Below are 57,386 nucleotides of genomic sequence, written 5' to 3' on the forward strand. Positions count from 1 at the left end.
GCCATCCCGACCAACCGGAAGGACGCCAGTGGTATGGCCTGTTCCCAGCCCAGTGGGATGCCGTGCCCGCGGCCATTGAGCGCCTCAAGGCCCAACTTCAGAGCCTGAGCAGCTCAGACCTTGGACTCGAACGAACGGTGGTGTTCGGCTTTTCCCAGGGAGGTGCCATGGCTCTGGAGGGGGGCTGCGCCCTGCCCATCGCCGGAGTGATCAGTTGCAGCGGCTACCCGCACCCCAACTGGGCTCGTCCCCAGCAACATCCGGCAGTGTTGTTGATGCATGGGTCTGACGACCCCGTGGTTCCGTTCCAGGCCATGCAAGCGATCGCATCACAGCTGCAGGCCGAGAGATGCCAGACGATCCCATTCAAAAACGGCCACACCATCCCCGACGAGATGGTGCAGCCGATCCTGCTGTTTATCGAGCGTGTTCTGGAGAACGTCTGATCAAACGAAGGCGTATTCGTATTCCTCCATTTCCTCCCAATCATCAGCGCCAAGCTCAAGGCCCTCAAAGAGCTTGTCTTCACCGATGGAATCAACAATCGTGCGCAGTGACGGGAAGAGGAAATGGTTCTCCTCGGCGTATTGAGCACTAAATAGACCCTTCTCACCCCAGAAGAAGCGGTCGGTGGTGTGCTCATTGCGACGCACATGCAACAGAGCCGGAGGCACCAGTCCGCCCTCGGCGATGTAGCGCCGCGCGGCCGTCACAGGCTTGTACTCGCCGGTTTCCAGGTGATGGGTTGGCACATGCGCCAAAACCCGCTGACCTGCCAGACGACGACGGCTGATGCGCTTGCGCTTCTTGGACATGGAAGGGCTCCAAATAGAGAAGAGGAAAGAGGTGATTCGTCAGACCAGACAGACTCCGCATCGGCGAAAAACCATCACCACGGAATCGTCAAAAAACGTCTGAGTGGTAATTCCAGACGTGAGAGACCGCGTCAAAGCGATTGAGGACTCCCCACAATCACTGGCAGAACACCAACACCCAAGCGGGAACCAGCGGAGGACACTGCAGCCTCTGCTGTAGCTTTGGTCGCAAAGCAAATGCAACCGTTGTGAGAGCTGGCGGACGTCTGTTCACAACGAACAGCGCCTCGGTCGATATCAGGATCTTAAGACTTTTCCCAGATTTTTCAAGTCCCCCGGGCGCAGGCTTGCGTCATCGCCTGAATTGATCGGCCGTCTGATGCAGCTCACCGATCGATTCCTCGACTTCAGTGATCAACAGCTGGCTGATCTGACCGCCCAGGAAGGCATTCAGCACTTGGGGCTGTACGTCAGTTCACCACCCAATCAGCCAGGCCCGCCCTTGCTGCTCCTCCGGCAGTGGTCTGCCAATGAACGCTCTCTTCCCCCTGCCGACGCCGACCCGAACCTGCGCCTGCCGCACCAGAATCGGCGCTGGTATCCCCTGCAGGATGCAGGACTGATCCTGGGGGCCCTGCGCGCCGACCTGGATCCGCAACGAAGCTGGACGCTGGCCCTGGACCAACGGATGCGGCGCAGCGCCGCCGCGATCAGCCACGCCCTCGGGCGAGATCTGGAATGCCTGCAACTCCGCCAGGAACTCAACCAAAACAACGATCAACTGCGCACCCTCGTTCACCAGTTGCGCAATCCACTGGCGGCCCTGCGCACCTACGCCCAGCTGCTGCTGCGGCGCCTCGAAGCCGACAGCTCCCACCGTTCTCTCGTGGAGGGGATGCTCTCGGAGCAACGCCAACTCGGCCAGTACATCGATGTGCTCGATGGGCTCGGGCAGCACCGTCTCCCCCAGCAGGAACCCCTTGGTCCCACCCTTCTGCCCCCCGGGCCAGCCAACGGCACGGCGACCATGCAAACCCTGCTGCTGCCCCTGCTGGAGCGGGCAGAAGCGACGGCAAGCCTGCAGGGCCGCCCCTGGCAGGGGCCGCAGCAATGGCCCCAGTGGATTGATCAGCCGGCCCAGGACGGAACGATCGCAGAAATCGTCGCCAACCTTCTTGAAAATGCATTTCGCTACAGCCCAGCGGGTTGCACCGTGGGCCTTTGCCTGTTGCCTGATGGGCTCTGCGTCTGGGACAACGGGCCGCCGATCCCCCTGGAGGAGCGCGATCTGATTTTCGAACGGGGAGCGCGAGGGTCCACCGGACAAGAGCGGGCGGGCACCGGCCTTGGTCTCGCCCTTGCACGCTCCCTGGCGGAGCAGCAGGGCCGCAAGCTCAAGCTCTGCGTGGAGCCTTCCACGATCGCTCCGGATCTGCCCGCTCTGGGCAATGCGTTCGTGCTCAGCTGGCTGGCAGGAGCAAGGCCAAACCCAGCAACGTGATCATCTCGGTGAGCACAAGAACCGCTCCATAGCTGTCGCCGGTGTGCCCCCCCAGGCGTCGCCCGAGGCTCTGGGCCACCAGGATCGCCACCACGCCCCCCAGGAGAAGGGGCAGGAGTGCCACCCAACCTGCCAACAGAACCACCACCAGCGAGGCGGGCAAGGCATCCCAGAACGGCCTGGCATGGTCGCGATGAAAGGCGGCGGTTCCATCGGCCCGGAGGTAGTCGAAACGCGCCATGGCCCAGAGCGGCCCCACCCGGGCCCAGAAGGCCGCCAGACAGAGCCCCAGAGGGGCCTGCCCCCCCAGCTGGATCAAGGCCGCAACCTGCACGAGCAGCACCATCACAAGAGCCAGCACGCCACTGGCGCCCACCCGACTGTCCTTCATCGCCTCCAGCCGCCGCTCCGCTGGCGCCCCGAGGCCATCCGCCGTGTCGATCAAGCCGTCGTGGTGCAACCCGCCACTGAGTTGGATGCCAAGGGCCACCACGCAGGGAGCACAGGCAGCCGGAGGCCAACCGAGCCTGGAGAGACCGATCCAGAGCAGCCCCTGTAACGCACCGATCAGCAGTCCCATCCAGGGAGCGAAACGGGCAATGCGCTGAAACGAGGGCTGCGGCCAGGGCCATGCCGGCAGCACTGTGTAAAAGATCCAGGCTCCCGCCAGATCAGACAGCCAGGGCGGAACGATCCGGGGAATGGCGAGATGGATGCAATCGGCCCTCACCGTAGGGTCATTGCAGGGGCGGATCAGTCGTGTTCGGCTTCGAGATCAACGCGCATTGCGCCAACACATCAGCACGCTGCGGCACCTTTGAGACTCCGCACGGGCCGGTGCACACACCCCGCTTCATGCCGGTGGGAACCCTGGCCACCGTCAAGGGCGTCAGCACGGAGCAACTGGGGCGCACGGGAGCCCAGATGGTGCTTTCGAACACGTACCACCTGCATCTGCAACCGGGGGAGGAGATCGTGGCGGCGGCCGGTGGGCTGCACCGGTTCATGGGCTGGAACGGCCCGATACTCACCGACTCCGGCGGCTTTCAAGTGTTCAGCCTGGGGGACCTGAACAAGATCGATGACCGTGGCGTGGTGTTCCGGAACCCCCGCGATGGACGCACCATCGACATGACCCCGGAACATGCCACCCAAATCCAGATGGCCCTCGGGGCGGATGTGGCTATGGCCTTCGACCAATGCCCGCCCTATCCGGCGACTGAGAACGACGTGATCGATGCCTGTCGCCGTACCCATAGCTGGCTCGAGCGCTGCGTCACGGCCCACACCCGCGAAGATCAGGCGTTGTTCGGCATCGTTCAGGGCGGTTGTTTCCCGCATCTGCGGCGGGAGAGTGCCATGGCCGTCGCCTCCTTTGATCTGCCGGGCATCGCCGTGGGTGGCGTCAGCGTCGGCGAGCCCGCCGAGGAGATGCATCGCATCGTGCGGGATGTCACGCCGCTGCTTCCCACGCAGAAACCGCGCTACCTGATGGGCATCGGCACCCTGCGCGAGATGGCGATTGCCGTGGCCAACGGCATTGACCTGTTCGACTGCGTCTTGCCCACGCGACTCGGCCGTCATGGCACCGCCCTCGTGGGCGGCGAACGCTGGAATCTGCGCAATGCCCGCTTTCGCCACGACCACACCCCCCTGGATCCGAGCTGTTCCTGTGTGGCCTGCACCGGTCACACCCGGGCCTACCTGCATCACCTGATTCGCAGCGAGGAGCTGCTGGGCCTCACCTTGCTGAGCATTCACAACATCACCCAGCTCGTGCGTTTCACCTCGGCCATGGCACAGGCCATTCGCGACGGCTGTTTTTCAGAGGATTTCGCTCCCTGGGAGCCAGACTCACCAGCCCATCACACGTGGTAGCGTCCAGCCCAACGCCTTTTTGATACAAGGGATGGCCGCCTTCACCCTCGACCTGCTGGCACAGCTGCCCGAGGCCTATCAGGCCTTCTCTCCGCTGATCGACATTCTTCCGTTGATCCCCGTCTTCTTCCTGCTGCTGGCCTTTGTCTGGCAGGCCTCTGTGGGCTTCCGCTGAAGCCTCAGCCATACCGAAGAACCTTCACAGCAAACGCTGGCAGCGACAGCATGCGACGCCAGCGTGATGGTTCCTGAATGAGCCGATACAACCACTCAAGCTGCATCCGGCACATCCAGCCGGGGGCACGTTTTGTGGTGCCGGCCCAGACGTCAAAACTGCCGCCGACACCCATCCACAGTCCTGGCTGACCGAACGCCACGCGTTCCGACCAGGTTTCCTGGCGCGGCACCCCCAGGGCCACGAGAACGAGATCCGGCTTCAAGGTCTTGAGCTGAGCCTCAACGCCCGGCCAAGCTTCGGGCGCTTGATAACCATCCACAGCGAGCGCCAGGTTGAGCCCGGCGATCCGTTGGGGTAACTCCGCACGCAGCGTTGCCATTACCTCAGGTGATGCGCCCACCAGCGCCACACGCCAACGGTGGACCGCGGCATATTCCAGCAGCGTCCAGGCCAGTTCAATCCCGGCCGTTTTGACAACCCGGATGTTCTGACGTCCGAGAGCCCAGACCACACCAGCTCCATCGGGGATCACCAGATCAGCCGTTGCGATCGCCTGGCCCAGGGAAGCATCCGCCCGGGCGGACATGGTCATCTCAGCGTTGAGGGTGACGATGCGTCCGCCGCCTTGGGCATGCAGACCGAGGGCTGCAGCACAGACATCACGACAGGCATCCACCGGAACGCCGAGCACCTGGCAGCGGTGATGGTCATCGGGGGCGGTGCTGACAGAGTCCATGGCCGTGGGGCTGCGTTGGAGAATTTAGGAGTGGTGATGCATGAGGGCATGGTTGTGACGACGACGGAACCCCTTCCGCAGAACCACGCCACAAGCCTTCAGCGCCTGGATCAATCCATCCAACGGGTGGTTATCGATCGGCAGGACCCGATCAGCGGCCTGCTCCCCGCCAGCACCGCCCACACCATCCATGGCGACTACGGGGATGCCTGGGTGCGGGACTGCGTCTATTCGGTGCAGTGCGTTTGGGGGCTGGCCCTGGCCCACCGCCGCCAGCAGGGGCAGAACAGCCGGCGCTCCTGGGAGCTGGAGCAGCGGGTGGTGGCCCTCATGCGGGGCCTGATGCGCTCGATGATGCGGCAAGCCGGGAAGGTGGAGCGCTTCAAGCAGAGCCTCAATCCCCTCGACGCACTCCACGCCAAGTACGACAGCTGCACCGGCGAACCGGTGGTGGCAGATGACGCCTGGGGCCATCTCCAACTGGATGCCACCTCGTTGTTCCTGCTGCAGCTGGCGCAGTTGACCAAGGGCGGTTGCGCCGTGGTGCAAAGCCGTGACGAAGTGGATTTCCTTCAGAACCTGGTGCACTACATCGCCCGGGCCTACCGCACCCCCGACTACGGAATCTGGGAACGGGGAGACAAAGGCAACCATGGCCTGCCGGAGCGCAATGCGAGCTCGATCGGCATGGCCAAAGCCGCCCTGGAAGCACTCGATGGGCTTGACCTCTACGGCCCCCATGGCGATGGCGGCTCCATCCTGCTGATTCCCCAGGGGGCCATCGTGCGCCTCCGTCGCGCTCTGGAAGGGCTTCTGCCACGGGAATCCGCCAGCAAGGAAGCCGACAGCGCCTGCCTGTCGGTGATTGGTTATCCGGCCTGGGCCGTGGAAGATGCCGCCCTGGTGGAGCGCACCGGCCGCCGGATTCGACGGGAACTCGCTGGGGCCTACGGCTACAAACGCTTCCTGCGGGATGGTCACCAGACGGCGGTGGAAGACGTCAACCGCCTGCACTACGAACCGGAGGAGCTCGCCGCCTTTGAAGGGATCGAGTCGGAGTGGCCGTTGTTTCTGGCCTTCGAACTGGTCACCGCATGCTGCGAAGGACGCTGGGATGATGCCCGGCGCCTGCACAGCCAGCTCAAGACGCTGGCTGTTGAAGAAGACGGCGAACGTCTCTACCCCGAGCTGTATCAGGTCCCGGCCAGCTCGGTCCAGCAGGAACGGCTTCATCCAGGCAGCCAGGAGCGGGTGGCCAACACCAACCTGCCGCTGATCTGGACCCAGAGCCTGGTGTGGCTCGGAGAAATGCTGCTCGACGATCTGATCCGTCCCGAGGACATCGACCCCTGTGGCCGCAGGGAGCCGCAGCCGCTCGGCGCCGACACCGTTCTTGTGGCGATGGCTGCGGAGACGGATGCCGTGCGCCAGGCGCTGCTGGCTGCAGAGGTGCCGATCGATCCAACCGCGGTGATTGCCGTGCAGTCGTCCGACGAGCTGAAGCAACGGCTGAAAGCCGCCGGCACCAATCCGCGGCTTGAGCTCACTGGGCGCCCCGGCCACCGGGTGGAAACCGAGGACACGGCTCGGGTCTACCGCCAGGACGGCGCCATCAGTGTGTTCACCCCATCCGTGCTGGAAGACCGCAGCAGCTATCTGGCCGATGACCCGGAGGAGCTGCTGGAGACCGTTGTGGACGAGCTGCATCTGCTGCAACGGCACTGGCGTGGCGTCGGACGTCCCCTTCTGGTCATCCCCATTCGCGACGCGGCCCTCCAGCAGCATCGCGACGTCATACTCAAACTGGCCCGACAACTCGGCAGCGGCGTCATTGAACGCATCCCCGTCCGCTTGGGCTGCCTCAGTGAACTGGTGGATCAGGCGCAGAAAGTGCAGCTGCCGCCGCTCCAGCAAAAGCCGGTGCCACGATCGGAGCCACCCCAGCACCTTCTGCGCGACGCCACCGATCTACGGGATCTGACCGCCGCAGAGGAGCAGGAGCTGGATGACACCCCGATCGAACAGTTGAGCCAGCGCCTCTGGAACAGTGCACTCCTGCATGAACAGGCCGAAGTGCTCGAGTTGCTGCAACGGCGTCTCGGCCCCCAGGGGATTCAACGCAGCCCCGAGGGCCATCCAGTGGCCCTGCGCACCCTGCTTGAGGAGGTGTATCAACGGGGCTTGCGTTGTGAAGACTGGAATGTGGTGCGGCGTTGTGCCGGCGCCATGGGGATGGTGCATCCCCAGCTGGAGGATGCCCTGACCGACCTTCTCGTCCGCCAGAAACAGGTGGTGGTGGGGCGCAATTACACCGGCGACTCCCGGCTCCGCCAACCGATGGACAGTGCCGCCATCGCCGAACGGATTGAAACCACCAGCGGGATCGACGGCCGTGAGCGCATGCTCGAGCAGGAGCTCCTGCTCGCCCTCGACAGCGTGGCGCGGCGGGAGCCAGCCCTGCTCAAGGGCAGCCTGACCCTGCAGCTGGGGCAGCTGATGCTGCTGCTGACATCGGAGCTGGCCGTGGAGAAGATGCTCAGTCAGGACGAAGCCTTTGAAGCCCTCTGCGGCGAAGCACCCCACGCCATCCGCAAGCGGTTGCGCGCCGTTCTTGGGGATGTGGAGCATGCCAGGGCCGCCCTACAACGCGGCGAACAGCTGCATGTCAGCGGCCGGGTGAAGTGGTCAGTACCCGACCCATTGGAGGAGACCCCGGGGGGTGGGGACTGGCTTCAACACCGCATCCGCCTGGGCTCCTTCCAAAAAGTTCCCCGCGATTTCTATGCAGGAATCTGGTCGTTGCTGCAGCACTGCCGCGGCCTGGTGATCGGCGACAAGCTGGAACGGCGCAATCGCCTCAACAGCCGCCTCATTCTCGAGAAAACAGCGGGGGAGCGCAATTTCGCGGCCCAGGTCGACCATCTGCTCAGTCGGATCAAGGCACCGGAATACCGCCAACTCTGCAGCGAATGTCTGCTCTCGTTGATGGCCTTCGTCGAAGCCAATCCGGAGGTGCGTTTCGAGGATGACCTGGCCCTGGATGTGGTGATCGGCCATGCCGTGCGGGTGGGCTGGCAACAGAGCCATCCCTCGCTTCGACCGGAGAGCTACCCCCATCACAAAGCCCAGGCCTGGGGGCAGTTCTATCAATCCTCACCTGGTGATTGCCGTCGCTGGCAGGTCACGGCCTTAAGGGAGCTGGCCGAACAGCAAGGGCTGTTCTGATCCCAGCAACCGCTTGTCTGATCCCAACCAAGCCCGTCAGATGGGTGCCAGCAAGGGTGCGCCGCTATCCGGATGCTCGACCGCCTGCTCGATCAGATCCGCCAGCTTGAGGGCACGCGAGGCCTGAAGACCATCCACAGCGGGGGTTTCCCGGCCGCGCACACACTGAAGGAAGTGCTCAAGCTCGGCATAGAGCGGCTCAATCGAGGTGGTGCTCACCTCCTCGATGAAGCCGTCATTGCGATACAGCAGCTCACCGTGATCAGCGGAGTACCACTCGTGGGCGCGGCGGTGGATGTGCAGGGTGTGGTTAAGGAAGTCTGTCTCCACCAGACTCGATCGGCAGTGGGCGCTGAGACTGCGGATCTTGCGGTGGCTCATCTTGCTGGCGGTGAGGCTGGCCACAACACCGTTCTCGAAACCCAGCGTGGCATTGACGTAATCGATCGGCCCCTCGGCACTGCGACCGCCGGCAGCTGCAAGCCGCACCACCGGTGCCTTGGCCAGCTCCAGAACAAGGTCGATGTCGTGGATCATCAGATCCAGCACCACAGAAACGTCATTGGCCCGATCGGAATGGGGGCTGTGGCGACGCCCCTCGAGGACCACCACCTCCTCATTGGCCACCACCTTGATGAGCTCACGGAAGGCGGGGTTGAACCGCTCAATGTGACCCACCTGCAGGAGTCGACCCGCTGCTGTCGCGGCCTCGATCAGTGCGGTGGCCTCGTCCTGATTCGCCGCAATCGGCTTCTCAATCAGAACATGCACACCCGCACGGAGGCAGGCCAGACCGACGGGGTGGTGCAGCAGGGTGGGAACCGCGATGCAGACGGCCTCCACCTCAGAGAGCATGGCGTTGTAGTCGGCAAAGCAGCGGCAGCCGAATTGTTCGGTGGCGAGCTGTCCGCGATCGGCATCGGGGTCCGCAACGCCCACCAGATCGGCATCTCGAAGCAGGCTGAGCACCCTGGCGTGATGCCATCCCATGTTGCCGATGCCGATCACCCCGACCTTCACTGGGACCATGGGGTCGGGAGACATCAGCACGGGCGGTTGGTTGGGGGAAGACTATCGGCCTTCATTCGGATTGATCCTCTGAACTGGGGAGAACGAGCCGGACCCGCTCAATCCGCGGCCCCGCCATGGCCTTGATTTCGAACTGCAGGCCGTTGAAATGCAGAGCCTCTCCTGCGGATGGAATGTGCTGAAGCCGCTCCAGCAGGAAACCGGCCAGGGTGTGATGGTCATCGGCTTCCGGCAGGTTGAGGTCAAGTTGCCGGTTCAGCTCGAAGATCTCCAGATCGCCCGCCATCAACCAGGCACCTGGGGTGTCCTTCTCCTCGAGCAGATCCGGTTCATCGGACTCCGTGGGGTCCTCATCGCCAACGATTTCTCCGGTGAGATCCGCTGCGGTCACCAGCCCCTCCGTACCGCCGTGCTCATCCACCACCAGCAGCAGGGGCTGTCCGCTGCGGATCATTGGCAGCAGCTCCGCCAGGGTGCAGGTCTCCAGCACGGGCACCGCAGGCTGGAGGTAGGGCTCAAGCAACGAATCAGCCTGGAGCTCCCCCCTGGCGATCGGTTCGGCCATGTGGCGGAGATCCAGCACGCCGCGCACGTCATCCAGCGACTGGCCGATCACCGGGAAGCGGGCGTGACGGGTGTGATGCACGGCTTCCATCATTTCGGCGAAACGAACCGTGGCCGGCAGCGTGACCATCCCGGAGCGCGGCACCATCACCTCCCTCACCTGGGTGTCCCTCAAAGCGAACACACCTTCAAGGATGTTTTTCTCATCGGGGAACAACCCCGTGACCCGACCGGATTCCACCAGGGTTTCCAGCTCCCCGGCTGAAAGGGCTGGCACCAACACATCCCACTGGGGAGCCAGGCCAAGCAGACGCATCAGCAGACCCGCCAGCGCCTCGAGCAGGTTGAGCAGTGGAGCCAGACAACGCATCACCACCTCGAGCAGCGGCACCAGCCGGAGCGCCGACGATTCAGGACGGTTCAGCACCCAGGCCTTGGGCAGCAGACCCGCCAACAACGTGGCCATCAGCACGATGCTGAGGAACAGCGCCGTGTCGCGCCAAGCCACACCCACAGACCCATCCACCCAGAGCCGCTCTCCCAGGCCACGGCCAGCCCAGCCCAAAGCCACCAAGGCGAGGGTGGCACCCAGCTGGCTGACCAGGAGCGCTCGCCGCAAACGCCGCTGCAGCCGCTGAATGGAACGGGCTCCAGCTTGCTGTTCCTCCACCAACACTTCGACGCGGCTGGGACGAAGCCGCAACAGCGCCACCTCTGCAGCCGCGAAGAAGGCCGGCAGAGCCAGCAGAACAGCGAGCAGAAGGAGCCGCATCAACAGAGGAACATGGGGGTCGCGAGGATCGAACTCGCCTTAGGCGAATTATGAGTTCGCTGCATTCACCAGATTGCTAGACCCCCTTGAGGAGAGTGTTACCACAAGGGAGTCACGTCGGGGAAGTCATTCGACACGGGTGGATCCAGCATGGGCTCGTAGGCATCGATGGCGACCACACTTCCATCGAATCCGCTGGGGATATCCATGGTGCGCAACGGCATCGGCGGGCTCTGTGCCTCAAGCAGCGCTCCCGCCGTGTTCTGGAGTGCGGAGCCATCCCAGACCAGGGTCTGGTCCGGAAAGCCCAGCCCCATCAACCGATTCCCCTCGATGCCTCCAACGGCAATCCCCAGAAGATCGGTGAGTTGATGCAGGGGGTCGACGCCCCGGGCCATGGGTGAGGTCCAGGTGAACAAGCGACGGTTGATCAGCTCACTGGTGGTCTCCGTGGGCTGGCACACCGTCACTTCAACGGAGGCTGAACCCGAGCCCGGCGGAGGTGCTTCAACGCTGGTCGTGCAGACCAGCGGGCCCGCCAGCACCGATGGGCCGGCGAACAGGAACAAGCCCGAGCGAAAGAACGACCGCAGCAGCACTGGATGAAACAGCTCTAAGCGCAAACTAAGGACATCTGCTAAGTGCGGCCAGTCCCATGTCTGAATCGTCGATTGTCCCGACTGAGCGGCAGAACCTGCTGAACCGCCTTGCCACCCTGGCCTACAAACGCGGGGACTTCACCCTTGCCTCCGGCCGCAAAAGCGAGCACTACGTGAACTGCAAACCCGTGAGCCTGAGCGGTTCCGGCCTGGCGCTGATCAGCCGGGCGATGCTCACCCACGTGGAGGCCAATGCAGTGGCCGTGGCTGGCCTCACCCTCGGCGCCGACCCCCTGGTGAGCGGTGTGGCCATGGCCGCGGCCGATCAGGGCCGGGATCTCGATGCGCTGATCGTGCGCAAGGAGGCCAAAGGCCACGGCACCGGAGCGTGGCTGGAAGGACCGCTGCCAGTCCCCGGGGCCCTGATCACCGTGCTGGAGGACGTGGTGACCACGGGGGGCTCCTCGCTCAAGGCGGTCCGGCAGCTGCGCGACGCCGGATACACCGTCCATCGAGTCGTCACCATCGTCGACCGGGAAGAAGGGGGTGAGGCCGCCATGGCGGCTGACGATCTCGAGCTGATCAGCCTCTACAAACTGTCTGAAATCGCCGCCATCACGCAGGCATGAGCAAGCTGTTTTGGGATGCCCAGGTTGCCCGGCTGCGCTTGAACGGCAGTGGAGCCCGTCAGTTTCTCCAGGGGCAGACCAGTGCTGACCTCAACGCCCTCGCATCCGGGGATCTGCTTCAGACCTGCTGGCTGACCGCAACGGGCCGCTTGCGGGCCGTGCTGGAACTGCGTCTGGACGCGGAGGGAGCCGATGTGATCGTTCTGGCGGGAGAGGCCTCTGCGGTTCGCGCCGGCTTCGATCAAGTGATCTTTCCAGCCGATCGGGTTCGCCTCCAACCTCTGGCGCCGTTGCGCCGACTGCAGTGGCTGGAGCCCCATGCTGCAGCCCTGTGGTGCGATCCAGACGCAGCATTGCCCGAGCCTTGGGCCTCAGGACAGCCCGCCAGTGCAGCAGCTTTTGAGCAGTGGCGGCTCCAAAGCGGATTTCCACCGGGGCCGGGTGAACTCAATGGCGAGACCAACCCCCTGGAACTTGGACTCGTCGCTCAGATCAGCACGGAGAAAGGCTGCTACCTGGGCCAGGAAACCATGGCCAAACTCACCGGCCAAGCAGGGGTGAAACAACAGCTGCGCTGTTGGAGCTGCCCCAATCCGCTGGCTCCGGCGGCAAAGCTCACGCTGAATGGAGAGCGGGCCGGGGTGATCACCAGTGCCCTGGATCACGACGGAACCTGGATGGGTCTGGCCCTGGTGCGCCGCCAGTGCCTGGCCAGTTCAACGCTGGAGGGACCCAACGGAGAACAGCTCCGCATCAGCCGACCCGAAGCGTTTCAGGATCCTGAGGCCTGATCCTGGTGAAGCAACCAGGCGGCAACGGCCCACGTGGCCAGGCAGTCGTCACGGTTGTAATCAAAGATCCAGCGCAACCCATGCCTGTTGCCGCGTCGCTCGGGGCCATCGCCCTGCCACTGCCGCCACCACAGCAGGGCCCGGGCCCCGTCCACACCGGGCTGACTCCAGTGGAAACCCTGCCAACCAGCCACGGCCTTGAGGCCATAGCTGGCCAGGGGCAGGCGCCAATGACGCCGCAGCCGGGCATGCACATCCACCAGACGCTGACGTAGCTGCAGCAGATCAGCTTCAGCGGCACCCTGCCGCTCAGCCAGACGTCGCAAGGCCAGGCTTTCTGTTTCGCCGTAATGAAGAATCGGCCAGCTTTGATAGCAGCTCAGCAGCCGTTGCAGCCGGAACCAGCAACGGGATTCGCCGTGCTCCGCCAGAGCCAGGATCGGGTGATAGGCCACGGAAGCCAGGTCCCAGTCGCCGGTTTCGGTCCTGGGCAAAACCACAAAGCCGTGAAGAAAGTCGTGGCGGGCATCGGGATCGGATTCGATGTCGTACAGCAGCACACCAGGGCAGTTCTGTAATTCCGGAAGAGCCGGTGCGGCGTGCAAACGATCCACTCGACCGTCCCGCTGCGCCCTGGCCTGAGCCACCAGGGAGGCCGCCACCTCACCATGCTGCTCACCGAAGCGTTGCAGACGCACAGCAAGCTGCTTCGGATCCGCAGCGGCCAGATCAGACAAGCCGCGAATCCCAAGCTCCAGCAACATCTCGCGCCGCTTGGCCCCGATGCCGCTGACCTCACTGAGATGGCCTTCCGCCGCCGCCACGGCGTTGCAGGCCACCCGCCACGAGCACAGTGAGCACTTGCGTCGGTCTGCGGCCAGAGGCGGGGGGACCGGGCGGTCCAGATCGTCACGCAGTTTGCGCAACCCTTCCGACAGCTGTCGGCGCAACCCTTTGGACCAGGGCACCCGCTCCTGTTCCAACCGCCGGCCACCGCCGCCGAGAACCAACATGGAGGGAACATCCCCCTGCTGCTCCTGCTCGAGCAGCAGAGCCATCAACGCCAGGGGCAACTGATGCTCCCGGGTGGTGCGACGGCCCTGACGGGCCAGTACCGGTTGATAGGCGAACTCACCCCAGCGGCTCTGACCTCTGACCCGTCGAAGCAGGGGAGGATGCGCCTCCAACGGCTCACTGGACGGACCGAGCCCCTTCAGACGCAGACCCACTACAGCCTCGGCACCGGCAGCACAGGCCGCCAGACCATGGCCCGGCTTGCGGGGCAGCAAGGCCACAAAGCAGCGCTGCTGATCGTCCAGCAGCAGATTGCGATGGGCCGTCCAGCGCCGCTCCGCCGGAGTCCCGTGGCGATCGAGCCAGGCCTTGCGACGGCAACGCAGCCAACTGCGCAGCAACCGGTCGGTGAGGGCGTTGTCGGCAGGCGGGGTGTCACCCATCCGCCGACCTTACGGCTGCCGGCTGCTAGATCCACTGAAGTGCAGGCTGTGCCATGGCATCGGCTCCCCTCCCCCTCAGCCCAGCTCCGATCAAGTTCGGCACCGATGGCTGGCGCGGGATCATCGGCGTTGACATCACGGTGGAGCGGCTCCTGCCCGTTGCCGCAGCCGCGGCCCAGGAGCTCGCCCATCGCGCCCCCGAAGGTCTCAGCAGCCGAACGGTGGTGATCGGTTACGACCGGCGCTTCCTGGCCCCCGAACTGGCGGAAGCGATCGCCGCCGCGGTGCGGGGTTGTGAACTCGAGCCGCTGCTAACCGACACGGCTGTGCCCACGCCGGCCTGCAGCTGGGCCGTGGTGGAGCGCCAAGCCCTGGGAGCACTGGTGATCACCGCCAGTCACAACCCGCCGGAATGGCTGGGGCTGAAGATCAAAGGTCCCTTCGGTGGATCGGTCGAGGGAGACTTCACCGCCGCGGTCGAACGACGCCTGGCCGCCGGCGGGATCACGGCACCGATCCGGGCAGAGGTCCCTCGGTTTGATGGACGCCGTGACCATCTCGAGGGGCTGCGTCGCAAGCTGGACCTCACCGCCCTCGTGCGTGGCCTCAAGGCCATCAACCTGAAGGTGATCGTCGATCCGATGCACGGATCAGCAGCCGGATGTGTCACGGAGCTGCTCGGCCCTGATGCCGATGGCGTTGTGGAGGAAATCCGCAGCGATCGAAATCCCTTGTTCGGTGGTCATCCGCCGGAACCCCTGGCTCCCTACCTCGGGGAGCTGATCACGGCGGTGAAAACCTCAACCGCCGCCGGAACCCCTGCCGTGGGACTGGTGTTCGACGGCGATGGTGACCGCATCGCCGCCGTGGATGAAACCGGTCGGTTCTGCAGCACCCAGCTGCTGATGCCCCTGTTGATCGATCACCTGGCCCGGTCCCGCCAGCTGCCGGGCGCCGTGGTCAAGACCGTGAGCGGCTCGGATCTGATGCGGCTGGTGGCGGAAGCACAGGGGCGCAAGGTTCTTGAGCTTGCGGTGGGTTTCAAGTACATCGCCGCGGAGATGCTGGCGGGGGACGTGCTGATCGGCGGCGAGGAATCCGGTGGTGTCGGCTTCGGCATGCATCTGCCCGAGCGGGATGCCCTGTTCGCGGCGATGCTGGTGCTGGAAGCCCTTGTGGAAGGCAAGCAACCCCTGGGAGCACGGCTGGATGCACTTCAGCACCAGCACGGTGGCAGCAGTCACTACGACAGGCTCGACCTGCGCCTGGCCGACATGGAGGCACGCCGGCGGCTCGAGACGCTGCTGAGCCAGAACACGCCTTCGACCGTCGCCGGTGCAGAGGTGCTGGAGGTGATCACCACCGACGGGATCAAGCTGAGGATGGGGCCCAGCCACTGGTTGATGCTGCGCTTTTCCGGCACGGAACCGCTGCTGCGGCTCTACTGCGAAGGGCCTGATGCCGATCGGGTGAACAGCGTGCTCGCCTGGGCCAGAGAGTTCGCGGAGGCCGCATGAAGACACTGGTGATCGCCAGCGGCAACGCCGGAAAGATTCGTGAATTCCAGGGTCTGCTGCAGACCCTGCCCGTCAGCGTGCAGCCTCAGCCTGAAGGTTTGGAGGTTGAGGAGACGGGCAGCACCTTTGCCGCCAACGCCCGGCTCAAGGCCCAGGCGGTTGCCGCCGCAACAGGGGAATGGGCCCTGGCCGACGATTCAGGCCTGAGCGTGGATGCCCTCGATGGTGCTCCGGGTGTTCACTCCGCCCGCTACGCCCCGACAGATCCGGAACGGATTGCCCGGCTGCTGAAGGCCCTGAACGGCTCAGACCAACGCCAGGCCCATTTCTGTGCGGCGCTCTGTGTTGCCGCTCCGAGCGGAACCGTCCTGCTGGAGGTGGAGGGCCGTTGCGACGGCTGGATCACATCCGCACCGCGAGGGGATCAAGGCTTCGGCTACGACCCGATTTTTGAAGTCGTCGGAACGGGCCGCACCTTCGCCGAGATGCCCTTGGCCGAGAAGAAACAGCATGGCCACCGCGGCAAAGCCTTCACCCTCCTGGAACCCAAGCTGCGGCAGTTGCTCCTGGCCAGCTGAAACAGCTCCTTGACGTCCCGGGATCAGGAGCATGGTTGTCAGCAGGAGCCATCCACTCGGAATGGCCCGGAGATCCATCAACGCAGGCAGTAATCCAGTTTGAGGGTGAGGCTCTGACTGGGCTTGGGCGCCTCCCCAGGCCTGAAGTTGGCAGGCCCCATTCGGGCAGCCATCCTCACGGGTTGAAACGCCGAACCCCGCTGATCAATCAGCAACAAGTCCACCTTGCGCAGCCCCAGAGCCCTTGCCGTGGCCTGGGCCCGTCGTTGGCCGGTCTCGAGAGCTTGTTTCAGCAACTGATCCACCAATGAGGCACTGCCATCGATGGACGCCAAGGACGTCATCCCCTGCAGTCGGACGCCCGGCAAGCGAGCGGCGGCCTGCATGAGCGCGTCGTACTGGTCACGGCTCACCTCGCCGGTGATGGTGGTGCTCACCCGCTCCCGTCGCGGCCCCAATGTGCCTCCGCCAACGGAAGAGCTGCGGGGTGCAGGGATGGTGAGCCGACCCATCGCCAAAGGCTGAATGGCCTGACGGGCCTGGGCCAACCGAGCGTTCAGTTCTCTCGTCGCAACCTCCTTGCTGGCCTCCTCAGCATCGAGTCCAAGCGAAAAGCGAAACCGATCGCTGCGGGTGGTTCCCCGTTCATTCACCTGGATCTGCAGCAGGGTGCCCTTGCAATCACGCTCCGCAGCCTTCATCGGGGGCGGCGCCATCGCGGTGAGCCCGAGCAGGACAGGCGCGGCGATCCCGACACCGGCCCTGAGTCGAGCGAAACACGGCTCAGGCGAACGCGGCACAGATTTGGTCATGGAGACAGCTCATGTCTGGCCTCCATGCTGACGAGGCTGGTGCCACAAAAGCTGCTGAATCGTGTCCGGCGTGTCTCAAGCCGTGACCGCTCCAGCCTCAAACGGCAGCGTCGTACAAGGAAAAGAAACGACGCCGCAACCGCCAGGGGAAACGCAGCTCCCGCAGCACGCGAACCATCAGACCGCGCATCTGCTTCTGCTCTGCCTCGGTCTGAGGCCCCCTGTACACCCGTTGCGAAGCAGGCCGCACCGGGAAAAGACTCTCCCAGCTGACGCCCCAGTGTTGCTGTGCAAAAGCTTCATTGGAACGGGCGTAGAAGGCCGACACGCGGTCCTGAAGTGGTTGATCGAAGCCGTCGAACTTCTCCCGATCCCAACCGCGCTCGATGGCAAGTTCACGGATGACCTTGCCCTTCCGCTTGAGCACTTCCGGATCGAAACCCGTCTCCACCATCAGGCGACGGCAAAGGGCCGACATCCAGATGCCTCGTGCTCCCGGCTGGATGTTCTGCTTGGAGGAGCGGCCTTGAAACCAGCCCTGCTCACCCGAAGGGGCGTCCAGATCAAGGGCATCGACAAGGGCCAGGAAGGGATCTGTGATGGCCACCTGCCTGGAGAGAGGAAGAAACAATGTCGCAATCGCGGGAAAGCGACTGAGCACACGAAATTTAGACGGGTAAGCAATATCCCAAGAATCAGGATCGCTCATGATGTAATCACAATATTGCTCAAAATCAGGCGTTTCACGGAATCTCCGAACCCGGTGCGCATAGACCGAATTCAACCAGGACTGTTGATCTCGAACGAAATAACTAACGCCTAACTTGAACCCTTGACGTTCAACCAGATCCTGCAGGTTGGCCAACACAGTTCGACTGAGGATCCGATCATCCAACGAAGAACTGCTGAGCAAAACCCGGTGTAGCGAGGGCGGCAGCGTGGCCAGCGCCTCTTCGAGAGGCGCATAGTTCTTCTCTGCAATGGAATTAGCGAGACGGTTATCATCACCATCCATCAACACGCCCTGAGCGGCGAGATGGTCGCGGTTTTGGCGGAGCCGCTCCGTGACGTAACTGCTCGCTGCCTTATGGGGACCGGCATGGATCCACAGCATCCGCTCATCACGATTGATCTGCGGACGCGTGAATGACGTTGGCAACCGTGAGGCCTGCGGAGGCCCTCAACGTATCAGCGTTGGGGCGCCCAACTCCCATGCAAGCCATGGGGAATCGCCAGAGGCAGCTCCAACACAGCCTGCTCAGACAGATCACAGGCATCAAGAATCACCAGATCCGAGGCAGATCGGGCACCGTTCCAGACCAGATCAAGCACCCAACCGGCATCTTCTTGGTCCGTCGAAGGATCCGGCACCATCAACGGTTCACTCACAAAGCCACGGGGACCGGCGTCCCAAATCACACGCTCGCCGGTCTGCAAGTCCAGTTTCTTGACAACCTGCAGCGGATCATTGCCCTGCTCACGGGCCGCCGCGGCCATCCAGGCGTAACGACAATCGAGGCCTTCACGATCCGGATTCACCATCGCGAACTCACAACAGCGCTCACTCAATCGTGTTGTTTCGACCTCGCCTGAATCCAGACGAATCCTGCACTGCTCCAGCAATCCCTCAGGAATGAGATCGAAATCCACATCCATAAAATCCTCATCAGGACCAATGCCAGGGAAGTCGCTGTAATAAATACTCTCGACAACAACATCGCCACAGTCTTCCCAAGCATTGAGGTGATGGAAGACAAAACCCTCTGGGGCATCGATGATCCGTGGAGGCTGCCCAGCGAAGCTGCCGCTGTCCCTCGGAACCAGCCAGAATTTGGCTTGTCCGTCGGGTTTCGAGCGCAGGCATTGAGCAGCACCTTTCTCGCCCAGGACGAAAGGCAACGGATTGAAAGCGATGGCGTTCTGAAGAAAAATGGCCCAGTTGGGCGTGATCGCAAAATCATGCAAAAACGCGAAACCAGAGAACGTGTCTGAACGTTCATGGAGCAGTTGCCCCGCTTCTGGCCCCTCCGTCGCGAATTCCATCAGGCGGATCGTGCTGCGAGGCCCTGTGTTCACCCCAAAGGTGACCATGCAGGGACTGCCGTTATGGCCGGGGTCGAAGCGGGGGTGGGCACTGAAGGCTTCACCCTTGTTGAGCACGCCATCGAGTCGGGAGAGACCGCGGGTCTCGAGGGTGCGGGGATCGAGCGCGTAAGGCTCAGCGGCCTCCCAGAGGGCAAGCAGTTGATCGCCCAGACGCACCACGTTGGTGTTGGCGATGTTCTTCAGGCGCAGATCAAAGGCATTAGCCAAGCGCCCCCCGGGCTTCTGGCTACCGAACACCCCGCGGTAAAGCACCCTGCCGGCCTTCTCCTCGGCCAGCCAGCCCTCCGTGCGCACGTAACGGTTGCTGAGCTGAACGCGGCCGTTCTCAAACCGCATGGCCGCGATCATGCCATCACCATCAAAGGGGTGATGGACGCGATGCCCATCCCGCTCCAGACGACCGGGTCCATTGCGATAGAAGGTGCCCTGGAGCTCAGCCGGCACCGTTCCACGCACCGGTGTCAGCGCCACATCGGTGAGTTCCTCGTCCACGTTGACAAAGGCACTGGCCCAGTCGCTGCGGTCGTAGCTGCGGGCAGGGGCGACGGTCACGGGCGAACGATCAACGTGTACCCATCTTCTCGTAACGGACTGTGAAGCGCGGTGCCGGCCTCAGTTGGCGCCGGCCTGCTCCAGCACCCCTTTGCTGCTGGGAATGGCACCGGCTCGGCGAGGATCCACCTCGGTGGCCATGCGCAGGGCCCGGGCGAAGGCCTTGAAGCAGGCCTCGACGATGTGGTGCGAGTTGGCGCCATCCAGCTGACGGATGTGCAGGGTGAGGCCGCTGTTGTTCACCACCGCCACAAAAAACTCCTTCACCAGCTCGGTGTCGTACGTGCCGATCTTCTGGCTGGGGATCACCAGGCTGTAGCTGAGGTGAGGGCGACCGGAACAATCAAGGGCCACCTGCACCAGCGCCTCGTCCAGTGGCGCCACGAAATGCCCGAAGCGATGGATGCCGCGGCGATCGCCGAGGGCCTGGGCGAGGGCCTGACCCACGGCAATGCCCACATCCTCATTGGTGTGGTGATCGTCGATGTGGGTGTCGCCCACCGCCTTGATCTCCAGATCGATCAGGCCATGGCTGCTGATCTGGTGAAGCATGTGATCGAGGAAGGGCACACCGGTGCTGGCCTGACACTGGCCTGAGCCATCCAGGCCCAGACGCACCTGCACGTCGGTTTCACCGGTGACCCGATGAATGACTCCCTGGCGTGCCATCACCTCACCTCCTCTGTCCACATCGTGCCTCACATTCCCGTGACGCAGTAGCCCGCGTCCACATAGATGGTCTGGCCGGAGATGCCGCTGGCCAGATCGCTGAGCAGGAAGGCGGCGGTCCCGCCCACCTCCATCTGGGTGACGGTGCGGCGCAGGGGAGCCTTCTCCTCCACGTTGTGGATCATGTCGAGAATGCCGCCAATCGCCGAGCTGGCCAGGGTGCGGATCGGGCCCGCACTGATGGCGTTGACGCGCACCTGCTTCTCCGGACCCAGCTCTGCGGCCAGATAGCGCACGGACGCCTCCAGAGCGGCCTTGGCGACACCCATCACGTTGTAATTGGGAATCGCCCGCTCAGCACCGAGGTACGAGAGCGTGATCACACCGGCCTTCTCGCTGAACAGCGGCTTGGCATGGGCACAGAGGGGAGCCAGGGAATAGGCGCTGATGTCGAGGGAACGGGCGAAGCCTTCAGCGGTGGTGGCGCTGTAATCGCCGATCAGCTCGTCCTTGCCGGCAAAGGCCAGGCAGTGCACCAGCCCATCGAGAACGCCCCACTTCTCCTTGATCTCCCCGAACACCTCAGCCATCTGATCGGCGTCCTGCACATTCAGGGGCAGGAACAGGCTGGGCTCCAGGGGAGCGGTGAGTTCGCGCACCTTGGCTTCGAAGCGGCCCTTCTCATCCGGCAGGTAGGTGATGCCGAGTTCGGCACCGGCCGCCTTCAGCTGCTGAGCGATGCCCCAGGCGATCGACCGGTTGTTGGCGATGCCGGTGACGAGAATCTTCTTGCCGGTGAGATCAAGCAGCATCGGGACAGACCGGAACGGGTTGAATTCGCGCGATTCTCCCCCATCCCCCGCCAGGATCACCGCTCATTTGCTCTCCAAGGCCGGTGCCAAGCGCTGCGTCACCCCCGATCAACGGCGACCTGCCGCGGCAATTCGCGTCCCGCGATGCGCTGAATGCTCTCTTGGAGCAGGAGTTCCCGGAGGCTGAAGGGGAGCTCAGCCCCGTACAAGGAGGCCGGGAAGCCGCCGAGGCCCAGCTGTTGAAGATCAAACCGGCCCGTTACGCCAAGAGCCGAAACCATCTGAAGGGCGCGGTCACTGGTCTGTCGCCCTACATCCGCCACGGCGTGCTGAGCCTCGCTGAGGTGCGCGAGGCCGTGTTTGCGCGGATCCGCAACCGCAATGAAGGCGAAAAGTTGATCAACGAGCTGGGCTGGCGCGACTTCTGGCAACGGATGTGGCTCCACCTGGGCGACGGCATCAACGACGATCAGGAACCGTTCAAGACGGGGCATCACAGCAGCGCCTATACCCGGGAGCTACCGGCCGATGTGCACAGTGGGACCACGGGGCTGGCCTGCATGGATGGCTTCCGCGATCAGCTGGTGAGCACCGGCTGGCTGCACAACCACGCCCGCATGTGGATGGCGGCTTGGCTTGTGCATTGGCGACGGGTGCACTGGACAGCCGGAGCCGACTGGTTCCTTGAGCACCTGCTGGATGGGGATCCGGCCAGCAACCATCTGAGCTGGCAGTGGGTGGCCAGCACCTTCAGCCACAAGCCCTATTTCTTCAACCGCGGCAACCTCGAGCGCTACAGCGACGGCCAGTACTGCGATGGCTGCCCCAGTGCCGATTCCTGCCCCTTCGAGGGCAGCTACGACCAACTGGAGAACCAGCTGTTCGCGCCGATGCCAACGATCCGGGACACCGGCAACAACCGCAACCAGCAACGCAACCGCCAACGCCGGAACAGCGGGGGTGCCAGTGCCGCCCTGGCCCGTCCCAAGCGATAAGACGCCAGTCCCCCATGACCTTTCAACGCCCCATCCTCTGGATTCACGAGGAAGCCCTCGGCACCCACAACCCGGCCCTGCAGGCCTGGCCCGAGGCGCCAGCACTGTTCGTGTTCGACAGCCAGTGGGTCCGCGACGCACGAATCAGCCGCAAACGGCTCGGCTTTCTCTACGAAAACGCGCTCGATCTTCCCCTCACCCTGCGCAAAGGGGATGTGGCCGCTGAGGTGCTGGCCTTTGCCCGTCGCCACCAAGCCGATGGCGTGGTGAGCAGCAGCGCAGTGGACCCCCGCCTGGAGCGCATCGGCACGACCATCGCTGCGGAACTGCCGCTGGAGCTTCTGGATCCCGCTCCCTTCGTGGACCTGCCCCGGCCACCCCGGCTGGGACGGTTCAGCCGCTACTGGCGTGACGCCGAAGCGGTGGTGTGGGAGGGCTACTCACCAGCCCGCTGATCCTTCAGCAGCTGCCGGGCTCGCTTCAGTTCCTCCACAGGATTGGTGAGCAGGTCTTCCTCCTCGAGGGATGGCAGCTGAACGGGAACCACCTGATCTTCCCGGAGAGGCGGCTCAGTCCATTGCCAACGATCCTCAGGGGCACGGGCCTGGCATAGAGCCTTCAGTTCCTTCTCGAGAAGATCTCGCACATCGCTCCGGGCTACGGCATCGAAAAACTCCTGACGGGTGGCCAGCCCGGAACTGAACGGGGTTGTTCCGTTGCCGTTGAACAAGCGGGCTGGATCCGGCAGCCAACGGGGACGACACACCCCCGAAAAGCTGGTGTCCGTCTCCAGATAGATATGGATCCCGTAGCCATCGGGTTGGTTCACCACAGCCACGCCGTCATGGGGGGAGTAGCGCTGCAGGGGGAACACGCGCCAGCTGGGCGGCTTCTTCGGGGCACCGCAAGCCGCCAGCAGCAGGGCGATCCCCCAAATCAGACGCAGGCGCGGCATCCATCACCACCGGAGGTGGCCATCCTGAAGCAGATTCTTCCGATCTGCCTGCGCGTCATGGCTCTGACACCATCCACGATGCTGGCGCTCAACACGCCGCTGCCCGGCTTTGATCTGCCCCTGGTCACGGGCAGCCGGCTGAACAGCACGTCGTTGGACCAGCGTCCCGTGCTGCTGATGGTGCTCTGCGCCCATTGTCCCTTCGTGAAGCATGTGGAGCCGGAACTCACCCGGCTGGCACAGGAGTTCAGCGATGCGGTGCAGCTGATCGGTGTGAGCAGCAACAGCCTGATCACCCACCCCCAGGACGGGCCCGAGCATCTGGCCGATCAGGCCCGGCGCCACGGCTGGAGCTTTCCCTACCTACTGGATGAGCAGCAGAGCCTCGCCACAGCGCTACGGGCGGCATGCACGCCGGAGTTCTACCTGTTTTCACCCGATGGCAAAGGCCTGCACACCCTCCGCTACCGCGGCCAGCTGGACGGCAGCCGACCCGGCAATGACCAGCCCCTCGATGGCCGGGACCTGCGGGCCGCCCTCCAGGCGGTGCTGTCTGGATCCCCGGTGAACGCCCACCAGACCGCCTCTGTGGGCTGCAATGTGAAGTGGAACCCCGGACACGAGCCGGACTGGTTCAGCTGAGCCACTTAAGCTTTCCTTTATGCAGGTTCCTCCCTTCAGCCTCAGCCAGCAGATCGATGATCTCGGTGTGGACCTCGAAGAGGCGGTGCTCGAAGTGTTGCGTAGCGGCCAGTACATCGGCGGAGCACAGATCAAACGCTTCGAAGAAGCCTTCGCCGCCAGCGTGGGCTGCACCCATGCCGTGGGCTGCAACAGCGGAACCGATGCACTGATCCTCGCCCTGCGCGGCCTTGGCGTTGGTGCCGGCGATGAGGTGGTCACCTGCTCGTTCAGTTTTTTCGCCACCGCTGAGGCCATCAGCGCCGTCGGTGCCACTCCGGTGTTCGTGGATGTTGACCCCAGCACCTACCTGATCGACATCGATCAGATCGAAACGGCGATCACCGCTGCCACCAAGGTGCTGATGCCAGTGCACCTGTTCGGGCGTGCTGTGAACATGACGCGGCTGATGGAGATTGCCGAGCGGCATCAGCTGAAGGTGATCGAAGACTGCGCCCAGGCCACGGGAGCCCGTTGGAATGGTCAGGCCGTCGGCAGCTTCGGTGATGTGGGCTGCTTCAGCTTCTTCCCCACCAAAAACCTCGGCGCGGCAGGAGATGCTGGGGCGGTGACAACCAGCGATGCCGATCTGGCTCGGGCCATGGGCGAGCTGGCGGTTCATGGCATGCCCGAGCGCTACCTGCACACCAACCTGGGATACAACAGCCGGCTTGATGCGATCCAGGCCGCAGTGCTGAACGTGAAGCTGCCGAAACTGGAGACCTGGATCCGCAAGCGAACCGCCATTGCTGAGCGGTACCGCGATGCCCTTGGCCATCTGAACGGCCTCACCCTGCCGACCAACGAGAACGGACACAGCTGGAACCAGTTCGTGGTGCGCATCGACAGTTGCCCCACCAACCAGCCGCTCTGCAAGGCCAGCTGCAATCCATCCACCACCAGTTCACGCCACGGGATTCCGGAAAGCTGCTGCCGCGACTGGGTCAAGCAGACCCTGCAGGAGCGTGGGGTGAACACGATCATCTACTACCCGATTCCGATCCACCGGCAGCCCGCCTACGGCCATCTGGGATTAAGACAGGGATCCCTGCCGGCAACCGAACAGCTCTGCAGCCAGGTACTGAGTCTGCCGATCTTCCCTGAACTACGGGATGAGCAGCAGCAGGAGGTGATCGACACTGTGAGCCAGCTGCTGGGGTCCAGCGTTCCTGCCCAGTTCGGCCGAAACGACGAACGCGGCCAAGACCGAATGGCGGCTTAAGGCAGCAATCAAAGCAACGAACATTTCAACGACTTCGTGACTCAAAAACTGTCCATTTATTTCAATTGCATATCCAGATAGGCCAGCTCCCAACTGAGGCTTACACCGCTTGAGTGGACGTTGACGCCAATGCAATCACGCAAGGCAACCTCCAGCTCAGCCTTGGAACAAGTCTGCAAACCGAAAAGGCCAGCACAGAAGCTGAGCATTTGATCAACACTCTCAAAGGTCCAGGGGCAGGCACGACGCGAGACGTCGATGAGATCAAACCTCGGTGGAACCACCTGGGCAAAGAAATCACGGTAAAAGCCTCGGTGCCCACCGGGCGTATGACGGTCAACGAAGGTTTCCAGGAAGGCCTGCACTCCACTGCCAGGAGCCACATCAGCCAAGTGGAAGACTCCGCCAGATTTCAATGCACTCTCAACATTGGAATACAGCGGAGATAAGTCTTGAATGTGATGAACAGCAGCCAAACAGACCACCCGATCAGCAGATTTCGCTGCGATAGGCCAGGGCGAATTCAAGCTGACAACAGTGGACTTGGCCCCGAAGCCGGACGTGAGCTCAAAGTTGTGAACGGAAGGCGTCGTACCGGGCATCTTGCGTTTCAAGAACGCCTCCAAGTAGCCCCCACCAGATGGCACATCTACCAGGCACTCGCCAACCTTCAAGGGCGCCTTGGCAAAGAGAGAAGAAAACTCTGCATCACGGGCCGTTGGACAGGACAGCATCGCATCGTGATAGAGCGATCCTCGCTGATCAAAAATCTCACCATACTCGTGCACAACCAGTGGAGCTGTAATATTCAACGGTCAAGGACCAAAACTAAATTGACGCCAAAACTATTCAGACGAATCCAGAGCATCAAGATATTGAAACAAGGCTTTAGACGCCGGATTTGATGATGGTGGAATCATATTGAGAATCTTGATGCGAGAACGCGGCAAGATCCAGCCCCTTTTCAGCAACAATTCTGGAGTCATGAGACAAATCAATTCAGCAACGGATTTGTTCAGAAGCAACTCATTGGGATGGCAAAAAAAATGAACGCTGTTCTGCACGTCCCCAACCAAACAGGAGGCGAGATCAGCACGCAGAAGCAGCGGGCAGGCGAGAGTCGCGCCGGGGTGTTGATCCATCAACAGCTTCAGCTGGTCTGCAGCCTTTTGGCCTGATTCCCCACTCCAATGGGCAAGAAGCAACGTACAAGGAATCGTAGATTGTGCATGGTCTGCAAACAGATTCTGCATCAAATCCCTGGCGCGATGTGGCTGCTGCTGAGGCATAAAATTGACCTCAATAAAAGCCCCTGGGTGGAATAAAGGATCCAGACTGATGTCTGTTGTGATGTAATCGACGCCACAACAATCAAGGCGCATTGTCTTGGCGATAGACAAGCATTGACTCACAATCCTCGGATGCACGGCTGCAGGGCTCATTTCTTCCCGCAAGCCACCAGTGCTCACATTCGAGTTTCGACGCAGTGGAACGGTTCGACCCGACTCGATGACGCTGTCCAGCTCAAAACCAGCCGACGCAATACAACTCAAAACCTCAACGTCCTGAACATCAATCTCCGCCGACAAACCATCCTGCATGTGTTTCAATCGTCTGGACGCATTGAGCTTCTCGATACAGGCCTTGACCGTATCGGTTCCATTGCCGGTGATCACAGGAGCGCTTCGCTTCACAACAAACTCAAGGCGCCCAGCAGTGACGTTGAGTCGATAGTCGGATCCACACACATGCTCCTGGAGCAACAAGAAGTTTTGAGCTGTGCTTTGTCTTGCAACACCAATGGCGTCTTTCAGCACCTCAAAATCATGAATATTTGAAGTGACACCTTTGCCTTTTTCAGCGTCAGCTGGCTTAACGACACACGGAAAACCGATTCTATTGATTAACTGCTTGATCGTCGCGTCTGAACTGTCTGCATCAAAACTGATTTGCTTGGGAACACGAACCCCAAGCCTGGCCAATAGACCATGCGAAGCACGTTTGTCATTGGCAAATGTCGCACCAAGATGACTGTCCAAATCGTTCGCCGAAGAGCTGCATAGTCTTCCCTGAACCCCTTCGCCGAAGTGATACGTCCTTGAACGTTCATCCAGCAGGGAGAAAGAAATCTCTCGTTTTGAAGCTTCGGCCAAAAGAGCTGCTGTCAATGGATGATCGCAGCAGACACGAACAAGCCGAACCAAACGAATGTGTTCAGCTTGAAAGCCTGGGGCAGGATCGAATGGGATGTTGCCGGACCATCTTGAGAAACATTCCCGCAGAAGGTTGACGGACAATTGAACGACAGCACCCAAGATCTCGTGCTGATCACTTTCAACGGCGAAACAAACTCCAACGGCCTTGACCTCAGGCCTCAAAGGGCAAGATCTTAATTCTGCAGGCGACAGCATGGATTGCGCCAAAGCAAAAACAACTTGTTCACAACCAGCCTCCTGCCGGCATTCAGCCTCAACCTTCCGCAGGATGGATGGCTTGATATTGAGCGCAGGAACCAAAAGACGCATCAACGTCCAGACATCCGCAACACGCAGGAACCGATGAACGGAGTCGAGCTGAGAATCACTTAAAGGCCAGTGAGCCAGCCAACATCGCCTAGCGAACAGAGGCCCTTCTCCCCAAACCTCAGAAACACTGACCTGAGGGAGATCAGCCATCGAATTAAAATTAAACCAATAGGATCAACTTAACACGAAAATACTTGAGCGAAAGTATTTCAACGAGCAAACATCAAGACTGAAGTTCAGACCCCTTCAAGGCAACAGATTTGAGCACCTGCGCTCCAGCATTACCATGCAATCAACTTGTCGCCGCTTAAACAGCAGCGCCTTTTGCTTGGCCTTTAAGTCTGGAACACAACTGTTTAAATTCAAGTTGATGTCTTTTACGAACTACTGGCGAATCGTTGCGTAGAGAGCTTTAAAACGAGCCTGCTGCTTCTTGTGATCCACGAGCAGTTCGGGATAGTCCCGCCGTTCCAGAGCACCGATCTCCCCGCTGAGCAGATCCTTGGTGTTCACATGGCGCAGCTCCGGCACCCACTGGCGGATGTAGTCCCCAGCTGAATCAAACTTGGAGGCCTGGGTTGCTGGGTTGAAGATGCGCAGGGGCTTGGGATCCATGCCGCTGCTCGCACTCCACTGCCAGCCACCGTTGTTCGCAGCAAGATCCCCGTCCACCTCCAGCTCCATGAAGGCGCGCTCACCCCAGCGCCAGTCGCAGATCAGGTCTTTGACCAGATAGGACGCCACGATCATCCGGCAGCGGTTGTGCATCCAGCCGGTCTGGTTGAGCTGACGCATGGCGGCATCAATGATCGGCATGCCGGTCTGCCCCTCCCTCCAGACCTTGAACCAGTCGTCGTTGTTGTCCCAAGGAAAACGACGCCACTGCTCGCGGTAAGGGCCATCGGCCAGTTCAGGGAAATGGAACAGGGCCTGCTGGTAGAACTCGCGCCAACCCAGCTCCTGTTCCCACACAGCGATGGCCTGCAAGTGCTCCTCGCTGCGGGCCTGCTCACGGGCCGCCTGGGCCGTGCACCAGGCCTGGCGGGGACTGAGGGTGCCAACGCTCAGGGCCGCACTGAGGTAGGAGGTGCCTGGGATGCCGGGAAAATTGCGATCCGGTTCGTAGCCGAACAGGGGGCCATCGCAGAAACGGGTGAGCTGCTCGAAGGCCGCCGCCTCTCCAGGGCGACAGGGGCAGATCTCGGTGCCCTTGAAACCATGGTTGGCCTGCAGGGCCGCGAGGGACTCTCCCTCCGGAGCTTGAGCAGGATCCAGGTCCACCAAAGCGGAGGGAGCGGCAACGGTGCTGGGTTGCTGGGCCAGCACCTGACCGCGCCAGTTGCGCAGGAAAGGGCCGTACACCCGGTAGGGATCACCAGCGCCGGTCTTGAGCAGCTCCGGAGCGATCAGCAACTGATCCCAATCCACCACCACCTTGCGGCCATCGGCCTGGAGCTGTTTGGCCACCTGGCGGTCACGCTCACGGGCGTAGGGCTCCACGTCGCGGTTCCACACCACGGCCTCAGCACCGATCTGCTTCGCCAGCTGTGGCAAGACCACCACCGGGTCGCCTTTGACGACCAGCAATCGGCTACCGGCCTCGCGCCAGCGCTGCTGAAGTTCCACCAGGCTTTCGATCAGAAACCACAAGCGGGCGGGGGCCATCGGTGGCAGATGCTCCGGCGGGCTCATCACCTGCGGGTCGAGCACATAGACCCCGGTCACCGCCGGGCTGATCGCCACAGCTGCAGCCAAACCGAGGTTGTCCGCCAGACGCAGATCACGGCGGTGCCAGAACAGAACGCGAGAGGTGGTCATCAGAGGCCGAGGAGCTGCTTGGCGCGGAACCAGGCGGTCACGCTCTTGCCATCGAGCCATTCATCGCCCGATGCCAGCGCAGCATCGAGCTGATCTGGGCGCATCAACACCACCTCCAGGTCTTCGTCGTCATCACCGGCCGGAGGGTTCTCCAGGGGGGTGAGCTCCCGGGCCAGAAAGCAATGAATCACCTCATCGGAATAGCCAGGGCAGGGCAGCATCGGCCCCAGGGCGTCCCAGCGCGCTGCGCTGTAGCCGGCTTCTTCCCCCAGCTCCCGCTGCATCGACTCCAGGGGATCTTCCCCCTCCTCCAGGGTGCCGGCGGGAAACTCCAGCAGACGCGCCTGCACCGCAAAGCGGTACTGCCGCAGCAGCACCACCTCTCCGTCATCGGTGAAGGGCACCGCCAGGGATGCGCCGGGATGGCGGATCATCCCGAAGGTGGCCTCCACCCCCATCGGCAGCCTGATCCGATTGCGTTCAAAACGAATCTTGCGGGCGTCCACCGTTTCAACGGTGCCGATGAGTTCAAAGGGTTCCGGGGCCGGCAGCGGCGCCATGGGAGCAGATCTGACGGCCTACCAGCATGGCGGGTTTGTGGCCTGCATCGCCTGAAGCAACGGCTCCAGCACGAAGCGGCGCAGGTGCATGCGGGGGTGGGGCAACACCAGACGGGGATGGTCGAGCCTCATCTCCCCCCAAAACAACAGGTCGAGATCCAAGGGGCGCGGCCCCCAGCGCTGCTCGCGAGCACGGTCGCGGCCGCAGTCCTGTTCCAACCGCTGCAGGTGATCCAGCAACTCCAGCGCTGCACGTTCGGAAAGCGGCCGCCGCACGCGGGTGAGCAGAAGAACGGCATTGAAGTAGGGGGCTTGGCCTGGCGGCCCGCCAATCGGCTGGGTCTGCAGAAAGGCAGAACAACGAACGTCCTGAGCATCGCCATCGCCCCAATCCAGAAGGAGGTCGCTCAGGCGGGGGGCCAACCACCTCAGCGTGGATTCAGGCGGCCCGTGGCAGCTGCTGATGTTGGCGCCGAGGCCGATGGCCAGTGCTGACTCCAAGGGGAACGGCGCCATGGCGATTGGCTTGACCGAGCACGCCTCGACCCTAGGAACCGAACCGTGCAAGGATCCGCTCCACCAGTGGTTCAGCGCGTCGAGGGCATGATTTTCGATCAAGTCTTGGCAAGATTTCGCCACCACACCGGCAAGCAAAGCCGCAGAAACAACAACAAAAGCAAGCAGGTCGCCTCAGCAACCAAGGCCAAACTTCAACGGCCTTTATTCCAGGCCAGCGAACACCTGAACACCACAAACAATCTCAATCAAGCTCTTCAAGAGATCAACAAAGCTGTTCAAAACCAAACAGCAACAGATCAACAACTCCTGCTCAAGGCCGAAATACTTCTGCGAAAAGAAAAATATCGCAAGGCCAAGGGGGTCTTGACCGAGCTCAGCAGCCAGAGCAAAGACCAGAAGACACTCAACACCTCAAAGCATCTGCTTGAACAGCTTCCGCACCTTCAACAAAAAGCCAGCCACGACAAGACCAGAACGCTGGTCAGCGATTTGCACAACATCGCCGAGACCTATCAAACCAAGCTTTCAAGCTTGCCAGCACCTGATGAGCTCACACCAGACTTCGACATCACACTCTCGATTCGCAGAGAATCACGCCTGGCCCGATCCTCCGATCTGCCTGGCCTGTCCTACGACCTGATTGAGCGCACGCTTCAAAGCGGAGACGAATCCCCTTGGCTGTTCCACGACAAGGCTTTGTCGCTGAACATGATGGGTCAAAAGCAGACCGCCCTCAAGCTCCTGACAGACCTCAAAAAAATAACCGGGAAAGAAAAACTGACGCAGTCCATCAACAAAAACATTGATGCCATTCAAAAAAATCCCAAGAATTACCAGTTGAAATCCAAGCTTTTCTTCGCCAAGCAAGTCAGAATCGCCGCCAGCAGGAATCACCTCGACGCCGACTTCATCCCCGAGACCAGCGCCATCAATCAGACAACGCGCGTCAAGTTCCTGGCCTTCAGAAAAGCAAGAGCAGTCCTGTCAGACAACCCCCAAGCTTGCCTCGATCTTGTTGACGTGATCCTCGCTTATTTCCAAGGCGATCTGGCAGCGCTGCTGCTCAGAGGCGAAGCCCTTGCCGCCCTTAAAAAACCCGGCGCAGCCATGGAGATCTGGACCAATCTAGCCCGCTCAGACGACAAAAATATTGCTCAAAAAGCGTCTGAGCTTGTGTCACAGCACTTCTCTCGCAAAGCCAGAGCCATCAGCAAAAACAATTCAGCCGATGCAGCCCTTGCTTTCTTCATCAAGCAGCACTTGAAGCTCAACCTTGTGCCAATGCTGAACAAGGATGTCAAAAAAATCCTTGAACGGCTCGACGGTTTCGATGGCACGTTGAATGACCCCGAGCTGGAGCACCACCAGCTCCAGCTGCTGTTCAACACGCAATTGATCGACTGCCTCGAGGCTCAGCTGCGTGAGCAAGGCCGCCTGGGTGGCACCTCACCAGCTCAGAAACCTGGCGCCATCGGCAAGACTGCCCCCAAAGCTGGGTGAATGCCTCCATGGCGGCAAGCGGTGTTGCAATCAAGGACGACCAGGCCACCCGCGCCTTTCCCCTGGCCGCCATCACCGGCCACGGGACCCTCAAGCTGGCCCTGTTGCTGGCAGCGGTCGATCCGGGGCTGGGAGGTGTGGTGATTGCTGGTGGTCGCGGCACCGGCAAATCGGTGTTGGCCCGCGGCCTGCATGCCCTGCTGCCCCCCATCGACGTGCTGGATGTCGAAGGCGGCGTGGGCCGCAACCTCGACCCTCAGAACCCGGAGGAATGGGACGACGCCACCCGGGCGCGCATCAACGGCGAAGCACCGTCCACAGTGATCCCCGCCCCCTTCGTTCAAATCCCCCTCGGCATCACCGAAGACCGACTGGTGGGTGCCGTGGATGTGGCCGCCTCCCTCTCCAGTGGCAGCGCCGTGTTCCAGCCCGGTTTGCTGGCGGATGCCCACCGCGGCGTGCTCTACGTCGACGAGCTCAATCTTCTCGATGACGGCATTGTCAACCTGATGCTCGCGGCCGTGGGCAGTGGCGAGAACCGCGTGGAGCGCGAGGGCCTCAGCCTCAGCCACCCCTGCAGGCCCCTGCTGATCGCCACCTACAACCCAGAGGAAGGCAACGTGCGCGATCACCTGCTGGATCGCTTTGCCATCGCCCTCTCGGCCAATCAGCTGGTGAGCACCGAGCAGCGGGTGGAGATCACCAACGCGGTGATCAGCCATGGCCAATGCAGCCGCAGCTTTGCTGAGACCTGGAGCGAAGAGACCGATGCCCTGGCCACCCAGCTGCTGCTGGCTCGCCAGTGGCTGCCGGATGTGCAGATCAGCGGGGAACAGATCGAATATCTGGTGACTGAAGCCATCCGTGGGGGTGTGGAAGGCCACCGTTCCGAGCTCTATGCCGTGCGGGTGGCCAAGGCCCATGCCGCCCTCAGCGGCCGAGACCGGGTGGAGGCCGACGACCTTCAGGTGGCTGTGGCCCTGGTGATCGCACCGCGGGCCTCGCAGATGCCACCGCCCGACCAGCAGATGGAACCGCCACCACCGCAGGATCAGGAGCCGCCGCCACCGCCACAGGATCAGGGCGAACAACAGCAGGACAATCCACCCCCGCCGCCGGAAGGATCCGACGACGAGGAGAACGAGCCGCCGGAGGACAACAGCGAGGACGACACCACCGACGACGACGACGGTGACGGCGAGGAGGACCAGGCGCCACCCGCGGTGCCCGAGGAGTTCATGCTCGATCCTGAAGCGATCGAGGTGGACCCCGATCTGCTGCTGTTCAATGCCGCCAAGGCAAAAAGCGGCAACAGCGGCAGCCGTTCGGTGGTGCTGAGTGACAGCCGTGGGCGCTACGTGAAACCGATGCTGCCCCGCGGCCCGGTGCGCCGCATTGCGGTGGACGCCACCCTGCGGGCAGCGGCGCCTTACCAGAAGATCCGCCGGGAACGGGAACCGGGCCGATCGGTGATCGTGGAGGAGGGCGATCTGCGGGCCAAGTTGCTGCAACGCAAAGCCGGTGCCCTGGTGATTTTTCTGGTGGACGCCAGCGGCTCGATGGCCCTCAACCGGATGCAGAGCGCCAAGGGTGCCGTGATCCGGCTGCTCACCGAGGCCTACGAAAATCGCGACGAGGTGGCCCTGATCCCCTTCCGCGGCGATCAGGCCGAGGTGCTGCTCCCCCCCACCCGCTCGATCACAGCGGCGCGGCGCCGACTGGAATCGATGCCCTGCGGTGGTGGTTCACCCCTTGCCCATGGCCTCACCCAGGCCGCCCGCGTCGGCGCCAATGCCCTGGCCACGGGGGATCTCGGCCAGGTGGTGGTGGTGGCCATCACCGACGGACGCGGCAACGTGCCCTTGAGCACCTCCCTGGGCCAACCCGAACTGGAGGGCGACGACAAACCCGACCTCAAGCAGGAGGTGCTGGATGTGGCTGCCCGCTACCGGATGCTCGGGATCAAGTTGCTGGTGATCGACACCGAACGCAAGTTCATCGGCAGCGGCATGGGCAAAGACCTCGCCGAAGCCGCCGGAGGCAAATATGTGCAGCTGCCCAAGGCCAGCGATCAGGCCATTGCAGCGGTTGCGATGGAGGCCATCAGCAACATCTAAACAGCACGATATCGGATCAAAATCGTACCAATATTGGAGCGATATCGTTCCTATTGAGCCGTTTGCGCCGGATAGATCTCGCCGAACAATTCACCCAAGCCAATGGTGAGATTGCGCACACCCTTCATGAACTCGGGATCCCCCGTGAGTTGAGCCACATCGCCGCCAACTGCGTCGATCTTGGCGGTGAGCTTTGCGGCATTGGCGGCCGTCTGCTTGAGCTCATTCAACGTCTGGGGATTGTCGAGGGAGGCGACGATGTTGTTGGCATGGGCCGTGGCAGCCTCCAGGTTGCGAATCACGGGGCCGGCATGGGCCAGCTCAGCCTGGAGCTGCTCCGTCAGCGCCTGGAACTCCTTGGTGGTGGCTTCAATCTGCTCAAGGGAAGCCGCCACATTGGGGATCACCCGTTCGTCCTGAACCTCGGCCAGCAGCTCCTGCATGGTTGCGGTCACGGTGGAGAGGCTGGGGGCTTCCCGGCCCTCAACGGTGCCGCCGTTGCAGAGCTGGCGAGCAGGCTGGCACTCAGCCGCTCGCGGCAAGGGTGCGTTCTGGGGAAGCGGGGTGCCGCGGCTGACCAAGGCCACCTGGGCATCGCCCCCCAGCAGGGAACCAGCCCCCACCGTGGCCGTCACGGGCAACGGCAACCGCAGATCACCGTGGTTGATTTCGAGCTCCGCCACCACCGCTTCGGGTGTCACCGCAATTGAGCGCACCGAACCCACCAGAATGCCCCGGTAGGTGACCGGGGAACGCTCCGCCAGACCCGCCGCATCACTAAAACGGGCGGAGAGGCTCCAATGGCTGGCCCCCAACCGCACTCCCCTGAGCCACAGGGCCATGCCCGCAAATCCGATCACCCCGCCGATCACTGTGAATCCGACGATGGCATCACGAACGCTGCGTCGCATGGTGGTCAGTGCTCCGCCGGTTGCATCGGTCCGCGCAGGCTACCCGTCCTGAACTGCTCGACATAGGGGTTGTCTGTGCTGCGGAACGCATCCACGGAGCCTTCCCACTGGAACTGGCCGTCGTAGAGCATCACCACCCGTTCCGCCGACCGTTCAATCGTGCTGCGCACATGGCTCACCACCACCGAACAGCCCCGGGCGACGGTGGTGGTTTTCACAATCAGATCCTCGATCCGCGTGCAGGCCACCGGGTCCAGCCCAGCGGTGGGCTCGTCGTACAGCAACAGGGGCATCGATTGATCCCCCCGCTGGGGGTCATCAATCAGGGCACGAGCGAAGCTCACCCGCTTCTGCATGCCACCACTCAGTTCCCCCGCATAGAGGTGGGCCACGTCATAAAGCCCAACCGCATCCAGGCAGGCATTCACACGCTCACGAATCTGCTGCCGCGACAGCTGCGCCCGTTCCCGCAACAGAAAACCGACGTTCTCCTCCACGGTGAGCGATGCCAGCAGAGCGGGGTTCTGGAACACCAGCCGCACATCCGGCGGATCGGTCTGATCGAGCCGAAGGTACGTCTGGGGTTGATCAAACAAACGCAGCTCACCACGGGTGGGCAGCTGCAAACCGGCCAGCAGGCGCAGCACCGTCGACTTTCCCGCACCCGATGGCCCAACCACCGCCAACCGCTCCCCAGCGCGCAGGGTCAGATTGACCCGATCCAGAACAGGCCGAGGGCCCCACTGCATCGTGAGGTCCCGCATCTCCACAACGGCTTCAGGCTGCGGCACGATCTGAGCCGAAAAACACTGACATCCTGCCGCCTTTCGCCAAGCTCCGTACAGTTCGGTGAACCTGCAGACCAAGCCGCTCCTTGGCGCTGAAGCCTCCGACAAGCAGACGCCAGGCCCGGATGGTGCGCGATCAGCGGCGGCGCGATCTGATGACCCGATCCCAGCGGGCCGTGCGATGGCTGCAACCCGGTCTGGTGGTCAAACGCTGGCTGCTCACCTCCGGCTTGGGTCTGCTGATGGCGCTGCTGGGGGCCGCCGTCTGGGCGGATCTGAAACCGATTTACTGGATTCTGGAAACCCTCAGCTGGCTGCTGAGCATCCTCACCACCGTGCTGCCCCGCGAGATCACCGGGCCGCTGGTGGTGCTGATCGGCATCGGCCTGCTGGTGTGGGGGCAGAGCCGCAGCTTCGGCTCGATCCAGCAGGCTCTCGCACCGGACAAGGACACCGTTCTGGTGGATGCTCTGTGGGCCAAGAGCCGCTTGAACCGGGGGCCGAACATCGTGGCCATCGGCGGCGGCACGGGTCTGTCGACCCTGCTGAGTGGTCTGAAGCGCTACAGCAGTCACATCACCGCCATCGTCACCGTGGCGGATGACGGCGGCAGCAGCGGTGTGCTTCGGCGGGAACTGGGGGTGCTGCCCCCGGGCGACATCCGCAACTGCCTGGCCGCCCTCTCCACCGAAGAGCCCCTGCTCACCCGCCTGTTCCAGTACCGCTTCTCGGCCGGCAGCGGCCTCGAGGGCCACAGCTTCGGCAATCTGTTTCTCTCCGCCCTGTCTGCGATCACGGGCAATCTCGAAACCGCCATCACCGCCTCCAGCCGCGTGCTGGCGGTGCAGGGGCAGGTGGTGCCGGCCACCAATGTGGATGTGCGGCTCTGGGCCGAGCTTGAAAACGGCGAACGCATCGAAGGCGAAAGCAACATCGGCCAGGCCCCGAGCCCCATCGTGCGTCTGGGCTGCATTCCCGAACGCCCTCCGGCCCTGCCCAGGGCGGTCGAGGCGATTGCCAACGCCGACCTGATCGTGCTCGGCCCGGGGAGTCTTTACACGTCGCTCTTGCCGAATCTGCTGGTGCCCGAACTGGTGAGCGCGATCAAACGCAGCCGGGCCCCACGGCTCTACATCTGCAACCTGATGACACAGCCTGGCGAGACCGACGGTCTGGATGTGCGTGGTCATATCAGAGCGATCGAAGCACAACTCGCCAGCCTGGGCATTGAACCCCGGCTGTTCAATGCGGTGCTGGCCCAGGACGACCTCCCCTCTTCAGACCTGGTGCGCCTTTACCAGAGCCGCGGTGCTGATCCGGTGCGTTGTGACGCCGAAGGGCTGCGCTCGGATGGCTATGACGTCACCCAGGCTCCGCTGCAAGGGGTGAGGCCAACAGCCACCTTGCGCCACGATTCCCGCAGTCTGGCGCTCGCTGTGATGCGGTTCTACCGATCGCACCGACGGGAGCGCGATCAATAGGCGTCTTGCATTTCGTAGAAATCGGGCTGGACGTAGTCCTTGCGCAGCGGCCAACCTTTCCAGTCTTCAGGCATCAGCAGACGCTTGGGATGGGGGTGCCCCTCGAACTGGATGCCGTACATGTCGAAGGTTTCACGCTCCTGCCAATCCGCACCACGGAACAGGCCGTAGATCGACGGCAGCGAAGGAGTGCCTTCACGGCTGAGGAACACCTTGATCCTCACTTCACGGAGCTTGGCTGAAGGATCGGCTGCCATGGCCTCCACCTGTTCCGCCATCGCCAACAGGTGATAAAAGCAAACCAGTTGCTCTCCCGGCCCTTCGTCGTAGCCCCCTTGGCACTGCAGGTAATCGAAACCATTGCTCTTGAGCGCCGCAGCGATGATCGGAAGCACGGGAGCCTCCACACCGATCTGCTCAACGCCAAGGTGGTCGGGTTCAAGGCTGGTGTGCTCGAACCCCTGCTTGTTCAACCACTGGCTGACGGGGCCGGGCTCGGGAGCAACAACGGCACCAGCTTCATCCGAGCCGACAGATTTTTTGGAAGGGGTTTCATTCATAACTCGACGGATTCAGCAGCTGGGGTGAGGACGGCGGCATCGGTGGCCAGGGTCTGACCCGCCGGCGCAGCGGCCAGGGCAGCTTTCTGGGTTTCAGCCCTGAGGTAGGAGCCGGTCACGACAGGTTCCACCCGCTTCATCTGATGGGACACCGTCAGGTAGCGGTGGGTCTGCTGATGCTTGCGCCGCTCCGCCAGCGACTCATCACCCACTTTCTTGCGCAGCTTGATCACGGCGTCGAAGATCGCTTCGGGCCGGGGCGGGCAGCCCGGCAGATACAGATCAACAGGGATCAGCTTGTCCACGCCGCGAACAGCTGTGGTGGAGTCAGCGCTGAACATGCCACCGGTGATGGTGCAAGCCCCCATGGCGATCACATACTTCGGCTCGGGCATCTGTTCGTAGAGGCGCACCAAAGCCGGGGCCATTTTCATGGTCACCGTGCCAGCCACGATCAGAAGATCGGCCTGGCGCGGTGAACTGCGGGGCACCAGACCGAAGCGGTCGAAATCGAAGCGAGAGCCAAGCAAGGCCGCAAATTCAATGAAGCAACAGGCCGTGCCATACAGCAGGGGCCAGAGGCTGCTCAAACGGGCCCAGTTGTGCAGGTCATCCAGGCTCGTGAGGATGACGTTTTCACTGAGGTCGTTGGTGACCGCCGGGGCACCGATGGGGCCGCAGCTGGCTTCGCGCAGGTCGCGAACCGCTGCAATGGAGGGGGAGGTGTTCTCGGACATAACTAGCTCCACTCAAGGGCGCCCTTGCGCCAGGCGTAGGCCAAGGCCACCAGAAGGATGGCAATGAAAATCAGGGCCTCGATGAAGGCCAACAGACCAAGGCGGTTGAAGGCCACGGCCCAGGGGTAAAGGAACACGGTCTCGACATCGAAGATGACGAAGACCAGAGCAAACATGTAGTAGCGGATATTGAACTGAATCCAAGCCCCACCAATGGGTTCCATGCCGGACTCATAGGTGAGCTGACGCTCACCGGCGCGGCTTTTCGGTGCCACCAGCTTGTTGGTGATCAGCGCCAGGGCCGGCACTGCGGCGGCAATCAGCAGAAACCCCAGGAAGGCGTCGTAGCCGGGCAGGGCAAACATGGAGGTCCCCGTAGACCGGTGCAGTCTGGCATTCACCGCCGGGAGTTGTCGTCGATAGAGTCACTCCGCCCAGCAACACAGCGGTGAGCGACGAACAACAGTCCGTCCAGCCGGTCGAGACCACCGAAGCGGTGGAGCCAGCGGTTGACACCGCTCCCGAGAGCGACCCACGGACGCACCGCTTCGAATGCCGCAGCTGCGGCTACGTCTACGACCCGGATGAAGGCGTCAAGAAGGTAGGCATCGAACCCGGCACCGCCTTCGAGGACCTCGACGCACTGGCCTTCCGCTGCCCCGTGTGCCGCAGCAAGGTGGCCGCATTCCGCGACATTGGCCCCCGCAGCAAAGCCAGTGGTTTCGACGAGAACCTGAATTACGGCTTGGGGGTGAACCGGATGACCCCGGGCCAGAAAAACGTTCTGATTTTCGGCAGCCTTGCTCTGGGCTTTGCCTTCTTCCTCTCCCTCTACTCCCTGCGCTGAGGCCACCCCATGAAACGTCTGCTCAACTCTGCGACCCAGCTGCTGCTGGTGCTGGTGCTGGGGATCAGCCTCAGTGGTTGCGTCACCACCAAGGTGCCCACGGCAAGCACCAGCCCCTGGCAGGCCCTGGATCTCGACACCCAGGCCAATCCACTGGATGTGGCCTTCACCAGCAGCCGCCACGGCTTCCTGGTGGGCAGCAACCGGATGATCCGGGAAACCAACGATGGCGGCGCCCACTGGAGCGAACGCAGCCTCGACCTGCCCGACGAAGAAAATTTCCGCTTGATCAGCATCGACTTCAATGGTGATGAAGGCTGGATCGCCGGCCAGCCAGGGTTGCTGATGCACAGCGACGACGGCGGCCAGAACTGGATCCGGCTGTTCCTCGACACCAAACTGCCCGGCGAGCCGTACCTGATCACTGCGCTGGGGCGCCATTCCGCTGAACTCGCCACCAACGTGGGGGCGGTCTATGAGACCCACAACGATGGGGGCAGCTGGGAAGCCAAGGTGACGGATGCCGCAGGTGCCGTGCGGGATCTGCGCCGGAGTGATGACGGCAGCTACGTGAGCGTCAGCAGCCTCGGCAACTTCTACGCCACCTGGGAACCCGGGGATGCCGTGTGGCAGGTGCACCAGCGCGTGAGCAGCCAGCGGCTGCAGAGCATCGGCTATCAGCCCGACGGCAACCTCTGGATGGTGGCCCGTGGCGCCCAGATCCGTCTCAATGACAAGCCCGGCGATCTGGAGAGCTGGGGCAAGGCGATCATCCCGATCACCAACGGCTACGGCTACATGGATCTGGCCTGGGATGGCGATGGGGCGATCTGGGCCGCAGGGGGCAACGGCACCCTGCTGGTGAGCCAGGACGGGGGCGACAGCTGGCAGAACGATCCCGTCGGGGACCGTCAGCCCAGCAACTTCACCCGCTTGATCTTCAGCGGTGAACACGCGTTTGTGCTCGGAGAGCGCGGCAATCTGCTGCGCTGGGTCGGCAACGCTGTGTAACTGAGGCCGGCTCCGAGCCTCGGGCCGCCGGTGCCACCTCCTAAGATCATCGTCCTGACACGCCCAACGCCATGGCCGCCGGCTCAACAGGAGAACGTCCGTTCTTCGAAATCATCACGAGCATCCGCTACTGGGTGATTCACGCCGTGACTCTCCCGTCCATCTTCCTGGCAGGATTCCTGTTCGTGTCCACCGGCCTGGCCTACGACGCCTTCGGAACCCCTCGCCCCGATGCTTACTTTCAGGCTTCTGAAAGCAAAGCTCCGGTGGTGAGCCAGCGCTACGAAGGCAAGTCTGAACTCGACATTCGTCTGAAATAAGCCATGACTCAGGCACCTCCCGTCTCCACAACACCACGCAACTATCCGATCTTCACGGTGCGTTGGCTGGCCCTTCACACCCTCGGCGTGCCGACGGTGTTCTTTCTCGGCGCCCTCGCCGCGATGCAGTTCGTCCGCCGCTGATTCCGATCCATGGAACGCAATCCCAATCCCAACAACCTGCCGGTTGAACTCAACCGAACCAGCCTTTATCTGGGCCTGCTGTTTGTCTTCGTGACCGGCGTGCTCATGTCCAGCTACTTCTTTAACTGAGGATTATTCGATGAGCGGAAAAAAATCCCCATATCCCGACGGTCGCATACCCGATCGCAATCCTGATGGCACTCCAGCTGTACCCTGGAGAAGCCGCTGGACTGAAGGCGTTCTGCCTCTTTGGCTGGTGGCCACGGCAGGTGGAATGGCAGTTCTCTTTGTTGTGGGCCTCTTTTTCTACGGCTCCTACACCGGAGTTGGTTCTGCTTGATCAAATGACTTCGTCTTGAGAAAACTGGGCAACAGCCCAGTTTTTTTTATGAAGCAAATCAAAACATCCCATACTCGCAGTAGCTTTAAGAGGATAATTTAATACATATCAAGCTATTGCCGAAATCAAAGCAAAAGCTTTTTTAGAAATGTTGCTAGAAGCGCTGAGCATTTCGGACTGACGACGACTAACCAAAAAATAACGCTCCAGTTCTTCTTGAACCTGATGTAACTGAAGCAATATCAATTCTGCATCTTCAGAAGCAACATTTGCCTCAGCCTCCTTCTCTCTAAGAGAAGCCAAAGCCTGCTCCAACTGCTGTCTCAACACTGTTAGCTGATGCTGGGTATCTTCTTTCTCCTTCTCCTGAAGGGAAATCGTACGCGATAGCTCGTTCCTCAAATGGGAACACTCCGCAGATGTGTCCCTGATAACGCAGGAAAGCCGTGAGATCTCCAATCTCGCAAGCTCTAAATCGCCTTGGGCTTCCTGCAGGGCAACAATAGAAGCTTTATCCAAAAAATCATTAATGGGCTCAGGGAGCTTCTCCAAACCTCAATCCAGTAAAATTTAGAATTGATGCTATCACATGCGATGCGAAGAAAAAACCTTAAACCCGAACTAAACAGAGTGCTCGAGAAAATGAAAAATGAAGATAATTCACATGCGATCAATGAAGAGCTACTCAACGCTGAATGCAGAATCATATGGAGGGACGAACCGTTCGCACATATTAACAATTTCACAGATTCGCTGAAAACATTAAGCACATATTCTGCCTGGATATCTTACGGAGGCTTAAGAACTGGCTCGACGTTTGTCACCATGGCGATGAGAATATTATTAAGCTCAATGGTTGATATATTCCTAACAGGGTGGGAAGGTGACTACAAAGAACCACAAAAATTCTTCGAACTTGCCCAGGAAACTCCAGGAATAGAAGCCGGCATTCTAAAAATTCATAGATACGAGAAATTTTGCAACAAATTACTGAAACAAGATAGAGCAAAGGCAGTTGTTAGCACAAGAGACTACCAATCAATCGCGGGTAGCTATACCAGGATGAAAGCAAATCGTCATTCACCATTTTTCCAAAAACAGAAGGTATCCGACCAACAATTGCTTGATTTTATTGGCAAACAGATCGAAGATCACAAGAAAAAAAGAGAAATACCCAATACGCTTTTTATCAGGGAAAGTGAAATAAGGCAAAACCCTGGCGGGGCTGTGTCAAGAATTGCCGGCCATATGGGGCTTCATCTAACCGCCACATCGACTCGCTACATCGGAGAAAAACTGAATATTGAATCTCAAAAAAAGACCCAGCAAAAAACAATCATCAATTCAACAGGTCATGGTGAAAGCAACTTTATGCATCACGAGCACATCAATACAACAGAAGAAGGATACGAAAACAAATTTAGCGAACTTATTTTCGCACACTTTGGCAAAGAACTGGGCGAAGACGGTTACTTGAAATAGCTAGACAGTAAGATCCAAAAACAAAGCACCGAGGTCAAGATAATTTTACATACTTGATATCGGAAGCAGAAGGCAGATGGGCTATGTATTTATTTACAAAAATGTCTCAACTTCGGTCCCATGCTGGTCACATAGGCAAAACACAAAAAGCCAAACAAAACCTATCTCGGCGAAATGATACTTGCTCTCCTGGAAAGCAAAGTTCAGTCTGATAATGTCCAAAGACTCCGAGGCTAGGGCTAGGTCCTTCATGGGCAGATCGGAGGTGATCCATTGATCCTCGCAATCAAATTAGAATAATCAACCTGAATTCCATTTCAGCCCAGAGGCAACTAATGCACGGCTATCCCAAAGGTTTTTTAACCTTTGTAGATAGCGAATTCCAACCTGCGAGAACGAGAAACGGCTTCGATGTGGAGATAGCCAAGTAAGCTCACAGCCATAATTAGATGAAGCCTGATTGCTACGAAAATCAAGCCTGCGAAGAGCGACCTTTCGGCATAACTCAGCAGCATGATTAAGATCTGGCTCTGCCCAGATGTGGCCATCTGCGTATGGATAACTACCACGAGGGATTGGGTTTTTTCGCCATCGAACTGGATGGGCGAGTGGACCTGTACAGAAATCAGTATTACCACCAAAATCAGTAGCGATGACATCAAGCCCAAGCTGAAATGCTTCAGCCATCCCGCGCCCGAAACCTTCTGAACGATGAAGGGACAGGAACGCATCACAGCTCCCATAAAGCGCAAGGAGCTGGTCACGAGGAAGGTTCTCAGCAATCAAGGTAATTCGATGGTCTTCTGCAGCTCGGGTCTGTAACCACTGCCATTCGGCACTTATACGCTGGGGTGGAAATGTTTTGATCAGCAAGGAAACCTGATCAGATAGAGGGTGGCTTGTGAACTCACGACCAAACGTGGCTGGCAGATGCGGCAGAGGAAAAGCCCGTTGAAAAGCCTCAAGTGCACCCATCGGATTTTTGCGAATAGTTGAGGAGTTAAAATCAAAGCCATAACCGAACAAGACCGCCTCTGAAGGAATGCCAAGGCTCTCACGTGTTGAGGCTCGAGCTGCTGCATTGCAGAAGCGATCAGGCTCAGAAATCTCCGCGGCCATCGGCATCACCTGCAAGGGCATCCCAGCTTGTGCTGCTGGACCCGCCAACGCTGCCGCAGTGAACTGACTCGAAGGCCACAACTCATCGGCAACATCAAGCAATGCCATCCAGGCATCAGGCCACTGTTGGGTTTCCCAAGGCCAACTGGCGATGGTATAGCGCTCACGCAGGGGGTCACAGCCGGCTTGGCGCAACCAGCGGGCCTGAATCGGTGCAGCCATACATACCAAGTTGAAGGCATAGGGGCCACCTGTAGGATCACTGCAGATAAACGGCTCGAGTGTGCGATCACTGCAAGCCGCACCGTTAGCAGCAGGGTGGTGGATTACAGAGCACGGCACACCAGCTGTTTGCAATGCCCTGGCAGCCATGCGGATGTCTTCTCCGATGCCGAATATCTCAAAGGCATGGCCAATCAGGTTCACCCCGAATGGACGTTCCGCAAACGGCACCACACTCCTCGGGAGTGCCGGTTGCAAATTTTCAGAGTGCCATGAACAAGGTTCGCTACGCGGTGGTTGAGGTAGATCCCCTGAAAGCCAAGTGTGTTGAATATGAACCAGTGCAGCCGGAGTTAGCGAGGGGCGTGCTAATTCAAACAATTGCTGAAGGTGAGTGACCAAGTCAACACCTTCAGGCATCTGTGCAATTCCAAGCTGCAACTCCAAAGCATAGTTATGCAGCCGTTTGGCATCTGCAGCACCAAAGTGGCGCGCCAGCAACTGCGTTGCTTCCAGAGCAACCTGAGCGCGTTGTTTGGACGTGATCGTTGCACTGTGCAACCGCGTTCGGCCCTGGAGGTGGGGTATATAGCCGATGCGATGAGGAAATGCTTCGAATGCTCTAAGCCAGTAATCGAAATCAAAGGCCGTACGCCACTGAAGATCAAACTTGCTTAGCAATAAGCCCATAGTTCGTCTAAAAACCACAGATGGTTGACAGATAAAGCAATGAGAGCGAAAGCCATTGATCCCCACTGAAGATGGAAGGGTTGGGTAGCGCTGAACTAGTCCTGTATCTTCATTGAATTCCTCTCCTTCACCGTAGACAAGTAGCCAATTGGGATTGAAATTAAGAGCTGCTACTGCACGTGCCAAAGCTCCAGGCGCATAGAGATCGTCTGCGTTCAGCCAGCCTATAAACGTGCCACGCGCCGAGCAATAAGCCTTATTTAGAGCATCAGCTGGGCCCTTATCACAACGACTGATTATGCGCACTCTGGAATCTACGCCTGCAAGCCCCTCTAGTTTTTGTAAAGAACCATCGGTAGAACCACCATCAGCCACAAGAAGTTCAAGACATTCCGGCTGTGCAAGAACAGATTCGACTGCTGCCTCCAAGAAAGGCATAGCATTGCGACATGGCATCAGAACGGAGACAGATTTATTAGACATCAAAAATGATTACCTTTTGAGCTAAATCTGCAGCCAGACGGACCACAGACTACGATATCAGTTGAGCAAACAAGAGATAGAAACAAGTAATCAATAACTAGAGGGGTCACAACCGCCGCAAAGATGTAAGATCGCTGGAAGCAAAGCATAACCAATTGCCAGCCGAGCTGCGAAAACATATGCAAACCATATTAGCAGAAAAATCTTATATAAATTAATCAAAAACCAAGTATTCATGAATCAGGGAAAATAATCGCGCCTTACTCCCGTTACATCGCAAAAACGACGATGGGCATCGCGATCCAACAACCTTGAAATTCCTTTTTTAATTAGTAATTCCAAAGGATCGCTGGGGTCGTATGTTTGCGCCAAATAGACTCGTGATCTCTCGACAAAGCTTTGTAAACGCAGAACTTCTAGACGTGAAAACTCAATGCCACAGAAATCAACAAGCTTTAAGGCATTACCAACCGAATCAAAAGTATGCTCATAAGAGGAAAAGCAAAAGCGCGAAAAAACATCAGGTCGTTTATCATGCAAATGTATTATCTGCCTAATGCTTGAATTGTATAAAAGAATGGTATGCTCAATTCCCTTTTCAGGACTCCAACGATCCTACCGGTCAATACATCTTTTGTGAGAAGATCTACATATATCGACAAGGGATCTCTCCATATAAATACATTTAAAATATTCAAACCCTATATCATCAAAAGAAGACTCTGCACAAAATTCAAAGTAAGGCCTTTTATCTCCAATAACTTTAGATGATGAATGCTTTGGAAGCAGTTCAATAAATTGATGTTTACGATGATCCTTAGAAGCCATTTCCAGCAATTTAATTTCTGAAAAATCGAATCGCGAATAGCCCTCAAGCCTAAAAATGAGTACAATTCAGTATATATTTCAACGGAAGAGGAAATATTCAACAATTTACCCAAGGCTGTTGTACCACTGCGACCAAGACCAGCTATGAATACATGCTTCTTAGGCACGACGTAGTTATTAACACAAGCCGATCGCTTTGATTGAAGAATTTCAAAAAAATGCGGTGTAGAAGAATATGTAATTAAATCTTCCGGGCATAATCGAATATTATCACTCTCGCTTCGATCCATGGTCTTCTCTTCAATACCTAAATAGCAATTTACATACCTGAGATATTTAATTAATTTAATTTCACAAGGAAACCATTCTAAACCAGCCTGCAAGGTTGCTCGAGATTCTTCAAATCTCTTGAGAAGGAGCAAGGTCTTTGCATTAATCAAGTATACATTGAAATTTTGAGGATAGGAATCAGTAAGAAGTTTTGAAAACGCAAGAGACTGTTGATGATCACCCAAAGAACGATATAGATTGGTAGCAAGAACAAGAAGATTAAATTGTGAAGGGAATTGCTTGAGTCCACATATAATTTTTTTTCTGCAGTAATTAAATCTCTCGCCTTGATAGATCGTCTTGCAGAGAGAAAGACTTCTTCCAAGCTGGTCATGTAAAATCTTCTAGATAAGATAAATTCTACTACACCGAGTCAACAATATCAGTTTGATACTCAAGTAGCCTCACTCAACAAGAAAGAACATGGGCTACGAGCTTATTAATCCCTAGCTAAAGCGTAAAAAGTTTATAGAGAACTTTTATCCAAGATCAAAAACAAGAGTCAGACTAATGCAAAAAGATAGATATGCAAGCAGATAGAGATACTATTGTTATAGGCACAGAATGTGGAAAATATCAATCTCAGGACTACTTGTTATTAACGCAAGGATCTAAGATATAAATCAAAATCAATGCTATGCTTTTCCCTCAAGTAACTAAGGTCGTCTGCCTCGATATTTTCTATACTAAACAAATTTACACTGGGATCGAGATCAGTGGTTTTATTTCTAATTTTCATTTATGACAAACTAATCTTAAGTTCTTCAGCAAAAAAATTACTGAAACCTTTGATAGAATTTTCAATCGGAAAGAGCTTCATTATTTCAACTATATCATCGATAGATGATTTATCAGAAGGCTTGAGGAAATCATATTGAATGTTAGCTGGTTGAAGCTTTATGTAATCCATCGGAGACATTCCTCTAATTTCATCGTGCAACCGGTGTTTAACATTACAAGAAACATAGTTGTATTCGCTCACCAATCTTTCGACGGGGTTTCTGACAGAGGTCAATATCTGGACATTTCCATCATCAAATTCTCTCTTGGCATAGCTGTTCTTTAAAAAATCGGACAAACGCAAATGCCCCACAACCGCAGATATACCTTTAAATTCATGACTACTTAAATCCGGGAATTTATCGCTACTTACATCAGAGCCGAAAGCTCTCCACACTTTAATGCACCTCCCACGCCCAAAAGCCTCATAAAAGCCCTGCTTCAAGGTTTGGCCGCCAGCTTTTGGGATATGGGGGAAAAAAACTAACACTTAGCAGTAGCTACAAAACCTAAATTAGACTTTACCATACAATTAAGCGCGGGCACATAAAACGATTGATGTTCAGAAGTTTATTCTACCCAAAACCAGCAAAAGCATGGGAAAATGAATATTCAAGCGACGTACACTAAAAATCAAAAACATTTCTATTCATTGAAGCCAAAAAAAGGCGGAGGCGTAAGGCGTAGTTCCTCCATCTCAAGAAAAGCCAAGACACAAACCAGCCTCAAAAGCAGTTTAAAATTAATCGAAGCTTGTCATCATGATTGAATCATCGAAGAATATCTTGCAACATCATCCAACAAAAAACTCCTTAAATACCTAAAAAAACAATCTCTAGCGACCGACAACATCATACGAAATTAAGAATGACATGCTATACAAGGAAAATCTCTCGTTGCGGTATCAAAAGCGGAAAAGCTTAAATCGCGACAAAAGACTATAAAAAGATTCAGAATAAGTAATAAGTGCAGCAGCATGCAGGTATATTCACACAGCACAAGAAAATCATTGATAGCCTGAACAAAAAATACTATCACAGCTGAAATGCCAACAATGCAATACCTAAGCGGGGTTGTAGCCACAAACCCAAGTGGCATCAACTAATGTGGTAAGATATATTAAGTGGTGACGGAATTCATGAGCGCTTTAAATAGCAAACTTCATGTAATTTCTCAAACACTGAATCAAGAATTAATAGAGCAAATATTAAGACCATTAAATGCTACCATTTGCGATAAAACTTCTGCCTTTAATATCTATAAAGGAAAAAACAATATTGATGCATACCTTGAAAACATCAAGCAAACATATTTGAAGTCGAGCGAAGATCTGAGCAAAACAGTTGAATGTGATGTGCTGGCCTATTTAGGCATGGCCAGTAGAGACGATTATTTGAACCAATTCAATAATGTGTGCCAAGAATTAGAAAATAGATCAATCAGAGTGTCACGACACTACACAAAAACAACCTCCATACAACTGCAAGAAAATAATTTAATACTTTCAAAATCATTGCTTTTATTTGCAAAGCATATCTGCAAAACATTTAGAATCTACAGGCATGTATCAGATCAAGGAGAGTATGTTGAAAGACTTTGTGAGCTAGAGATAAGCAGAATTATAAAGCCAAGCTTTGTGAATATGTTCATGCGCACGAAACTCCTGCTTGTGTATGCAAGTATGCAGCCAGAAGATTGCTTGATGGTAAACATATTTAAAAAGCTTGGAGTCAAAACAGCGACATTACAGCATGGATTGTACGTTAACTACCTTAATACAGACACAATTAACAAGATAAATTATCAAATACAGCCAGCAGAGCATTTCTTGTCATGGGGGGATGAAACTAGTCAGCTAATTTACAGTTATCATCCAAAAACTATCATTCATAATTGTGGGCGTCCAATATTATACGCAGAAAAAAACATTGCAAGTGATAAAAGCAAAAAAAAAGTAATTTTGATTTGCCTCGATCAAAAGCTTTATGAAGCTGAAAACTTAAAAATGATAGAAACTGTTGTTGAAGCAAAGAATGTATTACAGGATCAAAATTATGAGATTAAATTGCGACTTCACCCACAGTTACGCCCAAACTTTTACAAACAAAATTTTCCAGACCTAGATCAATGCGGAGAATTATCTGACACGACATTGCTTATTGGACACACTACAACCATGTTGCACGAAGCAGCATACAAAGGACTACGAACTTACAAATTCAAAACAGTAGCAGAATGCGTTTCTTTCCCGGCAAAGTATTGCTTTAGTAGCCCACAAGAGCTCATAGAAATACTACAAAGTCCAATTCCCTATAATAATAGTTTTACGCGACAATTTTTTCATTCAGTTGGCACAGAAGCTATAAATAAAAGCGCTAATGCGATTCAAGCCATAATTGATGAATACGAAATTGAGCCAAACACTATTACCTATAAACTAGAAAGAACAAGCGATACCACGCTCACGATTTCCAATGAAGGAAGAATCCTACCAGCTCAAACATTTGTAATTGCCACAACAGTTTTTAATGAGACAAATTATATCGAAGAGACAATTAATTCGATTCTACACCAAGAAGGAGATTATGAACTTTATTACATAGTCAAGGATGCCTCAAACAACATAAAATCATCAATAGAAATTGGCCAAATACTTGGTCGCAAGATACCCATGCTTGCAGTAAATAATAAAAAAATTAATATTATATATGCACACAAATCAGACTCTGGGATGTACGAAGGCCTTCTTGATGCCTTCAGTTTAATCAGATACAATCCTAAGCCTGATGATATTGTCAGCTACATAAATGCAGATGATATACTAGAAAGTGACGCTTTTGAAAAAGTACAATTTGCATTTAAAAATAAGAATTGCAAACTGCTATTGGCTCGTACGACAACAATCAATTCTAAAGATGGTGGCAATAGGCGAGTACAAAAATCACCCTATCACTACAGTTCAAAGAAAATGATTGAGGGGACACCATATCTTGGAATTGATGAAAATGCATTTATTCAGCAAGAGGGATCTTTTTGGTCGGGTTCAATCCACACCAAGGTACTAGAAGTACTAAATCTGAAGCCAAAAGTAGCTGGTGACTATTTAATCTGGAAATACTTATCTAGGTTTACTGAGTTTTATATAAGTTCAATAACAACTGGTCTATTTAGAATGAGAATTGGTCAGAAGTCCGAAGATATTGACAGTTACTTTAGAGAGATCAAAGAACTTGCGAAGCACCCGTTATTCACCTCATCTATTAACAATAATGATGCAGATGATATTGGATATCTCTTCATGGCCGCATCACAAGAGATTTGCAAATTTCCCTTATTCGCAGCATTTCGATCAACAAATAATAGATTAAGTCATTCATTGGTGATTTCAGATGATACTGTGAATTCAAGTGCTAAATATTTTAAACCAAATGAATTGAGAATATTTGCAGAGATTGAGAATGCTTGCACGGATTCGCAGCTAAGTGAATCAAATTTAATAGGCAATTGGCATCAGATTGATACAATTTACCACAAGGCGCATAATTGCACCTACAACATAACTGAAATAATTCAACAAGACAATTCGTACGAACTATGTGTTGACTTTTTGGTTGCTAATAAAGAAATAAATCACAAGAAAATCGGAATTGGAATTACTGTATCATTAGAATGTAATAATGAACGGCAATCATTCGATTTCTCTTATTCACTAGTACCGCATGTAAATCTCTATAAGCTTAGGAGTATCATCAAAGTCAATGGTAATTTCATAAACCATTCCAAGTGTAAATTAAGTATTAAATTAAATGGTGAGTCATCGAAAAACACCGAAGTCTTTATTCCAAGAAACTTACTTTATCTCATCCCTAGAGCTAATCTTAGCAAGAATACAGTGGTCAAGAGCTCAGTATCAGTGATAACAATTACATATAACGATTTAAAAAATTTAAAAAAAACTGTTGAGAGTTTTAAAAAGTTCTCAGCACTAAACACGCAATTTAAGCTTGAATATATTGTCATTGATGGCAATTCCACTGATGGAACAAAAAGCTATCTCCAATCACAGTCACAATATATAGATAAGTTTATTTCGGAAAAGGATTCAGGAATATATGATGCAATGAACAAAGGAATCAAGATGGCAGGAAAAGAATATGTGTGGTTCATGAATGCTGGCGATGAATTTATTCCTAAAAAGCTGTTTAAACTTGACTTATTATTGAAGGAACATGCCTATGATGTAATCTATGGTGACAGGATTTATATAGATACTGATGACAACAAAGAATATACTCAAAAAGCCAAAAAAATATCAGAAATTCAATACGGGATGTGTTTTGGCCATCAATCAACAATTTACAATAGACAAATATTAGAAAAGTATTTATTTAATCTCACATATAAATATGCCGGCGACTATGAGCAACTTATTAGATTGTACTTAAACAATAAATCATTTAAATATATCAGTTTCCCTCTATGCAGGTTTTATTCTGGAGGGGCTTCAGAATCAGGAATAGGGCCTCATTTAGAGGCAACATATATTCAATCAAAGTACTTTAAGGCAGATACACTGAAGAAAAGTAGATATATTAACGGATCTATAATTCATCTTAAAAATATAATGGAAGAAGTAAAGCATGGAAACTAGTAATAGATGTTTATTGCCGAAAATTCACTAATTTAATTTTCAGAAATTCAAAAAAAGCAATCATTTACAATAAGATTGCAATCAGGATTCGAACTAGAGCATTTTGTTGGGTTTAATGGGAAAACCTAAGGCATTATAGATTGAAAACTAGATGCAATGACTTTTTTATTATCAATATACTGGATAATGGAAGTTCCAATAGAAGGGACAAGGACAAATCTATTACCTTGAGATGTTCTTTTTTTATCATTAATTAAATTATTTACGAGAACTTCTACGCTTGGAAAAAGACAATCAGGTTGATCAGAAATTAGAACAGGTAAATTATATTGCTTCAGAATCTTCTTGGTAAAATCAAGTAGATCAGAAGATAAGCTTGATTGATTAATTGAATTGATGGCACTTGCAGCACAAATCATGCCAAGTGCCACAGCTTCGCCATGACGATAATGATCTTGATATAAACCGTAAAATGTTTCTATTGACTGCCCAAATGTATGGCCATAATTTAACGTGAGGCGTATCCCTTTTTCATTCGGATCATCTCCTACATGGAAAAGCTTGATCTTTGTAGACCATATAACTAAATCGACTAAAGAAGCAATTTCTCTATTATTAGAAGCCAACAAAGTAGAGTTGTTCAGCAATTTTTTTGCTTGCGCGGCATCAGAAGTAACCGACATTTTAATCGCTTCGCAAATTCCTGCAAAATAATCTCGAGTATTTAAAGTCAACAAAAATCTTACGTCCATAAATACTGCCTTAGGGTTATAGTATGTTCCAATAGCATTAACTTGATCCTGAAAATTAATCCCAGTTTTACCACCGATTGCACTGTCAATCATAGAAGTTGTTGTTGTTGGAACCAAAACAAGTCCAGTTCCCCTCATATAGGTGCTAGCGACAAAAGCGGATAAATCACCTATAACGCCACCGCCTATAGCGACAATAACACCGTCTCTTGGAAGTTTAATATCTAACAACCACTTCATTGCAAGGCTGTAAGCTTCTAGTCCTTTAGATTGAAGCCCCCCTGGCAAGTATAAGCATTTATATTTGGCCAAGAAAATATTAAGCTCATTGTATAAAGAATTATCGTTTTCTTTGAAAAATTCGTCAACAATACAAACTACATTCTCTTGAGAATAACCGTCACAAAAATCAATAAGTTCGTTGATAGAGTTATCAGAAACGAGTACAGGATATTTACCAGAGCCAACTTTTGCATTAATAACTGTCATCAGTATTTACCATAATAAGGATCATTAGTCATAGCCAAACGAGCTCTGTCTAAGTCATCTTGAAGATCTACCGAAAAGGAATCACCGTTAAGAGGAAGCGCAAGAATAGACATATCGTTCTCTAATGCTCGCAATAACTCGACATTTTCAACAATTTCATTATGTGATTGGCTAAGATTTGAATATAATTCAAGGCTCCTTTTGCTGAACCCAATAATTGAAAGATGTTTGTATATATGCTGAGGATTTTTATTATAAATATGAGGTATATTTGCTCTTGAAAGCGTCATCACACGATTACTATTTGATATTTGAACTCTCACAATAGAGTCCGATGCAGTGTAAGGAACTTTCAGTACAGGTAGTACTATGTCGTATTGTGAGGGCAAGTTAATGAGGCAATCTACAACTGCATCAATATGCGAAGGATCAATTAGCGGTTCGTCGCCTTGAATGTCGATAAAGAAATCATCATTCAAACTATTTGCGGCTTGAGCAATTCTTTCAGTACCGTTAATACATCCAGATGAAGTCTTTATTACTTTAATGCCGAAGCCAGCGCACGTATCTGCAATCTTATCGCTATCAGTACAAACGAAAACGTCTGTTAGAGATTTAGAAAGAAGGGCTCTTTTGGCAGTATGAACAACCAACGGCATGCCAGCTATATCAGCAAGAGCTTTACCTGGAAGCCTTGTTGAAGACAATCTAGAAGGTATCAGACCAACACATTTTTTAGATGTGCTCATTTTGATGTCCAGCCTCCGTCACAGTATATCACAGAACCGGTCATATATGAATTTTTTTCTGAAATAAGGAACATAGCCATTTCTGCAATTTCTCGGCATTCTCCCCATCTCTTCAAAGGAGTTTGTTCAAGAGTCCATTCGTACAACTCTTTTTTATTTTCCTTAAACGCAGTCTCATATGAGCTTTTAGCAAAGCCTGGATTTAAACTATTAATCAAAATATTATCACTGGCTAATTCGACAGCCGCAGATTTAATAAAACCCTCAAGTGCCGATTTAGAGACTCCATATGTAGATAGGTCGACAAAACCACGTTGGCCGACGATTGATGAAATCACCAAAATAGAGAGTGGTTTTGAGTTGTTTTCTCGTGTAGAAGCAAGATGTTTTACGATATTAATTTGCGAAATCGTATTCGTCTCTAGAACCTGTCTGTATGTATCTATCAATGCATCTTTAATGCTAATCCTAGATCTCATGCCCGCATTGCATATTGCACAGTCAATTTGACCATTTACTTCTTGGAATTGGGTTATTAACGAATTCACTTCTAAATGTCGATTAATATCTAGCGCTTTGAAGAAAAATTGATCAGCATATCGATCTTGGAGATCCTGGACCTCCTTTGTTTTACTACGTGAAATACCTAATATTTTTCCATCTGGGTTGTTTTCAAAAAATTTTTCCGCACATGAAAGGCCAATTCCCCTGCCACACCCTGTAATTAAAGATATTCGAGCCATTTTCTCGCAAAACAATGATTATTTTAACATAGATCGCTCCCAAGGAAAAAGTAACAAATCAGCGCCATTCAATTTATCGACACAATGTGATTCCTCTAAGACAAAAATTGCCAGAACATGGCATCTACTTTAATTTGTATGATACTGATTAAGTGAATAACTCAGATTGACCGTACTAGATTCTGTTCCATGTGCTCTTTGAAAGTATGGATAGTGTCACGAAGACCATCTTTCAACGATATCGAAGAAGACCATCCAAGATCTCGAAGTTTACTAACATCGAGTTGTTTCTTTGGAGTACCATCAGGTTTACTTGCATCCCACAGAATGTTGCCTTTATATCCAATGATATTAGCAATATAAGTTGCCAACTCACTAATTTTTAAATCTAACCCAGTACCTACATTAAGAAACTGAATATCGTCGGGATTTGGCTTCCAGTTTTCTAAGACAAATACACATGCGTCCCCAAGATCATCCACGTGCAAAAATTCGCGAAGTGGAGAGCCCGTCCCCCAACAACTCACGCTCTCTAAACTTGATTTCTTAGCCTCATAAAAACGACGTATTAATGCTGGTAAAACATGACTGTTCTCAGGATGATAATTGTCTCCAGGGCCGTAGAGATTAGTTGGCATTAAACTTATTGCATCAAAACCGTACTGCATCCTCAGTGATTGGCATAACTTAATGCCTGTAATTTTTGCCAACGCATACCATTCATTAGTCGCCTCCAGGGAGCCGGTCAATAAAGATTCTTCCTTGATAGGTTGCTCAGCGAACTTTGGATAAATACAACTGCTGCCAAGAAATAGCAATCGCTTTACTCCACTGCGCCAAGCTGTTTCGATCACATTTGTTTGTATTTTCATGTTCTCCAGCAAGAAATCAGCTGGATATGCATTATTTGCATGAATGCCGCCCACCTTGGCAGCGGCTAGCACAACCACAGTGGGTTTTTTTGAAGCAAACCAATGCTGAACAGCCTGAGGATTCAGTAGATCCAACTGATCCCGACTTGCCGTCAGCAGGTTCTCATAGCCACTGCGTTTTAATGCCCTACAGATCGCACTACCGGCCATACCGCGGTGGCCCGCAACAAAAAAACGATCATCTTTGTTTATTAACATCTCCATCAACCTTGGCTCCTTCTGGCCTGGATTGCTGCTGAGCTAGTCGGTGGATTTTCCATGGATCCCACCACGTTGAATCCCTTCAGACGCAGAATCCCTTCTTTACGAGCTTCTTCTCTATCTATTTGCACCATCTCTGCGACCAATTCCTCCAAAGTTGTCGTTGGCTTCCAACCCAACTTGGCATGGGCCTTACTGGGATCACCTAGCAATGTATCCACCTCCGCTGGGCGGAAGTAGCGCGGATCAATACGCACGACCACTTCACCAGTGCTGCGGCGACCCACTTCATCCAATCCCTGACCTTCCCACTCGAGAGCACCCCAGCCAAGCGCCTCTGCAGTGAGCTCGATGAAGCGCCGGACACTCTCCTGCCGGCCAGTGGCAATCACAAAGTCTTCAGGCGGCCCCTCCTGCTGCAGCATCCTCCATTGCATCTCCACATAATCACGGGCGTGGCCCCAGTCCCTTAGGGAATCAAGATTGCCCATGTAGAGGCAGTCTTCCAGCCCTTCATTGATCCGCGCCAAGCCCCGTGTGATCTTGCGGGTCACGAAAGTTTCGCCACGCCTTGGGCTCTCGTGATTGAAAAGAATGCCGTTGCAGGCATACATGCCGTAGGCCTCGCGGTAGTTCACCGTAATCCAATAGCCGTACAACTTGGCCACGCCATAAGGGCTTCTCGGATAAAAAGGCGTGCTCTCTTTCTGAGGCACCTCCTGCACGAGTCCATAAAGTTCACTGGTACTAGCCTGATAAATCCGGGTTGTTTCAACTAAACCCAGAATTCGCACGGCCTCCAGGATCCTGAGGGTGCCGAGAGCATCACTATTGGCTGTGTACTCAGGCGCCTCAAAGCTCACAGCCACGTGGCTCTGGGCACCGAGGTTATAAATCTCATCAGGCTGCACTTGCTGGACAATCCGAATCAGGTTGGTGCTGTCAGTCAAATCCCCGTAATGGAGAACTAACCGTGGATCGGCCTCATGGGGATCCTGGTAGAGGTGATCAATCCGGTTGGTGTTGAAGCTGCTTGCCCGACGCTTGATTCCATGGACTTCATACCCCTTCTCCAGCAGTAGTTCAGCCAGATAACTACCGTCTTGCCCAGTAATCCCGGTAATCAGAGCTTTTTTCACATTGCAGAGCAAGCTTGCACAAATATATCATCAAGAATTAACCTAGATGACGCTTTCAACCCCAAATAACAAACAAGCGAATACCAAGCTTACTTTTTAGTTTGGCAATTATACCGCAGAAACGATGATAGCCTTGAAAGGCGCACCTTAATAGTAAACCCCTGCAAACCAGGAAATAAACTTCTTTATTCCAACATCAATGGGAGTAGAGGGCTTGAACCCAACCCATTCTTCTAAAGCTGACGTATCAGCCGCAGTCGCCACCACATCACCGGGCTGCATCGGCTGGAAATCCTTAAGTGCCTGCCTGCCGAGAGCTGCCTCCATCGTCTCGATGAAGCGCAGGAGCTCTGTCGGCTGGCTGTTGCCAATATTGAAAACCCGATGCGGTGCCGCCGCAGTAGCCGGGTCGGGTTGAAGGGGATCAAAATCAGGATTAGCAATGGCTGGTTTGTCGCAGCAACGGATCACACCCTCAACAATGTCGTCGATGTAGGTGAAATCGCGCTGCATCTTGCCGTGGTTGAACACCTTGATCGGCTCAC

58 protein-coding genes and 1 tRNA gene (2 of these 59 cut by a window edge) are annotated in these 57,386 nt (G+C 56.4%); 24 read left to right on the forward strand and 35 right to left on the reverse strand.

Translation table 11 applies throughout. The annotated features are described in order from the left end of the window. A protein-coding gene (locus tag KR52_RS01230; RefSeq protein ID WP_038551472.1) for an alpha/beta hydrolase crosses the window boundary here: on the forward strand, positions 1-446 show its 3' portion. The gene continues 127 nt to the left of window position 1, outside the view; only the last 446 of its 573 coding nucleotides appear in the window; the start codon falls outside the window, past its left edge; it ends in the stop codon at positions 444-446. Here KR52_RS01230 and KR52_RS01235 read toward each other — a convergent pair whose 3' ends face one another. Beyond that, positions 447-815 (reverse strand): DUF3155 domain-containing protein, encoded by a 369-nt coding sequence (locus tag KR52_RS01235; RefSeq protein WP_038551473.1) that lies wholly within the window; start codon positions 813-815, stop codon positions 447-449. Between the two features lie 379 nt (positions 816-1,194). Here KR52_RS01235 and KR52_RS01240 point away from each other — a divergent pair, with 379 nt between their 5' ends. Further along, positions 1,195-2,316: a sensor histidine kinase KdpD gene (locus tag KR52_RS01240; RefSeq protein ID WP_038556672.1), complete on the forward strand. Its 1,122-nt coding sequence runs from the start codon at positions 1,195-1,197 to the stop codon at positions 2,314-2,316. Here KR52_RS01240 and cobS read toward each other — a convergent pair. Further along, a complete protein-coding gene (gene cobS / locus KR52_RS01245) occupies positions 2,276-3,046 on the reverse strand; it encodes an adenosylcobinamide-GDP ribazoletransferase (RefSeq protein WP_038551476.1) in 771 nt (256 codons plus the stop codon). The two genes, KR52_RS01240 and cobS, sit on opposite strands and share 41 nt — an antisense overlap. 29 nt (positions 3,047-3,075) lie before the next feature. Here cobS and tgt point away from each other — a divergent pair, with 29 nt between their 5' ends. Then, on the forward strand, positions 3,076-4,194 hold the full coding sequence (tgt, locus tag KR52_RS01250; protein ID WP_038551480.1) for a tRNA guanosine(34) transglycosylase Tgt: 1,119 nt from the start codon (positions 3,076-3,078) through the stop codon (positions 4,192-4,194). 31 nt (positions 4,195-4,225) lie between these two features. After that, positions 4,226-4,369, forward strand: coding sequence for a photosystem II reaction center protein K (locus KR52_RS01255; RefSeq protein WP_025362038.1), 144 nt, complete (start codon positions 4,226-4,228; stop codon positions 4,367-4,369). Positions 4,370-4,373: 4 nt separating this feature from the next. Here KR52_RS01255 and KR52_RS01260 read toward each other — a convergent pair whose 3' ends face one another. Next, on the reverse strand, positions 4,374-5,108 hold the full coding sequence (locus tag KR52_RS01260; RefSeq protein WP_038551483.1) for a WecB/TagA/CpsF family glycosyltransferase: 735 nt from the start codon (positions 5,106-5,108) through the stop codon (positions 4,374-4,376). A 48-nt stretch (positions 5,109-5,156) separates the two neighbouring features. Here KR52_RS01260 and KR52_RS01265 point away from each other — a divergent pair, with 48 nt between their 5' ends. Beyond that, entirely contained in the window at positions 5,157-8,333 is a 3,177-nt protein-coding gene (locus tag KR52_RS01265) for a glycoside hydrolase family 15 protein (RefSeq protein WP_038551486.1), read from the forward strand. 36 nt (positions 8,334-8,369) lie between these two features. On the opposite strand, the gene KR52_RS01270 is transcribed toward KR52_RS01265, so the two are convergent. From KR52_RS01270 to KR52_RS01280, 4 genes are all read right to left on the reverse strand, one after another. Next, on the reverse strand, positions 8,370-9,377 hold the full coding sequence (locus tag KR52_RS01270; protein WP_038556673.1) for a Gfo/Idh/MocA family protein: 1,008 nt from the start codon (positions 9,375-9,377) through the stop codon (positions 8,370-8,372). A gap of 37 nt (positions 9,378-9,414) precedes the next feature. Further along, positions 9,415-10,698 carry a hemolysin family protein gene (locus KR52_RS01275; protein ID WP_038551489.1) on the reverse strand — a complete coding sequence of 428 codons (1,284 nt, stop codon included), beginning with the start codon at positions 10,696-10,698 and terminating at the stop codon, positions 9,415-9,417. Positions 10,699-10,711: 13 nt separating this feature from the next. Further along, positions 10,712-10,784, reverse strand: a tRNA-Ile gene (locus KR52_RS14010). Positions 10,785-10,796: 12 nt separating this feature from the next. After that, complete coding sequence (locus KR52_RS01280; RefSeq protein ID WP_253912428.1) at positions 10,797-11,297, reverse strand: hypothetical protein; 501 nt, start codon at positions 11,295-11,297, stop codon at positions 10,797-10,799. 56 nt (positions 11,298-11,353) lie between these two features. Here KR52_RS01280 and pyrE point away from each other — a divergent pair, with 56 nt between their 5' ends. Both pyrE and KR52_RS01290 read left to right on the forward strand, forming a co-directional pair. Continuing rightward, positions 11,354-11,926: an orotate phosphoribosyltransferase gene (gene pyrE, locus KR52_RS01285; protein WP_038551494.1), complete on the forward strand. Its 573-nt coding sequence runs from the start codon at positions 11,354-11,356 to the stop codon at positions 11,924-11,926. Next, entirely contained in the window at positions 11,923-12,717 is a 795-nt protein-coding gene (locus KR52_RS01290; RefSeq protein WP_038551497.1) for a folate-binding protein YgfZ, read from the forward strand. Before pyrE ends, KR52_RS01290 begins: the two co-directional genes overlap by 4 nt. On the opposite strand, the gene KR52_RS01295 is transcribed toward KR52_RS01290, so the two are convergent. Next, a complete protein-coding gene (locus tag KR52_RS01295; protein ID WP_038551499.1) occupies positions 12,699-14,174 on the reverse strand; it encodes a TM0106 family RecB-like putative nuclease in 1,476 nt (491 codons plus the stop codon). The genes KR52_RS01290 and KR52_RS01295 overlap by 19 nt on opposite strands. Positions 14,175-14,227: 53 nt before the next feature. Here KR52_RS01295 and KR52_RS01300 point away from each other — a divergent pair, with 53 nt between their 5' ends. Together KR52_RS01300 and rdgB are read left to right on the forward strand one after the other, a co-directional pair. Next, the gene (locus KR52_RS01300; RefSeq protein ID WP_038551502.1) at positions 14,228-15,691 is read left to right on the forward strand and encodes a phosphoglucomutase/phosphomannomutase family protein; all 1,464 of its coding nucleotides are present in this window, start codon (positions 14,228-14,230) and stop codon (positions 15,689-15,691) included. After that, positions 15,688-16,269, forward strand: coding sequence for an RdgB/HAM1 family non-canonical purine NTP pyrophosphatase (gene rdgB, locus KR52_RS01305; RefSeq protein WP_038551504.1), 582 nt, complete (start codon positions 15,688-15,690; stop codon positions 16,267-16,269). Before KR52_RS01300 ends, rdgB begins: the two co-directional genes overlap by 4 nt. A 77-nt stretch (positions 16,270-16,346) precedes the next feature. Here the strand turns inward: rdgB and KR52_RS01310 are convergent, their stop codons facing one another. From KR52_RS01310 to fabI, 5 genes are all read right to left on the reverse strand, one after another. Then, on the reverse strand, positions 16,347-17,081 hold the full coding sequence (locus KR52_RS01310) for an SIMPL domain-containing protein (RefSeq protein ID WP_051834243.1): 735 nt from the start codon (positions 17,079-17,081) through the stop codon (positions 16,347-16,349). 97 nt (positions 17,082-17,178) lie between these two features. Further along, complete coding sequence (locus KR52_RS01315) at positions 17,179-18,240, reverse strand: hypothetical protein (protein ID WP_038551506.1); 1,062 nt, start codon at positions 18,238-18,240, stop codon at positions 17,179-17,181. Positions 18,241-18,269: 29 nt separating this feature from the next. After that, entirely contained in the window at positions 18,270-19,739 is a 1,470-nt protein-coding gene (locus KR52_RS01320; protein WP_038551507.1) for a carotenoid oxygenase family protein, read from the reverse strand. 60 nt (positions 19,740-19,799) lie between these two features. Then, positions 19,800-20,408, reverse strand: coding sequence for an imidazoleglycerol-phosphate dehydratase HisB (hisB, locus tag KR52_RS01325; protein ID WP_038556677.1), 609 nt, complete (start codon positions 20,406-20,408; stop codon positions 19,800-19,802). A 29-nt stretch (positions 20,409-20,437) separates the two neighbouring features. Beyond that, positions 20,438-21,220, reverse strand: coding sequence for an enoyl-ACP reductase FabI (gene fabI, locus KR52_RS01330; protein WP_038551510.1), 783 nt, complete (start codon positions 21,218-21,220; stop codon positions 20,438-20,440). Positions 21,221-21,303: 83 nt separating this feature from the next. Here fabI and KR52_RS01335 point away from each other — a divergent pair, with 83 nt between their 5' ends. Both KR52_RS01335 and KR52_RS01340 read left to right on the forward strand, forming a co-directional pair. After that, a complete protein-coding gene (locus KR52_RS01335) occupies positions 21,304-22,215 on the forward strand; it encodes an FAD-binding domain-containing protein (RefSeq protein WP_038551512.1) in 912 nt (303 codons plus the stop codon). Between the two features lie 14 nt (positions 22,216-22,229). Beyond that, positions 22,230-22,670 carry a DNA polymerase gene (locus KR52_RS01340; RefSeq protein WP_038551515.1) on the forward strand — a complete coding sequence of 147 codons (441 nt, stop codon included), beginning with the start codon at positions 22,230-22,232 and terminating at the stop codon, positions 22,668-22,670. On the opposite strand, the gene KR52_RS01345 is transcribed toward KR52_RS01340, so the two are convergent. After that, complete coding sequence (locus tag KR52_RS01345; RefSeq protein WP_038551518.1) at positions 22,652-23,170, reverse strand: hypothetical protein; 519 nt, start codon at positions 23,168-23,170, stop codon at positions 22,652-22,654. The genes KR52_RS01340 and KR52_RS01345 overlap by 19 nt on opposite strands. Positions 23,171-23,227: 57 nt before the next feature. On the opposite strand from KR52_RS01345, the gene KR52_RS01350 reads away from it, so the two are divergent. Both KR52_RS01350 and KR52_RS01355 read left to right on the forward strand, forming a co-directional pair. Beyond that, positions 23,228-23,812 (forward strand): thioredoxin family protein, encoded by a 585-nt coding sequence (locus tag KR52_RS01350; protein WP_051834386.1) that lies wholly within the window; start codon positions 23,228-23,230, stop codon positions 23,810-23,812. A 19-nt stretch (positions 23,813-23,831) separates the two neighbouring features. Then, the gene (locus tag KR52_RS01355) at positions 23,832-25,073 is read left to right on the forward strand and encodes a DegT/DnrJ/EryC1/StrS aminotransferase family protein (RefSeq protein WP_038551521.1); all 1,242 of its coding nucleotides are present in this window, start codon (positions 23,832-23,834) and stop codon (positions 25,071-25,073) included. 56 nt (positions 25,074-25,129) lie between these two features. On the opposite strand, the gene KR52_RS01360 is transcribed toward KR52_RS01355, so the two are convergent. From KR52_RS01360 to folK, 5 genes are all read right to left on the reverse strand, one after another. After that, complete coding sequence (locus KR52_RS01360) at positions 25,130-25,885, reverse strand: methyltransferase domain-containing protein (RefSeq protein WP_156957549.1); 756 nt, start codon at positions 25,883-25,885, stop codon at positions 25,130-25,132. 33 nt (positions 25,886-25,918) lie between these two features. Continuing rightward, on the reverse strand, positions 25,919-27,748 hold the full coding sequence (locus KR52_RS01365) for a hypothetical protein (RefSeq protein WP_156957550.1): 1,830 nt from the start codon (positions 27,746-27,748) through the stop codon (positions 25,919-25,921). A 234-nt stretch (positions 27,749-27,982) separates the two neighbouring features. Next, positions 27,983-29,416, reverse strand: coding sequence for a deoxyribodipyrimidine photo-lyase (locus tag KR52_RS01370; RefSeq protein WP_038551530.1), 1,434 nt, complete (start codon positions 29,414-29,416; stop codon positions 27,983-27,985). Then, positions 29,416-29,976: an NUDIX hydrolase gene (locus KR52_RS01375; RefSeq protein ID WP_038551533.1), complete on the reverse strand. Its 561-nt coding sequence runs from the start codon at positions 29,974-29,976 to the stop codon at positions 29,416-29,418. The genes KR52_RS01370 and KR52_RS01375 overlap by 1 nt, the downstream gene beginning before the upstream one ends. Positions 29,977-29,994: 18 nt before the next feature. Next, positions 29,995-30,492, reverse strand: coding sequence for a 2-amino-4-hydroxy-6-hydroxymethyldihydropteridine diphosphokinase (gene folK, locus KR52_RS01380; RefSeq protein WP_038551535.1), 498 nt, complete (start codon positions 30,490-30,492; stop codon positions 29,995-29,997). Between the two features lie 66 nt (positions 30,493-30,558). Between folK and KR52_RS14890 the strand changes: the two genes are divergently transcribed. Beyond that, positions 30,559-31,995: a hypothetical protein gene (locus tag KR52_RS14890; RefSeq protein ID WP_038551538.1), complete on the forward strand. Its 1,437-nt coding sequence runs from the start codon at positions 30,559-30,561 to the stop codon at positions 31,993-31,995. 8 nt (positions 31,996-32,003) lie between these two features. Further along, on the forward strand, positions 32,004-34,112 hold the full coding sequence (locus KR52_RS01390; RefSeq protein ID WP_038556681.1) for a putative cobaltochelatase: 2,109 nt from the start codon (positions 32,004-32,006) through the stop codon (positions 34,110-34,112). A gap of 50 nt (positions 34,113-34,162) precedes the next feature. Here KR52_RS01390 and KR52_RS01395 read toward each other — a convergent pair whose 3' ends face one another. Both KR52_RS01395 and KR52_RS01400 read right to left on the reverse strand, forming a co-directional pair. Next, a complete protein-coding gene (locus KR52_RS01395) occupies positions 34,163-35,023 on the reverse strand; it encodes an MlaD family protein (protein WP_038551541.1) in 861 nt (286 codons plus the stop codon). 5 nt (positions 35,024-35,028) lie between these two features. Continuing rightward, positions 35,029-35,787: an ABC transporter ATP-binding protein gene (locus KR52_RS01400; RefSeq protein WP_173402236.1), complete on the reverse strand. Its 759-nt coding sequence runs from the start codon at positions 35,785-35,787 to the stop codon at positions 35,029-35,031. Positions 35,788-35,936: 149 nt separating this feature from the next. On the opposite strand from KR52_RS01400, the gene yvcK reads away from it, so the two are divergent. Beyond that, positions 35,937-37,292, forward strand: a complete 1,356-nt coding sequence (gene yvcK / locus KR52_RS01405; RefSeq protein WP_084221921.1) for a gluconeogenesis factor YvcK family protein — start codon at positions 35,937-35,939, stop codon at positions 37,290-37,292. Here yvcK and KR52_RS01410 read toward each other — a convergent pair. From KR52_RS01410 to KR52_RS01420, 3 genes are read right to left on the reverse strand one after another with little or no spacing between them, the layout of a single operon-like run. Further along, positions 37,286-37,852 (reverse strand): NAD(P)H-quinone oxidoreductase subunit J, encoded by a 567-nt coding sequence (locus KR52_RS01410; protein ID WP_038551544.1) that lies wholly within the window; start codon positions 37,850-37,852, stop codon positions 37,286-37,288. The two genes, yvcK and KR52_RS01410, sit on opposite strands and share 7 nt — an antisense overlap. Then, on the reverse strand, positions 37,849-38,589 hold the full coding sequence (locus tag KR52_RS01415; RefSeq protein ID WP_038551546.1) for an NADH dehydrogenase subunit K: 741 nt from the start codon (positions 38,587-38,589) through the stop codon (positions 37,849-37,851). The genes KR52_RS01410 and KR52_RS01415 overlap by 4 nt, the downstream gene beginning before the upstream one ends. Before the next feature lie 2 nt (positions 38,590-38,591). Beyond that, a complete protein-coding gene (locus KR52_RS01420; protein ID WP_038551549.1) occupies positions 38,592-38,954 on the reverse strand; it encodes an NAD(P)H-quinone oxidoreductase subunit 3 in 363 nt (120 codons plus the stop codon). Between the two features lie 83 nt (positions 38,955-39,037). Between KR52_RS01420 and KR52_RS01425 the strand changes: the two genes are divergently transcribed. From KR52_RS01425 to KR52_RS13450, 6 genes are all read left to right on the forward strand, one after another. Further along, positions 39,038-39,436, forward strand: coding sequence for a rubredoxin (locus tag KR52_RS01425; protein WP_038551552.1), 399 nt, complete (start codon positions 39,038-39,040; stop codon positions 39,434-39,436). A 9-nt stretch (positions 39,437-39,445) separates the two neighbouring features. Beyond that, positions 39,446-40,447, forward strand: a complete 1,002-nt coding sequence (locus tag KR52_RS01430; RefSeq protein ID WP_038551555.1) for a photosynthesis system II assembly factor Ycf48 — start codon at positions 39,446-39,448, stop codon at positions 40,445-40,447. A 71-nt stretch (positions 40,448-40,518) separates the two neighbouring features. Continuing rightward, on the forward strand, positions 40,519-40,767 hold the full coding sequence (gene psbE / locus KR52_RS01435; RefSeq protein WP_006850675.1) for a cytochrome b559 subunit alpha: 249 nt from the start codon (positions 40,519-40,521) through the stop codon (positions 40,765-40,767). Between the two features lie 3 nt (positions 40,768-40,770). Further along, positions 40,771-40,911 carry a cytochrome b559 subunit beta gene (gene psbF, locus KR52_RS01440; RefSeq protein WP_038551564.1) on the forward strand — a complete coding sequence of 47 codons (141 nt, stop codon included), beginning with the start codon at positions 40,771-40,773 and terminating at the stop codon, positions 40,909-40,911. A gap of 9 nt (positions 40,912-40,920) precedes the next feature. After that, positions 40,921-41,040, forward strand: a complete 120-nt coding sequence (locus KR52_RS01445; protein ID WP_006852026.1) for a photosystem II reaction center protein L — start codon at positions 40,921-40,923, stop codon at positions 41,038-41,040. Positions 41,041-41,050: 10 nt separating this feature from the next. After that, positions 41,051-41,251 carry a photosystem II reaction center protein J gene (locus tag KR52_RS13450; protein WP_011363231.1) on the forward strand — a complete coding sequence of 67 codons (201 nt, stop codon included), beginning with the start codon at positions 41,051-41,053 and terminating at the stop codon, positions 41,249-41,251. A 108-nt stretch (positions 41,252-41,359) separates the two neighbouring features. Here KR52_RS13450 and KR52_RS01450 read toward each other — a convergent pair whose 3' ends face one another. After that, a complete protein-coding gene (locus KR52_RS01450) occupies positions 41,360-41,803 on the reverse strand; it encodes a hypothetical protein (RefSeq protein WP_038551569.1) in 444 nt (147 codons plus the stop codon). 27 nt (positions 41,804-41,830) lie between these two features. On the opposite strand from KR52_RS01450, the gene KR52_RS01455 reads away from it, so the two are divergent. Beyond that, entirely contained in the window at positions 41,831-42,733 is a 903-nt protein-coding gene (locus KR52_RS01455) for a hypothetical protein (RefSeq protein ID WP_156957551.1), read from the forward strand. A gap of 300 nt (positions 42,734-43,033) precedes the next feature. On the opposite strand, the gene KR52_RS13455 is transcribed toward KR52_RS01455, so the two are convergent. The 4 genes from KR52_RS13455 to KR52_RS01470 all read right to left on the reverse strand — a co-directional run bounded on the left by KR52_RS13455 (position 43,034) and on the right by KR52_RS01470 (position 47,675). Beyond that, positions 43,034-45,247 (reverse strand): glycosyltransferase, encoded by a 2,214-nt coding sequence (locus KR52_RS13455; RefSeq protein ID WP_071840130.1) that lies wholly within the window; start codon positions 45,245-45,247, stop codon positions 43,034-43,036. Between the two features lie 240 nt (positions 45,248-45,487). Next, positions 45,488-45,787, reverse strand: a complete 300-nt coding sequence (locus KR52_RS14015) for a hypothetical protein (RefSeq protein ID WP_156957552.1) — start codon at positions 45,785-45,787, stop codon at positions 45,488-45,490. A 161-nt stretch (positions 45,788-45,948) separates the two neighbouring features. Continuing rightward, positions 45,949-46,590: a sulfotransferase gene (locus KR52_RS14020; protein ID WP_216725533.1), complete on the reverse strand. Its 642-nt coding sequence runs from the start codon at positions 46,588-46,590 to the stop codon at positions 45,949-45,951. A 554-nt stretch (positions 46,591-47,144) separates the two neighbouring features. After that, positions 47,145-47,675, reverse strand: coding sequence for a sulfotransferase family 2 domain-containing protein (locus tag KR52_RS01470; RefSeq protein WP_071840132.1), 531 nt, complete (start codon positions 47,673-47,675; stop codon positions 47,145-47,147). Between the two features lie 648 nt (positions 47,676-48,323). Between KR52_RS01470 and KR52_RS13460 the strand changes: the two genes are divergently transcribed. Next, on the forward strand, positions 48,324-51,836 hold the full coding sequence (locus KR52_RS13460; RefSeq protein WP_156957554.1) for a glycosyltransferase: 3,513 nt from the start codon (positions 48,324-48,326) through the stop codon (positions 51,834-51,836). Between the two features lie 125 nt (positions 51,837-51,961). On the opposite strand, the gene KR52_RS13465 is transcribed toward KR52_RS13460, so the two are convergent. The 6 genes from KR52_RS13465 to KR52_RS01490 all read right to left on the reverse strand — a co-directional run. Continuing rightward, positions 51,962-53,077: a 3-dehydroquinate synthase family protein gene (locus KR52_RS13465; protein ID WP_071840136.1), complete on the reverse strand. Its 1,116-nt coding sequence runs from the start codon at positions 53,075-53,077 to the stop codon at positions 51,962-51,964. Next, positions 53,077-53,826, reverse strand: a complete 750-nt coding sequence (locus KR52_RS13470) for a 3-deoxy-manno-octulosonate cytidylyltransferase (protein WP_071840138.1) — start codon at positions 53,824-53,826, stop codon at positions 53,077-53,079. Before KR52_RS13470 ends, KR52_RS13465 begins: the two co-directional genes overlap by 1 nt. Beyond that, positions 53,823-54,569 (reverse strand): SDR family NAD(P)-dependent oxidoreductase, encoded by a 747-nt coding sequence (locus KR52_RS13475; RefSeq protein ID WP_071840140.1) that lies wholly within the window; start codon positions 54,567-54,569, stop codon positions 53,823-53,825. The genes KR52_RS13470 and KR52_RS13475 overlap by 4 nt, the downstream gene beginning before the upstream one ends. Positions 54,570-54,730: 161 nt before the next feature. Next, positions 54,731-55,705, reverse strand: a complete 975-nt coding sequence (locus KR52_RS01480; protein WP_038551587.1) for a GDP-L-fucose synthase — start codon at positions 55,703-55,705, stop codon at positions 54,731-54,733. Continuing rightward, positions 55,705-56,841 (reverse strand): GDP-mannose 4,6-dehydratase, encoded by a 1,137-nt coding sequence (gmd, locus tag KR52_RS01485; protein ID WP_253912429.1) that lies wholly within the window; start codon positions 56,839-56,841, stop codon positions 55,705-55,707. Before gmd ends, KR52_RS01480 begins: the two co-directional genes overlap by 1 nt. A 147-nt stretch (positions 56,842-56,988) precedes the next feature. Next, a protein-coding gene (locus tag KR52_RS01490; RefSeq protein WP_038551593.1) for an NAD-dependent epimerase crosses the window boundary here: on the reverse strand, positions 56,989-57,386 show its final stretch. 622 nt of this gene lie beyond the right edge of the window; only the last 398 of its 1,020 coding nucleotides appear in the window; the start codon falls outside the window, past its right edge; it ends in the stop codon at positions 56,989-56,991.

It is taken from the genome of Synechococcus sp. KORDI-52 (assembly GCF_000737595.1).
Lineage (GTDB): Bacteria > Cyanobacteriota > Cyanobacteriia > PCC-6307 > Cyanobiaceae > Parasynechococcus.

Coding starts and splice junctions, on each gene's coding strand:
- KR52_RS01235 (WP_038551473.1), bottom strand. CDS start 815: ATGTCCAAGAAGCGCAAGCGCATCAGCCGTCGTCGTCTGGCAGGTCAG.
- KR52_RS01240 (WP_038556672.1), top strand. CDS start 1,195: ATGCAGCTCACCGATCGATTCCTCGACTTCAGTGATCAACAGCTGGCT.
- KR52_RS01255 (WP_025362038.1), top strand. CDS start 4,226: ATGGCCGCCTTCACCCTCGACCTGCTGGCACAGCTGCCCGAGGCCTAT.
- KR52_RS01260 (WP_038551483.1), bottom strand. CDS start 5,108: ATGGACTCTGTCAGCACCGCCCCCGATGACCATCACCGCTGCCAGGTG.
- KR52_RS01265 (WP_038551486.1), top strand. CDS start 5,157: ATGGTTGTGACGACGACGGAACCCCTTCCGCAGAACCACGCCACAAGC.
- KR52_RS01270 (WP_038556673.1), bottom strand. CDS start 9,377: ATGTCTCCCGACCCCATGGTCCCAGTGAAGGTCGGGGTGATCGGCATC.
- KR52_RS01275 (WP_038551489.1), bottom strand. CDS start 10,698: ATGCGGCTCCTTCTGCTCGCTGTTCTGCTGGCTCTGCCGGCCTTCTTC.
- pyrE (WP_038551494.1), top strand. CDS start 11,354: ATGTCTGAATCGTCGATTGTCCCGACTGAGCGGCAGAACCTGCTGAAC.
- KR52_RS01290 (WP_038551497.1), top strand. CDS start 11,923: ATGAGCAAGCTGTTTTGGGATGCCCAGGTTGCCCGGCTGCGCTTGAAC.
- KR52_RS01295 (WP_038551499.1), bottom strand. CDS start 14,174: ATGGGTGACACCCCGCCTGCCGACAACGCCCTCACCGACCGGTTGCTG.
- KR52_RS01300 (WP_038551502.1), top strand. CDS start 14,228: ATGGCATCGGCTCCCCTCCCCCTCAGCCCAGCTCCGATCAAGTTCGGC.
- rdgB (WP_038551504.1), top strand. CDS start 15,688: ATGAAGACACTGGTGATCGCCAGCGGCAACGCCGGAAAGATTCGTGAA.
- KR52_RS01310 (WP_051834243.1), bottom strand. CDS start 17,081: ATGACCAAATCTGTGCCGCGTTCGCCTGAGCCGTGTTTCGCTCGACTC.
- hisB (WP_038556677.1), bottom strand. CDS start 20,408: ATGGCACGCCAGGGAGTCATTCATCGGGTCACCGGTGAAACCGACGTG.
- fabI (WP_038551510.1), bottom strand. CDS start 21,220: ATGCTGCTTGATCTCACCGGCAAGAAGATTCTCGTCACCGGCATCGCC.
- KR52_RS01340 (WP_038551515.1), top strand. CDS start 22,230: ATGACCTTTCAACGCCCCATCCTCTGGATTCACGAGGAAGCCCTCGGC.
- KR52_RS01345 (WP_038551518.1), bottom strand. CDS start 23,170: ATGCCGCGCCTGCGTCTGATTTGGGGGATCGCCCTGCTGCTGGCGGCT.
- KR52_RS01350 (WP_051834386.1), top strand. CDS start 23,228: ATGGCTCTGACACCATCCACGATGCTGGCGCTCAACACGCCGCTGCCC.
- KR52_RS01355 (WP_038551521.1), top strand. CDS start 23,832: ATGCAGGTTCCTCCCTTCAGCCTCAGCCAGCAGATCGATGATCTCGGT.
- KR52_RS01365 (WP_156957550.1), bottom strand. CDS start 27,748: ATGGCTGATCTCCCTCAGGTCAGTGTTTCTGAGGTTTGGGGAGAAGGG.
- KR52_RS01370 (WP_038551530.1), bottom strand. CDS start 29,416: ATGACCACCTCTCGCGTTCTGTTCTGGCACCGCCGTGATCTGCGTCTG.
- KR52_RS01375 (WP_038551533.1), bottom strand. CDS start 29,976: ATGGCGCCGCTGCCGGCCCCGGAACCCTTTGAACTCATCGGCACCGTT.
- folK (WP_038551535.1), bottom strand. CDS start 30,492: ATGGCGCCGTTCCCCTTGGAGTCAGCACTGGCCATCGGCCTCGGCGCC.
- KR52_RS01390 (WP_038556681.1), top strand. CDS start 32,004: ATGGCGGCAAGCGGTGTTGCAATCAAGGACGACCAGGCCACCCGCGCC.
- KR52_RS01395 (WP_038551541.1), bottom strand. CDS start 35,023: ATGCGACGCAGCGTTCGTGATGCCATCGTCGGATTCACAGTGATCGGC.
- KR52_RS01400 (WP_173402236.1), bottom strand. CDS start 35,787: ATGCGGGACCTCACGATGCAGTGGGGCCCTCGGCCTGTTCTGGATCGG.
- yvcK (WP_084221921.1), top strand. CDS start 35,937: ATGGTGCGCGATCAGCGGCGGCGCGATCTGATGACCCGATCCCAGCGG.
- KR52_RS01410 (WP_038551544.1), bottom strand. CDS start 37,852: ATGAATGAAACCCCTTCCAAAAAATCTGTCGGCTCGGATGAAGCTGGT.
- KR52_RS01415 (WP_038551546.1), bottom strand. CDS start 38,589: ATGTCCGAGAACACCTCCCCCTCCATTGCAGCGGTTCGCGACCTGCGC.
- KR52_RS01420 (WP_038551549.1), bottom strand. CDS start 38,954: ATGTTTGCCCTGCCCGGCTACGACGCCTTCCTGGGGTTTCTGCTGATT.
- KR52_RS01430 (WP_038551555.1), top strand. CDS start 39,446: ATGAAACGTCTGCTCAACTCTGCGACCCAGCTGCTGCTGGTGCTGGTG.
- psbE (WP_006850675.1), top strand. CDS start 40,519: ATGGCCGCCGGCTCAACAGGAGAACGTCCGTTCTTCGAAATCATCACG.
- psbF (WP_038551564.1), top strand. CDS start 40,771: ATGACTCAGGCACCTCCCGTCTCCACAACACCACGCAACTATCCGATC.
- KR52_RS01445 (WP_006852026.1), top strand. CDS start 40,921: ATGGAACGCAATCCCAATCCCAACAACCTGCCGGTTGAACTCAACCGA.
- KR52_RS13450 (WP_011363231.1), top strand. CDS start 41,051: ATGAGCGGAAAAAAATCCCCATATCCCGACGGTCGCATACCCGATCGC.
- KR52_RS01455 (WP_156957551.1), top strand. CDS start 41,831: ATGCTATCACATGCGATGCGAAGAAAAAACCTTAAACCCGAACTAAAC.
- KR52_RS13455 (WP_071840130.1), bottom strand. CDS start 45,247: ATGTCTAATAAATCTGTCTCCGTTCTGATGCCATGTCGCAATGCTATG.
- KR52_RS13460 (WP_156957554.1), top strand. CDS start 48,324: ATGAGCGCTTTAAATAGCAAACTTCATGTAATTTCTCAAACACTGAAT.
- KR52_RS13465 (WP_071840136.1), bottom strand. CDS start 53,077: ATGACAGTTATTAATGCAAAAGTTGGCTCTGGTAAATATCCTGTACTC.
- KR52_RS13470 (WP_071840138.1), bottom strand. CDS start 53,826: ATGAGCACATCTAAAAAATGTGTTGGTCTGATACCTTCTAGATTGTCT.
- KR52_RS13475 (WP_071840140.1), bottom strand. CDS start 54,569: ATGGCTCGAATATCTTTAATTACAGGGTGTGGCAGGGGAATTGGCCTT.
- KR52_RS01480 (WP_038551587.1), bottom strand. CDS start 55,705: ATGGAGATGTTAATAAACAAAGATGATCGTTTTTTTGTTGCGGGCCAC.